General features: G+C 64.3%; 44 protein-coding genes and 4 pseudogenes (1 of these 48 running past the window's edge). 27 read left to right on the top strand and 21 right to left on the bottom strand.

Going from position 1 to position 57,671, the window contains the following annotated elements:
- Positions 1–1,094, top strand: the 3' portion of a protein-coding gene (locus NLX68_RS22235; RefSeq protein WP_254285815.1) for a GntP family permease. The gene continues 259 nt to the left of window position 1, outside the view; the window shows 1,094 of its 1,353 coding nt (coding positions 260–1,353); the start codon falls outside the window, past its left edge; its stop codon occupies positions 1,092–1,094.
- Positions 1,095–1,156: 62 nt separating this feature from the next.
- On the opposite strand, the gene yiaY is transcribed toward NLX68_RS22235, so the two are convergent.
- The 3 genes from yiaY to NLX68_RS22220 form a co-directional block, all read right to left on the bottom strand.
- Positions 1,157–2,305: an L-threonine dehydrogenase gene (gene yiaY, locus NLX68_RS22230; RefSeq protein WP_254285814.1), complete on the bottom strand. Its 1,149-nt coding sequence runs from the start codon at positions 2,303–2,305 to the stop codon at positions 1,157–1,159.
- Between the two features lie 83 nt (positions 2,306–2,388).
- Positions 2,389–3,951: a threonine ammonia-lyase, biosynthetic gene (gene ilvA, locus NLX68_RS22225; RefSeq protein ID WP_254285813.1), complete on the bottom strand. Its 1,563-nt coding sequence runs from the start codon at positions 3,949–3,951 to the stop codon at positions 2,389–2,391.
- A 178-nt stretch (positions 3,952–4,129) separates the two neighbouring features.
- Positions 4,130–4,558, bottom strand: a complete 429-nt coding sequence (locus NLX68_RS22220) for a PACE efflux transporter (RefSeq protein WP_254285812.1) — start codon at positions 4,556–4,558, stop codon at positions 4,130–4,132.
- Between the two features lie 98 nt (positions 4,559–4,656).
- Here NLX68_RS22220 and NLX68_RS22215 point away from each other — a divergent pair, with 98 nt between their 5' ends.
- The 3 genes and pseudogenes from NLX68_RS22215 (at position 4,657) to NLX68_RS22205 (ending at position 8,334) form a co-directional block, all read left to right on the top strand.
- The gene (locus NLX68_RS22215; RefSeq protein ID WP_254285811.1) at positions 4,657–5,550 is read left to right on the top strand and encodes a LysR substrate-binding domain-containing protein; all 894 of its coding nucleotides are present in this window, start codon (positions 4,657–4,659) and stop codon (positions 5,548–5,550) included.
- A gap of 286 nt (positions 5,551–5,836) precedes the next feature.
- A pseudogene (locus NLX68_RS22210) lies at positions 5,837–7,510 on the top strand (phage receptor); the annotation flags it as partial.
- On the top strand, positions 7,510–8,334 hold the full coding sequence (locus tag NLX68_RS22205; protein ID WP_254285810.1) for a DUF4434 domain-containing protein: 825 nt from the start codon (positions 7,510–7,512) through the stop codon (positions 8,332–8,334). The pseudogene NLX68_RS22210 and the gene NLX68_RS22205, both read left to right, overlap by 1 nt.
- On the opposite strand, the gene paaX is transcribed toward NLX68_RS22205, so the two are convergent.
- Together paaX and NLX68_RS22195 are read right to left on the bottom strand one after the other, a co-directional pair.
- The gene (gene paaX, locus NLX68_RS22200) at positions 8,307–9,230 is read right to left on the bottom strand and encodes a phenylacetic acid degradation operon negative regulatory protein PaaX (protein WP_254285809.1); all 924 of its coding nucleotides are present in this window, start codon (positions 9,228–9,230) and stop codon (positions 8,307–8,309) included. The genes NLX68_RS22205 and paaX overlap by 28 nt on opposite strands.
- 76 nt (positions 9,231–9,306) lie before the next feature.
- Entirely contained in the window at positions 9,307–9,903 is a 597-nt protein-coding gene (locus NLX68_RS22195) for a phenylacetic acid degradation protein PaaY (RefSeq protein WP_010225268.1), read from the bottom strand.
- Positions 9,904–10,184: 281 nt separating this feature from the next.
- On the opposite strand from NLX68_RS22195, the gene paaF reads away from it, so the two are divergent.
- From paaF to paaZ, 15 genes and pseudogenes are all read left to right on the top strand, one after another.
- Positions 10,185–10,955, top strand: coding sequence for a 2,3-dehydroadipyl-CoA hydratase PaaF (paaF, locus tag NLX68_RS22190; protein ID WP_254285808.1), 771 nt, complete (start codon positions 10,185–10,187; stop codon positions 10,953–10,955).
- A gap of 43 nt (positions 10,956–10,998) precedes the next feature.
- Positions 10,999–11,790: a 2-(1,2-epoxy-1,2-dihydrophenyl)acetyl-CoA isomerase PaaG gene (gene paaG / locus NLX68_RS22185; RefSeq protein WP_010225266.1), complete on the top strand. Its 792-nt coding sequence runs from the start codon at positions 10,999–11,001 to the stop codon at positions 11,788–11,790.
- Positions 11,791–11,792: 2 nt separating this feature from the next.
- On the top strand, positions 11,793–13,310 hold the full coding sequence (gene paaH, locus NLX68_RS22180) for a 3-hydroxyacyl-CoA dehydrogenase PaaH (protein ID WP_254285807.1): 1,518 nt from the start codon (positions 11,793–11,795) through the stop codon (positions 13,308–13,310).
- The gene (gene paaI, locus NLX68_RS22175; RefSeq protein WP_254285806.1) at positions 13,303–13,743 is read left to right on the top strand and encodes a hydroxyphenylacetyl-CoA thioesterase PaaI; all 441 of its coding nucleotides are present in this window, start codon (positions 13,303–13,305) and stop codon (positions 13,741–13,743) included. Before paaH ends, paaI begins: the two co-directional genes overlap by 8 nt.
- Positions 13,740–14,951 carry a 3-oxoadipyl-CoA thiolase gene (pcaF, locus tag NLX68_RS22170; protein WP_254285805.1) on the top strand — a complete coding sequence of 404 codons (1,212 nt, stop codon included), beginning with the start codon at positions 13,740–13,742 and terminating at the stop codon, positions 14,949–14,951. The genes paaI and pcaF overlap by 4 nt, the downstream gene beginning before the upstream one ends.
- A 69-nt stretch (positions 14,952–15,020) precedes the next feature.
- Positions 15,021–16,331, top strand: coding sequence for a phenylacetate--CoA ligase PaaK (gene paaK, locus NLX68_RS22165; protein ID WP_254285804.1), 1,311 nt, complete (start codon positions 15,021–15,023; stop codon positions 16,329–16,331).
- 201 nt (positions 16,332–16,532) lie between these two features.
- Positions 16,533–17,522, top strand: coding sequence for a 1,2-phenylacetyl-CoA epoxidase subunit PaaA (gene paaA / locus NLX68_RS22160; protein WP_010225258.1), 990 nt, complete (start codon positions 16,533–16,535; stop codon positions 17,520–17,522).
- Between the two features lie 14 nt (positions 17,523–17,536).
- Complete coding sequence (gene paaB / locus NLX68_RS22155) at positions 17,537–17,818, top strand: 1,2-phenylacetyl-CoA epoxidase subunit PaaB (RefSeq protein WP_254285803.1); 282 nt, start codon at positions 17,537–17,539, stop codon at positions 17,816–17,818.
- A 1-nt stretch (position 17,819) separates the two neighbouring features.
- Entirely contained in the window at positions 17,820–18,575 is a 756-nt protein-coding gene (gene paaC / locus NLX68_RS22150; protein WP_010225254.1) for a 1,2-phenylacetyl-CoA epoxidase subunit PaaC, read from the top strand.
- Positions 18,562–19,095, top strand: coding sequence for a 1,2-phenylacetyl-CoA epoxidase subunit PaaD (gene paaD, locus NLX68_RS22145; protein ID WP_010225252.1), 534 nt, complete (start codon positions 18,562–18,564; stop codon positions 19,093–19,095). The genes paaC and paaD overlap by 14 nt, the downstream gene beginning before the upstream one ends.
- Positions 19,096–19,127: 32 nt before the next feature.
- Positions 19,128–20,204, top strand: a complete 1,077-nt coding sequence (paaE, locus tag NLX68_RS22140) for a 1,2-phenylacetyl-CoA epoxidase subunit PaaE (RefSeq protein ID WP_254285802.1) — start codon at positions 19,128–19,130, stop codon at positions 20,202–20,204.
- 77 nt (positions 20,205–20,281) lie between these two features.
- On the top strand, positions 20,282–20,590 hold the full coding sequence (locus tag NLX68_RS22135; protein WP_010225248.1) for a DUF485 domain-containing protein: 309 nt from the start codon (positions 20,282–20,284) through the stop codon (positions 20,588–20,590).
- Positions 20,590–22,149: pseudogene (locus NLX68_RS22130) on the top strand (cation acetate symporter); the annotation flags it as partial. The gene NLX68_RS22135 and the pseudogene NLX68_RS22130, both read left to right, overlap by 1 nt.
- Before the next feature lie 36 nt (positions 22,150–22,185).
- On the top strand, positions 22,186–23,427 hold the full coding sequence (locus NLX68_RS22125; RefSeq protein WP_254285801.1) for an OprD family porin: 1,242 nt from the start codon (positions 22,186–22,188) through the stop codon (positions 23,425–23,427).
- Between the two features lie 47 nt (positions 23,428–23,474).
- Positions 23,475–25,544, top strand: coding sequence for a phenylacetic acid degradation bifunctional protein PaaZ (gene paaZ, locus NLX68_RS22120; RefSeq protein ID WP_254285800.1), 2,070 nt, complete (start codon positions 23,475–23,477; stop codon positions 25,542–25,544).
- Here paaZ and NLX68_RS22115 read toward each other — a convergent pair.
- Complete coding sequence (locus NLX68_RS22115; protein WP_010225243.1) at positions 25,525–26,823, bottom strand: ATP-binding protein; 1,299 nt, start codon at positions 26,821–26,823, stop codon at positions 25,525–25,527. The genes paaZ and NLX68_RS22115 overlap by 20 nt on opposite strands.
- Positions 26,824–26,829: 6 nt before the next feature.
- Positions 26,830–27,531 (bottom strand): response regulator transcription factor, encoded by a 702-nt coding sequence (locus NLX68_RS22110; RefSeq protein ID WP_010225242.1) that lies wholly within the window; start codon positions 27,529–27,531, stop codon positions 26,830–26,832.
- Between the two features lie 156 nt (positions 27,532–27,687).
- Between NLX68_RS22110 and NLX68_RS22105 the strand changes: the two genes are divergently transcribed.
- The 3 genes from NLX68_RS22105 to mobA all read left to right on the top strand — a co-directional run bounded on the left by NLX68_RS22105 (position 27,688) and on the right by mobA (position 32,682).
- Positions 27,688–28,866, top strand: coding sequence for an efflux RND transporter periplasmic adaptor subunit (locus NLX68_RS22105; protein WP_254285799.1), 1,179 nt, complete (start codon positions 27,688–27,690; stop codon positions 28,864–28,866).
- Positions 28,867–28,877: 11 nt separating this feature from the next.
- Positions 28,878–32,012: an efflux RND transporter permease subunit gene (locus NLX68_RS22100; RefSeq protein WP_254285798.1), complete on the top strand. Its 3,135-nt coding sequence runs from the start codon at positions 28,878–28,880 to the stop codon at positions 32,010–32,012.
- 61 nt (positions 32,013–32,073) lie between these two features.
- Complete coding sequence (gene mobA, locus NLX68_RS22095) at positions 32,074–32,682, top strand: molybdenum cofactor guanylyltransferase MobA (protein WP_254285797.1); 609 nt, start codon at positions 32,074–32,076, stop codon at positions 32,680–32,682.
- 63 nt (positions 32,683–32,745) lie between these two features.
- Here the strand turns inward: mobA and NLX68_RS22090 are convergent, their stop codons facing one another.
- From NLX68_RS22090 to NLX68_RS22065, 6 genes are read right to left on the bottom strand one after another with little or no spacing between them, the layout of a single operon-like run.
- A complete protein-coding gene (locus NLX68_RS22090) occupies positions 32,746–33,174 on the bottom strand; it encodes a MarR family winged helix-turn-helix transcriptional regulator (protein WP_010225236.1) in 429 nt (142 codons plus the stop codon).
- Entirely contained in the window at positions 33,167–34,237 is a 1,071-nt protein-coding gene (hemE, locus tag NLX68_RS22085; protein WP_302056310.1) for a uroporphyrinogen decarboxylase, read from the bottom strand. Before hemE ends, NLX68_RS22090 begins: the two co-directional genes overlap by 8 nt.
- Before the next feature lie 50 nt (positions 34,238–34,287).
- The gene (gene rpe, locus NLX68_RS22080) at positions 34,288–34,971 is read right to left on the bottom strand and encodes a ribulose-phosphate 3-epimerase (RefSeq protein WP_010225234.1); all 684 of its coding nucleotides are present in this window, start codon (positions 34,969–34,971) and stop codon (positions 34,288–34,290) included.
- A gap of 12 nt (positions 34,972–34,983) precedes the next feature.
- Complete coding sequence (locus NLX68_RS22075; RefSeq protein WP_254285796.1) at positions 34,984–35,910, bottom strand: alpha/beta hydrolase; 927 nt, start codon at positions 35,908–35,910, stop codon at positions 34,984–34,986.
- Positions 35,911–35,954: 44 nt separating this feature from the next.
- The gene (locus NLX68_RS22070) at positions 35,955–37,532 is read right to left on the bottom strand and encodes a class I adenylate-forming enzyme family protein (protein ID WP_254285795.1); all 1,578 of its coding nucleotides are present in this window, start codon (positions 37,530–37,532) and stop codon (positions 35,955–35,957) included.
- On the bottom strand, positions 37,519–39,117 hold the full coding sequence (locus NLX68_RS22065) for a phosphopantetheine-binding protein (protein WP_254285794.1): 1,599 nt from the start codon (positions 39,115–39,117) through the stop codon (positions 37,519–37,521). Before NLX68_RS22065 ends, NLX68_RS22070 begins: the two co-directional genes overlap by 14 nt.
- 452 nt (positions 39,118–39,569) lie before the next feature.
- Here NLX68_RS22065 and ccoN point away from each other — a divergent pair, with 452 nt between their 5' ends.
- Together ccoN and NLX68_RS22055 are read left to right on the top strand one after the other, a co-directional pair.
- Positions 39,570–40,997 (top strand): cytochrome-c oxidase, cbb3-type subunit I, encoded by a 1,428-nt coding sequence (gene ccoN, locus NLX68_RS22060; protein WP_254285793.1) that lies wholly within the window; start codon positions 39,570–39,572, stop codon positions 40,995–40,997.
- Between the two features lie 11 nt (positions 40,998–41,008).
- Positions 41,009–41,221, top strand: coding sequence for a hypothetical protein (locus NLX68_RS22055; RefSeq protein WP_010225226.1), 213 nt, complete (start codon positions 41,009–41,011; stop codon positions 41,219–41,221).
- A 126-nt stretch (positions 41,222–41,347) separates the two neighbouring features.
- Here NLX68_RS22055 and NLX68_RS22050 read toward each other — a convergent pair whose 3' ends face one another.
- On the bottom strand, positions 41,348–43,858 hold the full coding sequence (locus tag NLX68_RS22050; RefSeq protein WP_254285792.1) for a UvrD-helicase domain-containing protein: 2,511 nt from the start codon (positions 43,856–43,858) through the stop codon (positions 41,348–41,350).
- 189 nt (positions 43,859–44,047) lie between these two features.
- Between NLX68_RS22050 and NLX68_RS22045 the strand changes: the two genes are divergently transcribed.
- A complete protein-coding gene (locus NLX68_RS22045) occupies positions 44,048–44,746 on the top strand; it encodes a pirin family protein (RefSeq protein ID WP_254285791.1) in 699 nt (232 codons plus the stop codon).
- Between the two features lie 69 nt (positions 44,747–44,815).
- Here NLX68_RS22045 and pgm read toward each other — a convergent pair whose 3' ends face one another.
- The 3 genes and pseudogenes from pgm to NLX68_RS22030 all read right to left on the bottom strand — a co-directional run bounded on the left by pgm (position 44,816) and on the right by NLX68_RS22030 (position 50,450).
- Entirely contained in the window at positions 44,816–46,453 is a 1,638-nt protein-coding gene (pgm, locus tag NLX68_RS22040) for a phosphoglucomutase (alpha-D-glucose-1,6-bisphosphate-dependent) (RefSeq protein ID WP_254285790.1), read from the bottom strand.
- 101 nt (positions 46,454–46,554) lie between these two features.
- A pseudogene (locus tag NLX68_RS22035) lies at positions 46,555–48,810 on the bottom strand (helicase C-terminal domain-containing protein).
- Entirely contained in the window at positions 48,807–50,450 is a 1,644-nt protein-coding gene (locus NLX68_RS22030) for a VRR-NUC domain-containing protein (protein WP_254285789.1), read from the bottom strand. Before NLX68_RS22030 ends, NLX68_RS22035 begins: the two are co-directional and overlap by 4 nt.
- A gap of 123 nt (positions 50,451–50,573) precedes the next feature.
- Between NLX68_RS22030 and NLX68_RS22025 the strand changes: the two genes are divergently transcribed.
- Positions 50,574–51,458, top strand: coding sequence for a ChaN family lipoprotein (locus tag NLX68_RS22025; protein ID WP_254285788.1), 885 nt, complete (start codon positions 50,574–50,576; stop codon positions 51,456–51,458).
- A 17-nt stretch (positions 51,459–51,475) separates the two neighbouring features.
- Here NLX68_RS22025 and NLX68_RS22020 read toward each other — a convergent pair whose 3' ends face one another.
- From NLX68_RS22020 to NLX68_RS22010, 3 genes are all read right to left on the bottom strand, one after another.
- Positions 51,476–52,879, bottom strand: a complete 1,404-nt coding sequence (locus NLX68_RS22020; protein ID WP_254285787.1) for a PLP-dependent aminotransferase family protein — start codon at positions 52,877–52,879, stop codon at positions 51,476–51,478.
- A complete protein-coding gene (locus NLX68_RS22015; protein WP_254285786.1) occupies positions 52,876–54,348 on the bottom strand; it encodes a hypothetical protein in 1,473 nt (490 codons plus the stop codon). The genes NLX68_RS22020 and NLX68_RS22015 overlap by 4 nt, the downstream gene beginning before the upstream one ends.
- Positions 54,349–54,864: 516 nt before the next feature.
- Positions 54,865–55,890: a zinc-dependent alcohol dehydrogenase family protein gene (locus tag NLX68_RS22010; protein ID WP_010225212.1), complete on the bottom strand. Its 1,026-nt coding sequence runs from the start codon at positions 55,888–55,890 to the stop codon at positions 54,865–54,867.
- 199 nt (positions 55,891–56,089) lie between these two features.
- On the opposite strand from NLX68_RS22010, the gene NLX68_RS22005 reads away from it, so the two are divergent.
- Entirely contained in the window at positions 56,090–57,004 is a 915-nt protein-coding gene (locus NLX68_RS22005) for a LysR family transcriptional regulator (RefSeq protein WP_010225206.1), read from the top strand.
- A gap of 79 nt (positions 57,005–57,083) precedes the next feature.
- On the opposite strand, the pseudogene NLX68_RS22000 reads toward NLX68_RS22005, so the two are convergent.
- Positions 57,084–57,671 (bottom strand): annotated as a pseudogene (locus NLX68_RS22000) (hypothetical protein); the annotation flags it as partial.

Genomic DNA, 57,671 nt, shown 5'->3' with positions numbered 1-57,671 from the left:
GCGGTGCCGACCAGATCGCCCAGACGCTGATTCGCGCCTTCGGTAAACAGAAGGTGCACTGGGCGATGATGTTCGCCGCCTTTCTGGTGGGTATTCCGCTGTTCTTTGAAATCGGCTTCGTATTGCTGATTCCGCTGGTGTTCATCGTCGCCCGGCGTTCCGGGGTGTCGCTGATCAAGATCGGCATTCCGCTGCTGGCCGGGTTGTCGGTGGTCCACGGCCTGGTGCCGCCGCACCCGGGGCCGCTGCTGGCGATTGGCATCTTCAACGCCGACATCGGCAAGACCATCTTCTACGGGCTGATCGTCGCCCTGCCCACGGCGATCATCGCCGGCCCCCTGTACGGCAACTTCATCTCCAAGTACATCCCGGGCAACCCGAACAAGGAGCTGATGGACCAGATCGCCCGCGAGTCCGACCAGCACAACCTGCCCAGCTTCAGCATCACCCTGATCACCGTGTTGCTGCCGGTGTTCCTGATGCTGCTGAAAACCTTCGCTGACGTGGTACTGCCGGCCGAGCATATCGTCCGTCAGTGGATGGACCTGATTGGCCACCCGATCAGCGCCCTGCTTGCCGCCCTGCTCCTGGCCTTCTACACCTTTGGCGCGGCGCGCGGGTTTTCCCGCCAGCAGATCATGAAGCTGCTCGACCAGAGCCTGGCGCCAACGGCGGCAATCGTCCTGATCGTCGGTGCCGGTGGTGGCTTCAAGCAGATGCTGGTGGATACCGGCGTGGGTAATGTGATCGGGCAGATGGCCGTGCAGGCGCAGATTTCGCCAATCATGCTGGCCTGGCTGGTGGCGGCGGTGATTCGCATCGCCACCGGTTCCGCGACGGTGGCGACCATTACCGGGGCCGGGATCGTCGCGCCGGTGATCGGCATGATTCCGGGGGTCAACCGTGAGTTGCTGGTGCTGGCGACCGGGGCGGGGTCGTTGATTCTGTCCCACGTCAACGATGCCGGCTTCTGGCTGGTGAAGCAGTACTTCAACATGACCGTGGCCGAGACCTTCAAGACCTGGAGCATGATGGAGACCATCCTGTCGGTGGTCGGCATCATCTTTATCATGCTGCTGTCGATGGTGGTTTGAGGGCCTCATCGCGGGGCAAGCCCGCTCCTACACTGTAGGAGCGGGCTTGCCCCGCGATGCTGTTAAAAGGCTGCTTTAAAGATCGCCTCGATTTCCGCCTGACTGGCCACCCGCGGGTTGGTCAGGCCGCAAGCATCCTTCAAGGCATTGCTGGCCAGGGTCGGAATGTCCGCCTCCTTCGCCCCCAGCACCGCCAACCCGGCGGGGATATCAATGGCCCGCGACAGGTTCTCGATCGCTGCCAGGGCCGCATCACTGCCCTGCTCGGCGCTCATGGCGCTGACCTCCACGCCCATGGCCTTGGCCACATCACGCAGGCGCGCGGCACTGACGCTGGCGTTGAAGCGCTGTACATGGGGCAACAGCACCGCATTGCAGACACCATGGGGCAAGTCGTAGAAGCCACCGAGCTGGTGAGCCATGGCATGCACGTATCCCAGGGAGGCGTTGTTGAACGCCATGCCGGCGAGGAACTGGGCGTAGGCCATGTTCTCCCGGGCCTGAAGGTCGCTGCCGTCGGCTACGGCCTGGCGCAGGTTGTCGCTGATCAGCTCGATGGCCTTGATGGCGCAGGCATCGGTGATCGGCGTGGCGGCCGTCGATACATACGCTTCGATGGCGTGGGTCAAGGCATCCATGCCGGTGGCCGCCGTCAGGCCCTTGGGCATGCCGACCATCAGCGCCGGGTCGTTGACCGACAGCAGCGGCGTGACGTTGCGGTCGACGATGGCCATTTTCACGTGGCGCGCTTCGTCGGTGATGATGCAGAAGCGGGTCATCTCGCTGGCCGTACCGGCCGTGGTGTTGATGGCAATCAGCGGCAGTTGCGGCTTGGCCGAACGGTCGACGCCTTCGTAGTCACGGATGTGCCCGCCGTTGGTGGCGCACAGGGCGATGCCCTTGGCACAGTCATGGGGCGAGCCGCCGCCCAGGGAAATCACACAGTCGCAACGCTCGCGCTGCAACAGCGCTAGGCCCTGCTCGACGTTGGCGATACTCGGGTTGGGCTTGGCGCCATCGAAGATCGCCGAGTCGATGTCGCGCATCGCCAGCATTTCGGCCATGCGCTCGGCAACGCCGGCCTTGGCCAGGCCCGCGTCAGTGACGATCAAGGCCTTGCGCAGGCCGTACCCGGCAATGGCAGCCATCGCCTCTTCGAGGCAATCGATGCCCATGATATTGACGGCGGGGATGAAAAACGTGCTGCTCATGGCGAGATCCTCATGCAATGTACCTTTGCCTTGAGGATCCGCCTGTCGGCCCTGCCCCGTGTTGATCTGGGGCAAGGCCTGGCTCAGCCGAGGAACAGCCGGTAGGCCGGGTTGTCGCTTTCGTCCCAGTAGCGGTAGCCCATGGCGTCCAGCGCCTCGGGCAGGCTGGCCTGTTCGTCCTGCGGCACTTCCAGGGCGGCGAACACCCGCGCCTCGGCGGCGCCGTGGTTGCGGTAGTGGAACAGGCTGATGTTCCAGCGTTTGCCCAGGCGCTCCAGAAAGCCCAGCAAGGCCCCCGGGCGCTCGGGGAATTCAAAGCGCAGCACGCGCTCGTCCGCCCCCGGCCCGGCGTGGCCACCGACGGTATGGCGCACGTGCAGCTTGGCCAGTTCGTTGTCGGTCAGGTCCAGCACCGTGTAGCCCTGCTCGCGCAGGTTGGCCAGCAACTGCTCACGGGGATCGGTCTGCGGGTGGGTCTGCACGCCCACGAACAGCCGCGCTTCCTTGCCCGGATAGTAGCGGTAGTTGAACTCGGTGATCTGGCGCTTGCCCAGGGCCTGGCAAAAGGCGCGGAAACTGCCCGGCTGCTCGGGGATGGTCACGGCGATGATCGCTTCGCGCTGTTCGCCAAGTTCGGCACGCTCGGCCACATGGCGCAGGCGGTCGAAGTTGACGTTGGCGCCGGAATCGATGGCCACCAGGGTCTGGCCCTGCACGCCTTCGCGGGCCACGTACTTCTTGATCCCGGCCACCGCCAGGGCGCCGGACGGCTCGGTGATCGAGCGGGTGTCGTCGTAGATGTCCTTGATCGCCGCGCACAACTCGTCGCTGCTGACAGTGATCACCTCGTCGACATAGTGGCGGCACAGTTCAAAGCAATGGGCACCGATCTGCGCCACCGCCACCCCCTCGGCAAAGCTGCCGACCTGAGCCAGCACCACCCGCTCGCCGGCGGCCATGGCTGCTTGCAGGCAATTGGAGTCGTGCGGCTCGACGCCGATCACCTTGACCTCGGGGCGCAGGTATTTGACGTAGGCCGCGATGCCGGCGATCAGGCCGCCACCACCCACCGGAACGAAGATCGCATCCAGCTCGCCCGGTTGCTGGCGGAGGATTTCCATGGCCACGGTGCCTTGCCCGGCGATCACGTCCGGGTCGTCGAACGGCGGCACGAAGGTCGCGCCTTCGCTGTCGGCCAACGTCAAGGCATGGGCCAACGCGTGTGGGAAGCTCTCACCGTGCAGCACCACCTGGCCGCCGCGCGAACGCACGCCTTCAACCTTGAGCTCAGGGGTGGTGGTCGGCATCACGATGGTCGCGCGCATGCCCAGCTCGCGGGCGGCCAGGGCGACCCCCTGGGCATGGTTGCCGGCCGACGCGGTGATCACCCCGCGCTGGCGCTGGGCCGGGCTCAGGCGGCTGAGACGGGTGTAGGCACCGCGGATCTTGAAGGAAAAGGTCGGTTGCAGGTCTTCGCGCTTGAGCAACACCTGGTTGCCGAGGCTGCGCGACAAGGCCGGTGCCGCTTGCAGGGGCGTTTCGATCGCCAGGTCGTACACGGGGGCCGCAAGAATGCGTCGCACGTAGTCGGACAGCAGGTTCAGCGGTGCGGACGGTGTACGGGGGCTTACGGCAAGGCTGGTCATCAGTGACTCCTGGTGTTTTAAAGTGCCCAGGAGAGAGAGAAAGAACCCGCCTCCAGGGCGGGTTCGGTGCAAGTGCCAGCTAGCCCGCCAAAACGATAATGGCGGTAATAATGCTGTGCTGAGGCAACTGCAGGAATGTATTCATGGCAGCGAAACTAGCGCAGCCGCGCAGACAAAGTCAAGCAGGCTCGCGGGCGGAATCCGGCACATCGAAGACCCGGTCGAAGGCCCACTGGAACACGAAGGCATAGACGAAGAAGAACAGGAACAGCGCCAGGTTGGTCAACAGCGCCGCCCACAGGCTGATCTGCAACCAGCCGGCGACCACCGGCAAGAGGATCAACACCAGCCCGCCTTCAAAGCCCAACGCATGCACAAAACGCCGCCACAGGGTACGCCGACGCTGCACCTGACGCGCCTCCCAATATTCGAAGGCCCAGTTGTAGAACATGTTCCAGGCCAGGGCCACCGCCGAGAGGATCAGCGACAGCACGGTGGAATGGGCCATGCCGGCATCGAAGGCCCAGGACAATACCGGCGCCACACACAGCACGGCGATGGTTTCGTAGAGCATGGCCTGAACGATCTTGCGCGCCTTGCCTTGCATGTCTGCCTCCCTGAACGTCAATGAAGCCCCACCCTAACCGCGTTGAGACGGCGGTTCAACTGAGCTAAATTGAGCCTCCCTCAATTGGCTTGAGCACCGTGTTCGCCAAACTGCCCCTGACTGCCCTGCGCACGTTCGAATCGGCGGCCCGCCTGGGCGGCTTCAAGGCTGCCAGCGACGAACTGGCGGTCACCCCGGCGGCGGTCTCGCACCAGATCAAGCGCCTGGAGTCGCACCTTGGCCTGCTGTTGTTCGAGCGCAGCGCGCAGGGGGTCAGGCTCAGCGCAGCCGGTGAGCGCTTGTACCTCCAGGTGCACCAGGGCCTGGCAAACCTGCAGCGCAGCCTCGAAGCGTTGCAACCACCCTGCGATCGCCAGCAACTGACCCTGACCACCACCGCGGCGTTTGCCAGTTTGTGGCTGATCCCCCGGCTGGGCGATTTCCATCATCGCCATGGCGACATTCAGGTGCGGGTGCTGACCGGCAGCGAGGTGGTCGACCTGCAGCGCGACCAGCGTTTCGACCTGGCCCTGCGTGCCGAATTCAATCCCGACCCCGGGCTGCAACGGATGCCGTTGCTGGCCGAGCATTTCTCGGTCTATACCCCGCCCGGTTGGCAGGAGCCACCTGCGGATCAGCCCCTGTCGCTGCTTGAGGTACCGTGGAGCTCGGTCAGTGGCGTGGTCATCGACTGGGCCCGCTGGTGCGCATTGGCCGGCTGCGAAGACTGGCTGCAGCGGGCGCGCTTTCATCGCTATGACGATGAACACTATGCCCTGCAGGCGGCTGTGGCCGGCTATGGGCTGGTGCTGGCCAGCAACGTGCTGGTGGCCGACAGCGTGCGCCAGGGTTTGCTGCAACCGTGGCGTGATGAAGTGCGTCTGCCGGCCGCACAATACAGCGCCGTGTGGTTGCCGGGGCGTGAGCGCGAGCCTGCGTTGCGGGCGTTCCTGGACTGGCTGGGCAGCGCTATTTGCGCTGGAGCGAATTAAATCCGTTCAAACTCGCGCACAAATTGATTACCCTGCTGCCCCGCCGCCTGGCCGTGCACTGCAGCGTGCCGCCAACCGCACCAGCTGGGCATGCCCCTCGGCTTGCAACACCCCTATCCCAGCCCCTTGGCAGAAGGAGGAGACCCGGCTCATGCTCGCGGCTCTCGACATGCATCAGGACGATGCCGCGCTACCTAAGCGGGTCAGTCATCACTCGATCAACCAGCACCTGCGCGGGCCGATGCAACTGGCCAGTGTCTTGCTGTGGTTTTACGCCGTCCCCAGCGTAGCCGATATCGGCCAGTGCGAGCGCCTGCGTCAGGCAACGCCCGCCAACCCCACCCAAGTCGACCAACTGCGCGCCCTGGGCCGCTGCGCCATGCCCGAGCGCCCGGGTGAAGCGGTGGTCTACTACCAGGCCGCCGAAAGCCTGGGCGACAGCGGCAGCCGCCTGCCGCTGGCCTACGCCCTGGAAGCCTCGGGCGATTCCTACGCTGCGCAACCGATCTGGAAGCACCTGGCCGACAGCGAGTGGACCGACAACGCGCGCCTCACCGCCGCGCGCAGCGCACTCAATGCCAACAATCCGTATCAGGCCGAAAAGTACTGGAACCAGGCGCCGCATGTAACGGCCGATGACTGGGCGCTGGGCGCGGCCATTGCCCGGCGCCAGAGCCAAATCGACGCAGCCATTAACTACCAGCGCGAGGCCCTCAAGCGCCAGCCGCGCGCCGACCACTACTACGCCGCCTCGGTGACCGCCGCGCAGAATGACGACCTGCGCCAGAGCACCGCCTGGCTGGCCGAAGCCGTACGCCTGGCGCCGGACCAGCCGCGCTACCGCGCCGACTACGGCATGCGCCTGTCAGGCTCGCAGGAGGAAGCGACCCGAGCCCGCTCGATTGCCCACCTTGAGCGCGCCACTCACGACTTTCCCGAGGACTACCGCCTCGGCGAAACCCTGGCCTGGCGCTACGCCGAAGTGGAGAATAGCGCCGCCGCGCGCAAGGAGCTGCGCCGGGTGCTGGATGTCGAGCAGGACCTGGTCGACGGTGATGACCAGTTCGGCAGCCTGCAAGCACGCAAGTACCGTCAGCGCCGCGACCATGAAGCGTTGTCGCGACGCGACCGCATCACCCTGGCCAGTACCTGGTCGCCGGGTGGCGTCTCGACCAACGATAACTTGCGTGACGAGCGCCAGAACCGCCGTGCCACCTCGCAAAACGTGCAGCTGGCGATGTGGGACCATGCCCTGGGCGAAGAACCGAGCCGCAATGGCAGCACCTTCGCGGTCTATGGCCGGGTGTTGTTTGGCGGCACGGGCCGCAACGACTACGCGCAAAGCATGGGCACCGGCGTCGGCCTGCGCTACAAGCCGTTCGGCACGGCCAACCTCAACCTCTACAGCGAGCTCTATCACCAGCGCCAGATCGACGATGCCCGTTACGGCGGCTTGAGCCTGGGCCAACTGATCAGCCCGAGCAAGGCTGGCGACAACTATGGCGACCTGCGTGGCCACGCCGCGTCGAGCAACGACCTGCTGCTACGCGCCACCGCCTCGTTCCTCGACCAGGGCAAATGGCGCAACGACTGGCGCGCCGATGAAGACGACTGGGACGAGCGCTTCCTCTACCTCGATGGCGCCTGGTGGACCCGCGCCGGTGATCATCAATGGCTGTCGCGCTACCAGCGCGGGCACACCTGGAAACTGCCCAGCGGCTCGCCACAAACCCTGATGCCCTATGGTTTTCTTGAGCTCTCAAGCCAGGACCCGAGCAACGACTGGCGCCAGGACCTGCGCACCGGCCTGGGCTTGCGCTGGCAATGGTGGTTCGACGACGACCGCTACAACGCCTATCGCGGTTCGCTGAAAGTACGCGCCGAATACCAGCAAGCGCTGGGCGGTAATCTTTATGAACACGCCAATGGCGTGTTGCTGGGTGCGGAGTTGACCTTCTGATGCGCCGCTTGATCGCTGTGATGCTATTGGTGCTGAGCCTGCAGGCCAGCGCCGACGAACGCCTGTTCTACCAACCGCTGAACCGCGACGCCCAGTTGAGCCAGGAACAATGGCGCTCGCGGTGGAAGGCCAGCGCGGCCCAGGGCGGCAAAACCCTGATCGTGCAGTGGAGCGCCTACGGCGACAGCGACTTCGGTGGTGCCCGGGGCTGGCTGGCCAACAGCCTGCGCCTGGCCCACGAACAGGGGCTGCAACTGGTGCTGGGGCTGTACATGGACGCCGCCTATTACCAGCGTATCGACGCGCTGGACGGCGCCGGCCTTGCCGCCTACTGGAAGGCCCAACTGGGCAACGCCCTGGCCCAGCAGCGCAAGGTGCGCCAGGACTGGCAATTGCCGGTGGCAGGCTGGTACCTGCCAATGGAACTGGACGACCTGCACTTTCACAGTGCCGACCGCCGCCAAGCGCTGTACACCCAGTTGCAGGGGTTCAACCGCCGGCTGGATGCGCCACTGCACATCAGCGCCTTCAGCACCGGGCGCCTGAGCCCGGCGGTCAATGCCCGCTGGCTGGAGCAACTGGCCAGCCTCAATGTGCAGGTCTGGTGGCACGACGGTGCCGGCAGCGGGCGCCTGGCGCCGCTGGTGCGCCAAGGCTACCTGGACGCCCTGCCCTGCAGCATCGGCATCGTCAATGAAGCCGTTCGCCAGCCCCACGCAGCAGGCCAGCCCGTCAGGGCCGTGGCGGTGCAACCGCCGCTGCGCAGCGCTTGCCATCCACAGGCGGTGTTAACGGATCAGGTCAAGCCGCCAAAGCGCTTGTAGAAGTTCTCGCCGACATCCGGCAGCGGTCCGTCGGCGGTTTCCATGGCGCTTTCCAGCCATTGCTCGGCCGGGGCGACGATCAGCCGGTACAGGTTGCGGCACAATTGCCGGGCTGCGCGGCCTTCCCAGTCCCCCGGAAGCAGCTCGTCGGGGAGCTGCGGGTCACGCAGCAACAGCTTGCGGTACTCGTGAATCAACAGGATACGGGCCAGGAAGCAGTCCTGAGGGTCGAGCGTGGGTTGCTCGCGCAGGCTCTGCCAGAGCGGCCGAAACAACTGGATGAACTCGCTGTAATGGGCCGCCAGCTCCTCAAGGTTCCAGCTTTCGCGCACTTGCATGCGCAACGCCCGCGAGGCCAGTACATCCTGGGTGGTGGTCTCGAACAGGATGGTGTCTTCCTGCACGCCAAGCTCCAGCAAGGTGGCATTGACGTCGCCGCGGTCAAAACGCGGCGAGGCCAGTACCGTGGGGGCAATCGCGCCAAACCCCTGCCATTCGAGCTCTTCGCGCACCTGCTTGCGCTTGTCGGCAGGCAGCTGGGGCAGCATCGCCAGGCACCATGAGCCATCCCAGGCCGACAGGTTGGCGCTGTACACACGCTTGAAAGCCTTGTCGAAACGCCGCCGGCCGGTGCCGGTCAGGCTGTAATAGCTGCGTCTGCCAACCTTCTCTGCGGTCAGCCAGTTTTCTTTGCTCAGGCGAAAGATCGACGTACGGATCAGCCGCTCGTTGATGCCCATGGGCTCGAGCAGCTGAATCAGGCTGCCCAACCACACGGTGCCACCATGGGGCTCGATGGCATCGCCATACAAGGTGATGATCAGCGAGCTGGCCCGTATGGGTGTCTGTTGCTGAAAACGGTTGATCAGCTGATTGAGCGGTGTCAGGGACGACATAGACGGTCCATCGAAAAAGTTGAAATATACCCCGCCGCCCAGCTCAAGACTACGCCGGCCCTGTTGCCCGAGGGTTTCAGGTGCTGCTGGCGGCCTTGGGGCGATGCTCGCTGTGGCTGATCCGTGGCCGGTCGGCTTCGACAGCCGACAACGGCGCGCACTCCACCAGGCTGCTGCAGCGCTGGCCGAGGAGTTGGTATTCGCGGGTGCCGGCTTGCTTCCAGGCCACTTCCTCATCGCTCAAGCGCCGGGTAACCCGGGCTGGCGAACCGACCACCAGCGATTGCTCGGCGCAGGTGAAGCGCGCCTTGACCAGGGCGCCAGCCGAGACGATCGAACGCGCGCCGATGCGGGCGTAGTCCAGGACCACGGCATTGATACCGATCAGCGCATCAGCGCCCACCCGGCAGCCATGCAACACCGCGCCGTGACCGACATGGCCGTCGCGCTCGATCACCGTATCACTGTCGGGGAAACCATGCATGACACAGGTGTCCTGCAGGTTGGCGCCCTCCTCCAGCACGATCCTGCCGAAATCACCGCGCAAGCTGGCCAAGGGACCGATGTAGCACCGCGGGCCGACAATCACGTCGCCGATCAATACGGCGCTCGGGTGTACATAGGCACTGGGGTCGACCACCGGCGTGAGGCCGTCGAGGCTGTAGCAGGGCATGGCGAATCTCCTCGTAGCATTTAACCGTAATCACCTGACAGCAATAACATTTTATGTATCGTTTTACCATGTCACCATCAGTGCCTCCCCTCCTATAAGCCTCAGCTATTTATTGGATTAGGCAACACCACAGGCATAAAGCCACAAACAATTAGACACGCATTGTTATTTTTCGTGTTGTATTTTCGTATCGCTTCATGCCTATACTTTGACGAAACGGCTCACGCCCGCCCAATAAAAATCCCGGCCTTGACGCCCGACCGCCCTGCGAGACCTTCGCCATGCCGCATACCCTTGCCGTGCACACCCACCAGGCGGTTTGCCTGATCACCCTGCAGCGCCCACAAGCACTCAATGCATTGACCAGTGAACTGCTGGCCGAGCTCGCCGAGCAACTGCAGCGCTGCGCCAGCGACGAGAGCATTGGCGCCGTGGTCCTGACCGGCAGCCGCAAGGCCTTTGCCGCAGGCGCCGACCTCAACGAAATGGCCGGGCGCGACCTGGTCGGCATGCTCAACGATCCGCGTCAGGCGCACTGGCAAACCATCACCCAGTTCGCCAAGCCCCTGATTGCTGCCGTCAATGGCTACGCCCTGGGCGCCGGCTGCGAACTGGCGATGCACGCCGACATCCTGATTGCTGGCGAGGACGCCCAGTTCGGCCAGCCGGAAATCAACCTCGGCATCATGCCCGGGGCCGGTGGCACCCAGCGCCTGCTGCGGGCGGTGGGCAAGTCGCTGGCCATGCAGATGGTCCTCAGCGGTGAGCCGATCAGTGCCAGGCGCGCCCTCGAGGCCGGCCTGGTCAGTGAAGTCACCCCGCCGGAGCTGACGGTCGAGCGCGCCTTGCAGATTGCCCAGCGCATTGCCAGCAAAGCACCGCTGGCCCTGCGCCTGGCCAAGGAGGCGCTGCTCAAGGCCCAGGATCTGGACCTGGCCAGCGGCCTGCGCTTTGAACGCCACGCTTTCACCCTGCTGGCCGGCACCGCCGACCGCAACGAGGGCATCCGCGCCTTCCAGGAAAAACGCCGCGCCAGCTTCTGCGGCAAATAAGCTCCACCACCCCTCGATAGACCTGCAACCAAAGGCAGATACCATGAGTTTCGAGCACATCCTGTTTTCCATCGATGCAGGCGTCGCCCTGCTCAGCCTCAATCGTCCCGAGCAACTGAACAGCTTCAACGGCCGCATGCATGAAGAGGTTCAGGAGGCGCTGCGCCTGGTACGCCGCAGCAATGACGTACGGGTCCTGTTGCTGACCGCCGAAGGCCGCGGCTTTTGCGCAGGCCAGGACCTGGCCGACCGCAATGTCGTCCCCGGCGCCGAGGCACCCGACCTGGGCGAATCCATCGAGCGCTACTACAACCCGCTGGTTCACACCCTGCGCGACCTGCCGATCCCGGTCATCTGTGCCGTCAACGGCGTCGCCGCCGGTGCTGGCGCGAACATACCGCTGGCCTGCGACCTGGTGCTGGCTGCTCGCTCGGCCAGCTTTATCCAGGCGTTCTGCAAGATCGGCCTGATCCCCGATTCGGGCGGCACCTACGCCTTGCCACGGCTGGTCGGCATGGCCCGGGCCAAAGCCCTGGCCATGCTCGGCGAGCGGCTGAGTGCCGAACAAGCCGAGCAATGGGGCTTGATCTACCGCTGCGTCGAGGATGCTGAACTGCGCGACGAGGCAATCAAGCTGGCCCGTCACCTGGCCACCCAGCCCACCTATGGCCTGGGCCTGATCAAGCGCAGCCTGCATGCAAGCCTGGACAACAGCTTCGAACAGCAACTGACCCTGGAGCGCGACCTGCAGCGCCTGGCCGGGCGCAGCGAGGACTATCGCGAAGGCGTCAGTGCCTTCATGGCCAAGCGTACCGCCCAGTTCAAAGGGCGTTGAGCATGACTGCCCTCAGTCACAACGTCATGGTCGCGGTGATCGGCGCCGGGGCCATGGGTGCCGGTATCGCCCAGGTGGCGGCCCAGGCCGGGCACCGGGTGCAGTTGTACGACAGCCGCCCCGGCGCCGCCGCCCAGGCCATTGCGGCCATCGACCAGCATCTGGGCAAACGCGTGGCCAACGGCAAGCTCGCCGCCAGCGCCCGGGCCGAATGCCTGGCTCGCCTGCGGCCCGCCGCGCAGCTGGACGAGCTGGCCGACGCGGGCCTGGTGATCGAGGCCATCGTCGAGAAGCTTGAGGTCAAACGTGAGTTGTTAGGCCAATTGGAGTCGCTGTGCCGCAGCGACTGCATCCTGGCCAGCAACACCTCGTCAATCTCGATCACGCAACTGGCTGCCGGCCTTGCGCACCCGCAACGGCTGGTGGGCATGCACTTTTTCAATCCGGCGCCGGTCATGGCCCTGGTCGAAGTGGTCAGCGGGCTGGCCACCGCCAGCCAGATCGCCGAGTGCATCAAGGACACTGCCCTGGCCTGGGGCAAGCAGCCGGTGCTGGCGCGCTCCACCCCAGGTTTTATCGTCAACCGGGTCGCGCGCCCGTTCTACGCCGAAAGCCTGCGCCTGCTCCAGGAGCAGGTGAGCGATTGCGCCAGCCTCGATGCCTTGCTGCGCGATGCTGGCGGCTTTGCCATGGGCGCCTTCGAACTGACCGACCTGATCGGCCACGACGTCAACTACGCCGTGACCTGTTCGGTATTCGACGCCTACTACCAGGACCGGCGGTTTACGCCGTCACTGGTACAAAAGGCGCTGGTCGACGCCGGGTACCTGGGGCGCAAGAGCGGCCGGGGCTTCTATGACTATCACCAACACGCACTGCGCCCGCAACCGCTGAGCCTGGAAAGCCAGGCCGTGCCCGACACCCTGTTCGTCGAAGGCGAGCCTGGCTTGCTCGCGCCCCTGCTTGAACGCCTGGCCAGCGCAGGCCAGGCGCTCTGCCACCGCCCCGGCAACGGCCTGTTGCGCATCGGCCAGGCGACACTGGCCCTGAGCGATGGCCGCCTGGCCAGCCAGCGGGCCAGGGATGAGGGCCTGAGCAACCTGGTCCTGCTCGATCTGGCACTCGACTACGCCAGCGCCAGGCGCCTGGGCATCAGCTGGGCAGCCGACACCTCGCCCGCCGCCATCGACCAGGTGGTGGCCCTGCTCAATGCCGCCGGCATTGCGCCAACCGCTCTGCGCGACAGTCCGGCCCTGTGCGTGCTGCGCACCGTGGTCTGCCTGGCCAACGAAGGCGCCGACGCCCTGTTGCACGGGGTGGCTTCGGCCGCGGATATCGACCTGGCGATGTGCGCCGGGGTCAATTACCCCTGCGGCCCACTGGCCTGGGCCGACGCCCTGGGCATCGACTACACGGTGCAGGTGCTGAGCAACCTGCAGGCCGCCTACGGTGAAGAACGCTACCGCCCCTCCCTGCACTTGCGTCGGCTGCTGGCCGAAGGAGCCTGCTTTCATGAATGAACGATTGGACCTCGCCAGCCGTTGCGCCCAGGCGCTGTTCGAACGCGACCCGGCCAGCCAGGGCATGGGCATGCGCCTGCTGGCCGCCGGCCCCGGCAGTGCCCGGGTCGGCATGAGCGTGCGCAAGGACATGCTCCAGGGCCATGGCACCTGCCACGGCGGCTACCTGTTTGCCCTTGCCGACTCGGCCTTTGCCTTTGCCTGCAATAGCCACAACGAAGCCACCGTCGCCCTGGGCTGCAGTATCGACTACGTCGCCCCGGCGCACCTGGACGACACCCTCACCGCCACCTGCAACGAGCAAAGCCGCAGCGGGCGTACCGGTAACTATGCCGTACGCATCGAGAACCAGCAGGGCCAGTTGATCGCCCTGTTCCACGGCAAGTCCTACAAAGTACGCGGTACTGTGTTGCCCGAGGAGCCCCAGGCATGACCGACGCCCTGATCATTGACGCCTTGCGCACCCCGATCGGCCGCTACGCTGGCGCCCTGAGCAGCCTGCGTGCAGACGACCTCGGCGCCCTGCCCCTGCGCGCCCTGTGCCAACGCCACCCGCAGGTCGACTGGAGCGCCGTCGACGATGTGATCTATGGCTGCGCCAACCAGGCAGGTGAAGACAACCGCAACGTCGCGCGCATGTCGGCGCTACTGGCCGGCCTGCCGCCCAGCGTGCCCGGCACCACCGTCAACCGCCTGTGCGGTTCGGGGCTGGATGCAATCGGCAGCGGCGCCCGCGCCATCCGCTGCGGTGAGGCCGGGCTGCTGCTGGTGGGGGGCGTCGAGTCGATGTCGCGGGCGCCGCTGGTCATGGCCAAGGCCGAACAGGCGTTTTCCCGCCAGGCTGAACTGTATGACACCACCCTGGGCTGGCGCTTCGTCAACCCGCTGATGCAACAGCAGTACGGTATCGATTCCATGCCGGAAACGGCCGAGAACGTCGCCGCGCAGTTCAACATTTCCCGGGCCGATCAGGATGCCTTTGCCCTGCGCAGCCAACAGCGTGCCGCAGCGGCCCTGGCCAGCGGACGTCTGGCCAGGGAGATCATGCCGGTGACCATCGCCCAGCGCAAAGGGCCGGCAAACGTCGTCGTGCAGGATGAACACCCCCGCGCAGAAACAACCCTCGCGCAATTACAGAAACTGCCTACGCCCTTTAGGGAAAACGGCACGGTGACAGCCGGTAATGCTTCAGGCCTGAATGACGGGGCTTGCGCCCTGCTGCTGGCCAGCCGCGAACAGGCCGAGCGCTTTGCTCTCAAAGCCCGCGGACGGGTGCTGGCGATGGCCACGGCCGGGGTCGAACCCCGGATCATGGGCATCGGCCCGGTGCCGGCGACACGCAAGGCGTTAGCCCTCGCCGGGCTGAGCCTGGCCGACATGGAGGTGATCGAGCTCAACGAAGCGTTCGCCGCCCAGGGCCTGGCAGTACTGCGCGAGCTGGGGCTTGCCGACGACGACCCGCGGGTCAACCCCAACGGCGGCGCCATTGCCCTGGGGCATCCGCTGGGCATGAGCGGTGCCCGCCTGGTGACCACGGCGCTGCATGAACTGGAGCAACGCCAGGCGCGTTATGCCCTGTGCACCATGTGCATCGGCGTCGGCCAGGGCATTGCCTTGATTATCGAGCGCCTGGAGGACTGACGCCGTATCCTAGATCCACACTCAAGCCGCGTGCAGACGGCAACAAACAACAACAATTAGAGTGAAGCCATGAACATGCAGACCCCCAATGCCCCCGTGCTCGACCCGCTGGAAACCGCCAGTATCGACGAACTGCGCCAGCATCAACTGCAACGCCTGCGCTGGAGCCTGAGCCATGCCTACCAGAACGTGCCCATGTACCGGCAACGTTTCGATGAGCGGGGCGTGCACCCTGATGACATCCGCTCGCTCGACGACCTGGCGCGCTTTCCCTTTACCTGTAAAGCCGACCTGCGCGACCACTACCCCTATGGCCTGTTTGCCGTACCGCTGCACGATGTGGTGCGCCTGCATGCCTCAAGCGGCACTACTGGCAAGCCGACCGTGGTCGGCTATACCCAGAACGACATCGACACCTGGGCCAATGTCGTCGCCCGCTCGATTCGCGCCGCCGGCGGGCGGCGTGGCGACAAGGTCCATGTTGCCTACGGATACGGCCTGTTTACCGGCGGGCTGGGGGCGCACTATGGCGCCGAGCGCCTGGGTTGCACGGTGATCCCCATGTCCGGCGGCCAGACTGAAAAACAGGTGCAGCTGATCCGCGACTTCCAGCCCGACATCATCATGGTCACCCCCTCGTACATGCTCAACCTGGCCGACGAGATCGAGCGCCAGGGCATCGACCCGCATTCGCTGGCCCTGCGCCTGGGGATTTTTGGCGCCGAACCCTGGACCCCGGAACTGCGCAGCGCCCTGGAGGCACGCCTGGGCATTGAAGCCCTGGATATTTACGGGCTGTCGGAGATCATGGGCCCCGGGGTGGCCATGGAGTGCGCCGAAAGCAAGGATGGCCCGACCGTTTGGGAGGACCACTTCTACCCCGAGATCATTGATCCGGTCACGGGCGCCGTGCTGCCCGACGGCGAGCTGGGTGAACTGGTATTCACCTCGCTGAGCAAGGAAGCGCTGCCGATGATCCGTTATCGCACCCGCGACCTGACCCGCCTGCTGCCCGGCACGGCGCGACCGATGCGGCGTATCGACAAGATCACCGGCCGTAGCGATGACATGCTGATCATTCGCGGGGTGAACGTGTTCCCGACGCAGGTCGAGGAACAGCTGCTTAAAATCAAACAGTTTTCAGAAGTATACGAAATACATCTGTATCGTAATGGAAATCTGGACAGCGTCGACGTGCATGTCGAACTGAAAAGCGAACACCAGCACCTGGACCCGACCCGCCAGCAGGACCTGTGCGATGAGCTGAGCCGCCATATCAAGACTCACATCGGCATCAGTTCGCGTGTGGTGCTACAGCCCGTCTACTCGATCAAGCGCTCGGAAGGCAAGGCCTGTCACGTCTTCGACAAGCGCAAGTAATACAGCCGCGGGCCGCCTCGCGGCCCATTGCCCGCAACCTCTTCGCAGGTCACGCCCCGCGCGGCCGGGGCTTTTTCATGCCCGAATAAAGCGATACACAAGACGAACTCGATACACATTTTTATGTTTGATATTTTGCTCTGTATCACATATAACTGTCTTCAGCCTCAAAGCCCCCTTCATAAAAGGCTGGAGAACCCCATGTACGCACAACTGGTAGAAACCGGCGTCAAGCGCCTCAAGAGCCTGGATGAGATGTCCGCGCAGGAGCGCGCGTTCCAGCAACGGATCGATGACGAAATCAAGATCGAAGCCAAGAACTGGATGCCCGACGCCTACCGCCAGACCCTGATCCGGCAGATCTCGCAACACGCTCACTCGGAAATCGTCGGCATGCTGCCGGAGGGCAACTGGGTAACCCGCGCCCCGACCCTCAAGCGCAAGCTGCAGCTGATGGCCAAGATCCAGGACGAAGCCGGCCACGGCCTGTACCTGTACAGCGCCATGGAAACCCTGGGCGCCGACCGCGACAGCGAAATCGCCAAGCTGCACAACGGCAAGGCCAAGTACTCGAGCATCTTCAACTACCCGACCCTGAGCTGGGCTGACATGGGCGTGGTGGGCTGGCTGGTGGACGGCGCCGCCATCGTCAACCAGGTGGTACTGCAGCGCACCAGCTACGGCCCTTACTCGCGGGCGATGATCCGCATCTGCAAGGAAGAGAGCTTCCACCAGCGCCAGGGCTACGAAATGCTCCTGACCATGATGCGCCACGGCACCCAGGTACAGAAGGACATGGTCCAGGACGCCATCAACCGGCTCTGGTGGCCGGCGCTGATGATGTTCGGCCCCAGCGACGAGCACTCGCCCAACAGCGCCCAGTCCATGGCCTGGAAGATCAAGCGCCAGAGCAACGACGAACTGCGCCAGCGCTTCATCGACCAAACCATCCCGCAGCTTGAACTGCTCGGCTGCAGCGTCCCGGACCCGGCCCTGAAGTGGAACGCCGAGCGCGGCCATTACGACTTCGGCGAAATCCAGTGGGACGAGTTCTACGAAGTGCTCAAGGGCAACGGCCCGTGCAACCAGGAACGCGTCGCCACCCGACGCCAGGCCATCGAGGATGGCGCCTGGGTCCGCGCCGCCGCCGTCGCCCATGCCCGCAAAAAACACAACAAGATCGCCGCCTGACCGGAGAACCCGCCATGTCCGAATGGACCCTGTTTGAAGTATTCGTGCGCAGCAAGCACGGCCTGAACCACAAGCATGTCGGTAGCGTCCACGCCGCCGACGCCACCATGGCGATCGAGAACGCCCGCGAGTTGTACACCCGCCGCAACGAAGGGGTCAGCCTGTGGGTGGTGCCCTCGACGCTGATCATCGCTTCCTCGCCCGACGAGAAAGAGCCGCTGTTCGATCCATCACAGGACAAGGTCTACCGCCACGCCAGCTTCTATGAGCTGCCGGCCGAAGTGGGGCATATGTAAGATGACCCAGGACCTGATCCCCTACCTGTTGCGCCTGGGCGACAGTGCCATGATCCAGGGCCAGCGCCTGTGCGAATGGTGTGGCCATGCACCGGCGCTGGAAGAAGAACTGGCGCTGATGAACGTCGGCCTCGACCTGGTCGGCCAGGCCCGCAACTGGCTGGACTACGCGGCCGAAATGAGCAACGACGGCCGCGACGCCGATCATCTGGTGTTTCGTCGCGATCAGCGCGACTACCGCAACCTGCTGCTGGTCGAACAGCCCAATGGCGATTTCGCCGTGACCATGCTCAAGCAGTTTCTCTACGACGCCTGGCACTTCCAGGTGCTGGAGCAACTGAGCCAGTCGCTCGACCCGCGCATCCAGGGCATAGCCGCCAAGGCGTTGAAAGAGGTCACCTACCATTTGCGCCGCTCGGGCGAGTGGATCGAACGCCTGGGCGATGGCACTGAAGAAAGCCACCAGCGCATGCTGGCAGCCATCCCTCAGGTGTGGCGCTTTACCGTTGAGCTGGTCAACAGCGACGCGCTCGAACAACGCCTGTTCGAGGCCGGCATCATCGGTGATCCGCAGGCCATCGCCGCCGCCTGGCAGCAGCAGGTGGCCAGCACGTTCGCCAGCGCCACCCTGCCCGTCCCGGCCGCCGCCAGCCCCTTCTACCTGGACAGCCGCCGCGGCATTCACAGCGAGCACCTGGGCCTGTTGCTGGCCGAAATGCAGTTCCTGCCACGAGCCTACCCCGATGCAACCTGGTGAACTGATTGCCAGCGATGGCGGCGCCCGGGCGGCGCGCGGCGACGACCTGAGCCGGGCTTGGGCCGTACTGGCCCAGGTCATGGACCCGGAAGTGCCGGTGGTCAGCGTGGTGGAGCTTGGGATCGTTCGCGAGCTGAGCTGGCAAACCGGCCACCTGCAGGTGGTGGTCACCCCAACCTACTCCGGCTGCCCGGCCACCGAGGTGATCGAGCAGGACATCTGCCAGGCCCTGGAGGACGCAGGCTTTGTCACACCACGGCTCAAGCGCCAATTGCACCCGGCCTGGACCACCGACTGGATCAGCGCCAGCGGCCGGGAGCGCCTGCAGGCCTACGGCATCGCGGCGCCCCAAGGCAGCGCCAGCAAACGCAGCCTGCTGGGTGACAGCCCGCTGATCAGTTGCCCGCAATGCGGCAGCAGCCATACCGAATTGCTCAGCCAGTTCGGCTCGACCGCCTGCAAGGCGCTGTATCGCTGCTGCGACTGCCGTGAACCTTTCGACTATTTCAAATGCATCTGAGCGCACATTGCTGCGCCTGATGGAGAACGACCATGAGCCAGTTCCATAGCCTGACCGTCAAGCAAGTGCGTAATGAAACCCGCGATGCGGTGTCGATCCTGTTCGACGTACCGGATGACCTGCGCGACCAGTTTCACTTCGTCCAGGGCCAGTACCTGGTCATGCGTACCCACCTGGACAACGAAGAAGTACGCCGCTCCTATTCGATTTGCACCGGGGTCAACGATGGCGAGTTGCGGGTGGCGGTCAAACGCGTCGCCGGCGGGCGCTTCTCGGCCTTTGCCAACGATGTGCTGGCGGCGGGCGATGTACTCGAGGTCATGCCGCCGGCCGGCAGCTTCCATGTCCAGCTCGACCCCGCGCGCCAGGGCAACTACCTGGCCGTGGCGGCCGGCAGCGGTATCACGCCGATCCTGTCGATCATCAAGACCACCCTGGAGCACGAACCGCATAGCCGCTTCACCCTGCTCTACGGCAACCGCGCCAGCACCTCGGCACTGTTTCGCGAGCAGCTCGAAGACCTGAAGAACCGTTACCTGCAACGCCTGAACCTGATCTTCGTGTTCAGCCGCGAGCAACAGGACATCGACCTGTACAACGGTCGTATCGATGCCGACAAATGCAACCTGCTGTTCAGCCGCTGGCTGGATGCGCCGCGCCTGGAGGCCGCGTTCATCTGCGGGCCGCAGAGCATGACCGAGATGGTGCGCGACAGCCTCAAGGCCAATGGCCTGGCAGCTGAACGCATTCATTTCGAGTTGTTCGCTGCCGCTGGCAATGAGCAACGCCGCCAGCAACGCGAAGCGGCCCGGGTCGAGAACCCGCAGAGCAGCCAGATCACCGTGATCAGCGACGGCCGCGCGTTGGCGTTCGAGCTGCCGCGCAACACCCTGAGCGTGCTGGATGCCGGCAATGCCATCGGCGCCGAGCTGCCCTACTCGTGCAAGGCCGGGGTGTGCTCGACCTGCAAGTGCAAGGTCATCGAAGGCGAAGTGGAAATGGACAGCAACCACGCCCTTGAAGACTACGAAGTGGCCGCCGGCTATGTGCTGTCGTGCCAGAGCTATCCACTCAGCGCCAAGGTGGTGCTGGACTTCGACCAACTCTAAGCCCAAGGAGCAGAAGACGGCTTTCCCTGTGGTACCTCGCGTGTCCTGACAACAATCAAAATAACAAGAGTACGGCCATGACCCCCAACGACATCGAAAGCATCAGCCAGCACCCTGACTTCCAGCAACTGGTCAAACGAAAACGGCGTCTGAACGGGGTCCTGACCCTGATCATGCTGTGCATCTATTACGGCTTCGTCCTGCTGGTGGCGTTCTCCCCCGAGACCCTTGGCCAGTCATTGAGCGGTGGGGTCACCACGGTCGGCATGCTGGTCGGGGTGCTGATCGTGCTGGCCTCGTTTGCCCTTACCGGGATCTACGTGCATCGCGCCAACAATGTGCTCGACCCCTTGAACGACAAGGTCAAGCGGGAGTGTGCACAATGAACTGGACCGCGATCGCAATGTTCCTGCTGTTTGTGCTGTTCACCCTTGGCATTACCCGCTGGGCGGCGCTGCGCACCCGTTCGGCGAGTGACTTCTATACCGCCGGCGGCGGCTTGAGCGGCTTTCAGAATGGCCTGGCCATTGCCGGCGACATGATCAGCGCCGCCTCCTTCCTCGGCATCTCGGCGATGATGTTCCTCAACGGCTACGATGGCCTGCTGTATGCCCTGGGGGTGCTGGCCGGCTGGCCGATCATCCTGTTCCTGATTGCCGAACGCCTGCGCAACCTGGGTAAGTACACCTTCGCCGACGTGGTGTCCTACCGCCTGGCGCAGACGCCGGTACGCTTGACCTCGGCCTTCGGCACCCTGACCGTGGCGCTGATGTACCTGGTGGCGCAAATGGTGGGTGCCGGCAAGCTGATCGAACTGCTGTTCGGCATCAGCTATTTCAATGCGGTGCTGCTGGTCGGTGTGCTGATGGTCTTCTATGTGACCTTCGGCGGCATGCTGGCGACCACCTGGGTGCAGATCATCAAGGCCGTCTTGCTGCTCTCGGGTACCAGCTTCATGGCCTTCATGGTGCTCAAGCATTTCGGCTTCAGCACCGAGGCGATGTTTGCCGGCGCGGCGGCGGTGCACGCCAAAGGCACGGCGATCATGGCCCCCGGTGGTTTGCTGTCCAACCCGATAGATGCCATTTCCCTGGGCCTGGGGATGATGTTCGGCACGGCGGGGCTGCCGCATATCCTCATGCGTTTCTTTACCGTCAGCGACGCCAAGGAAGCGCGCAAGAGCGTGTTCTATGCCACCGGTTTCATTGGCTACTTCTACCTGTTGCTGATCGTGGTCGGCTTTGGCGCCATTGTCATGGTCGGCACCGAACCGGCTTACCGCGATGCCAGCGGCGCAATCATCGGCGGCGGCAACATGATCGCGGTGCACCTGGCCCAGGCGGTGGGTGGCAACCTGTTCCTCGGTTTCATTTCGGCGGTGGCCTTCGCCACGATCCTGGCCGTGGTCGCCGGCCTGGCGCTGTCCGGCGCCTCGGCGGTGTCCCATGACCTGTATGCCTGCGTGATCCGCAAGGGCCAGGCCAGCGAGAAGGAAGAGATGCGCGTCTCGCGCCTTGCCACCTTAGGGATTGGCGTGCTGGCGATCATTCTCGGCCTGATGTTCGAGTCGCAGAACATTGCCTTCCTCTCCGGCCTGGTGCTGGCCATCGCCGCCTCGGTCAACTTCCCGGTGCTGTTCCTGTCGATGTTCTGGAAAGGCCTGACCACGCGCGGCGCGGTGGTCGGCAGCATGAGCGGGTTGATCTCGGCGATCGTCCTGCTGGTGCTCAGCCCGGCGGTGTGGGTCAACGTCCTGCATCACCAGCAGGCGCTGTTCCCCTACAGCAACCCGGCGTTGTTCTCGATGAGCCTGGCCTTCTTCGGCGCCTGGCTGTTCTCGGTCACCGACACCTCGGCGCGGGCCACCGAGGAACGTGGCCGTTATCTCGCGCAGTTCATTCGCTCCATGACCGGGATCGGCGCCGCCGGCGCCAGCAAGCACTGACACCAACAACAAAAACGATTGTCGGGTATAAAAAGAATGAACCACATTCGCCTCAAGCCAGCCTCGCTGCTGGCCAGCCTTGCCCTGCCCATGGTCGCCGCACCGGCCATGGCGGACTTTTTCGCTGACAGCCACGCCAAGCTCGAGCTGCGCAACCATTACCTGAACCGCGATTTTCGTCAGGACAACGCGCCCCAGGCCAAAGCCGAGGAATGGGGCCAGGGCTTCACGGCTAAACTGGAGTCGGGCTTTACCGAGGGCCCCGTGGGCGTTGGCGTCGACGCCATGGGCCAACTGGGGATCAAGCTCGACTCCAGCCGCGACCGCCGTGGCACGGGCCTGTTGCCCTACGGGCGCAACAGCCTGGAGCCGGCCGACGACTACAGCGAACTGGGCCTGACCGCCAAGCTGCGCGCCTCGAAAAGCGTGTTGCGCCTGGGCACCCTGCAGCCGTTGTTGCCGGTGGTGATGTACAACGATACCCGCCTGCTGGCCTCAAGCTTTCAGGGCGGCTTGCTCACCAGCCAGGAAATCGACGGCCTGACGGTCAATGCCGGGCGCCTGACCAAGGCCAACCTGCGCGACTCTTCAAGCCGCGACGATATCGGCTATGGCGCGGCCAGCAGCGACGGCTTCGATTTTGCTGGCGGCAGTTATGCCTTCAACCCGCAGCTGAGCCTGAGTTACTACTACGGCAAGCTTGAGCACATCTACCGCCAGCAGTTTGTCGGCCTGGTGCATACCCTGCCATTGGCCGAGGGCCTGAACCTGCGCAGCGACCTGCGTTACTTCGACAGCCGCGGCGATGGCGCCGAACGTGGCGGACAAATCGACAACCGCAACTTCAACGCCAGCTTCGCCCTCGGCGTGCGCGCGCACAAGTTCACCGCCAACCTGCAACAGATGTCTGGCGACAGCGCCTTTCCGTTTCTCAACGGTGGCGACCCCTACACCGTCAACCTGGTGACCTACAACACCTACACCCGCGCCGGGCTGGACTCCTGGCAACTGCGCTACGACTACGACTTCGCCGCGCTCGGCGTACCGGGCCTGAGCTTCATGACCCGTTACACCGACGGCCGTCACGCCAAGGCCGGGGCGATCGACAACGGCCGTGAGCGCGAGCGCGACACCGATATCACCTACGTGATCCAGAGCGGCCCGCTGAAAAACGTCAGCCTGCGTTGGCGCAATGTGATGTTTCGCTCGGGCAACGGCCTGACCACGGCGCTGGACGAGAACCGCCTGATCATCGGCTACACCCTGGCGCTGTGGTAAGCGCCAAGCCTGTGTGCAATCGATTACCTGAAACCGGAGGACACCCGATGTCTGCTGCCCCTACCTTGCAAAGCTTCATTGCCGGCCGATGGATCGGCCAGCACGGCGCCACGCCGCTGCGCAGTGCCCTGGACGGCCACATCATCGGTTACAGCCACGAGGAGCGCGCGGACTTTGCCGAGGCCATCGAGCATGCCCGCGCTCAGGGCCTGCAGGCCCTCATGGCCATGGACTTCCAACAACGCGCCGCCCGCCTCAAGGCCCTGGCCTTGTACTTGAGCGAACGCAAGGAGCAGCTCTACGCCCTCTCCCACCACAGCGGCGCCACCCGTGCCGACAGCTGGATCGACATCGAAGGCGGCAACGCCACGCTGTTCGCCTACGCCGGCATCGGCGCGCGTGAGCTGCCCTCGGGCAATGTGTTTCACGAAGGCCCGGCCATCCCCCTGGGCAAACAGGGCTCGTTCGTCGGCAGCCATATTCTGGTCCCGCGGGCAGGCCTCGCGGTGCATATCAACGCCTTCAACTTCCCGATCTGGGGCATGCTGGAGAAATTCGCCCCGACCTTCCTGGCCGGCATGCCCTGCATCATCAAGCCCGCCACCGCCACCAGCTACCTGACCGAAGCGGTGGTGCGCCTGATGGCGCAATCCGGCCTGCTGCCGGCCGGTAGCCTGCAACTGGTGATTGGCAGCACCGGCGACCTGCTCGACCGTCTGCAAGGCCAGGACCTGGTGACTTTTACCGGCTCGGCCGACACCGCGGCAAAACTGCGCGTGACCCCGAACCTGATCCGCCACTCGGTCCCCTTTAACGCCGAAGCCGACTCGCTCAACTGCGCGATCCTCGGCCCGGACGTCAAGCCGGGCGATCCGGCGTTCGAGCTGTACATCAAGGAAGTGGTCCGCGAAATGACCACCAAGGCCGGGCAAAAGTGCACGGCGATCCGCCGCGCCATCGTCCCGGCCCGGCACATCGACGCCGTCGCCAGCGCCCTGCGGGAGCGCCTGAGCCAGGTGGTGGTGGGCGATCCGTCGGTCGAGGGCGTACGCATGGGCGCCCTGGCCTCCCATGAGCAGCAACGCGATGTCGGTGAACGCCTGCACAGCCTGCTGCAAAGCTGCGAGCAGCTGTTCGGTGCCAGCGATGGTTTCGCCCCGCGTGGCGAAGGGGTCAGCGAAGGGGCGTTCTTTGCCCCGACCCTGCTCCAGGCCCGCGACCCGCATGCCGAAGGCGGCGCCCATGACATCGAGGCCTTCGGTCCGGTCAGCACCCTGATGGCCTATGACGACCTCGACGAAGCCCTGGCCCTGGCCGCACGGGGCAAAGGCAGCCTGGTCGCCAGCCTGGTGACCTGCGACCGCCAGGTGGCGGCCAAGGTCATCCCGGTAGCAGCCGCCTGGCACGGCCGGCTGCTGATCCTCGACCCGCAGGCGGCGCCGGAGTCCACCGGCCATGGCTCGCCGCTGCCGCAACTCAAGCACGGCGGCCCGGGCCGTGCCGGTGGCGGTGAAGAGCTCGGCGGCCTGCGTGCGGTCAAGCACTACCTGCAACGGGCGGCGATCCAGGGCTCGCCGAGCATGCTCACGGCGGTCACTGGCGAGTACGTGCGCGGCGCCGAGGTGATTGAAACCGAGGTGCATCCGTTTCGCCGTTACTTCCAGGACCTGCGCATCGGCGAGTCGTTGCTGACCCACCGACGTACCGTCACCGAAGCCGACCTGGTGAACTTCGGCTGCCTGTCGGGCGATCACTTCTACATGCACTTCGACGAAATCGCCGCCAGGGACTCGCAGTTCGGCAAGCGCATCGCTCACGGCTACTTCGTGCTGTCGGCCGCTGCCGGGCTGTTTGTCAGTGCCGCTCCCGGTCCGGTACTGGCCAACTACGGCCTGGATACCCTGCGCTTCATCAACCCGGTGGGCATTGGCGACACCCTCCAGGCCCGGCTGACCTGCAAGCGCAAGATCGACCAGGGCAAGAGCAGCCCGCAAGGCATCCCGCAAGGGGTGGTGGCCTGGGATGTGGAGGTGACCAACCAGTTGGGAGAGCTGGTGGCCAGTTATGACATTTTGACCTTGGTGGTCAAACGTGAGGTCAGCCCCGTGGCAACCTGATCTTGAACTGCGCCCCACCCAGCGCTGACTGGCCGACAGTCAGCGTGCCACCCTGGCCTTCAATGGCCCGGCGGCTGATCGCCAGGCCCAGGCCAAAGCCGCCAGTGGTCCGGTCGCGACTGCGGTCCAGGCGGTAGAACGGCTGGAAGATCAGCTCACGCTGATCAGGCGGGATGCCGATGCCGTCATCCTCCACGGTCAGCAGACAATGGCCCTGCGGGTCCAGGCTCAAGCGTAGGAGGATCTGCCCGTCGCAATAGCGCATGGCGTTGCGCACCAGGTTCTGCAAGGCGCGGGCGGTCAGCCGTGGGTCGAGGATGAAGCGCGGCAGTTTGTCGTCGGCGCGCACCTGCCATTCGATGCCGCGGCCATCGAGCTCCTCGGCAAAGCTGCCAAGAATACTGTCGACCAGCTCCAGCAACGACACCTCGACCCGCTCGCGCGCCTGGTCGGCGTTCTGCAGGCGGCTATAGGACAGCAGCTCGAGCACCAGCTCATCCAGCTCGCGGACATGGCCGACCAGTTCCAGCAGGCGCTTGCGGCAGTTCGGCGGCACCTCGTCGAACAGCAATACCAGGCCAAAATCCAGGCGCGTCAGCGGCGTGCGCAGCTCATGGGACACGGCGTTGAGCAGTTCGCGCTGCTGGGTCAGCAGGCGTTCGACGTCCTGGGCCATGGTGTCGAACACCTGGGCCAGTTCGCCGATGTTCGAGCGCGGCGGAATATGGGTGCGCTGCGACAACTCGCCCTGGCCCAGGCGCCGTGCGGTTTCCTTGAGGCGCTCAAGGTCGCGCCAGTGCGGCCATACCCAGAACAGCAGGCAACCGAGCAAGGCGGCGCCAATCAGTACGGTCACCACCCAGGACAGCAGGCTGATGTCCATCGGGTCGGGCGGGTTGCTCAGTTCCACCAGCCAGGTGTCGTCCAGCGGCGCCAGGGCGGTTTCGTAGTAGCCCCAGTCGCCCAGGCGCACCACGTTCTGCCCGGCGTTGAGGCGATCGCGCTCTTCATGGCTCAGGCCGATCTGGTCCTGGCGGCGCAGTTCGATCTCAAGGGGCGCGAAATCCGCCGCCAGCTCCCTGGCCTTGGCCGGCCACTCGCTGGCCGGCACCTGCTCGAACTGCTTGACGATCAGGCGCTGCACGCCCCGCGCCTGATCAAGGTTGTAGGCGATGAAGCGCTGATGAAAGGCGCCGACGATGGCATCGGGAATCAGGAAGATCGCCCCGGCATAGGCCACGATGGTGATCAGGTACAGACGGATGAGGATCTTCAGCATGAGCCGCTAGAACTCCCACTCGACGCGGCTGAACAGGTAGCCCTTGCCCCACACGGTCTTGATCTTGCGCGCTTCGCCGGCGCTGTCGTCGAACTTGCGCCGCAGCTTGGAAATCGCCACGTCCACCGAGCGGTCGGTACCGTTGAACTCGATGCCGCGCAGTTGCTGGAGGATACGGTCGCGGCTGAGCACCACCCCGGCGTTGCGCGCCAGCACCACCAGCAGGTTGAACTCGCCGCTGGACAGCTCCACGGGTTGTTCGCGCCAGAACACGTTGCGCTCGGCCAGGTCGATGCGCAGGCCGCCGACCACGATCAGGTCGCTTTCAAGCCGGGGCTCGTTGATGCAGCTGCGGCGCAGCAACGTGCGCACCCGGGCCAGCAGCACCCGTGGCTCGCAAGGTTTGGTCACGTAGTCGTCGGCGCCCATCTCCAGGCCCAGCACCTGGTCATGGCTGTCGTCGCGGGCGGTCAGCATCAGGATCGGCAAGGCCTGGGACTCGGCGCGCAGCAGCCGGCACACCTGCAGGCCATCGAGGCCCGGCAGCATCAGGTCGAGGATCACCAGGTCCGGCTTGTTGCGCCGGGCTTCGGCCAGCACATGGTCGCCACGGGCAATCACATTGACACTGAAGTCGTTGCGCTGCAGGTAGCTGGCGATCAGTTCGGACAGGGCGCAGTCGTCTTCGACCAGGAGGATATTCGGCATGGGTAGTTTGACAGGCTGGGAAAGTCAGGCAGGATATAAGAGCTCACGCGCTCGCAGGATAAAGCTTCACACTTTTTTACACATGGCCTACACAGCTTAACTGTTGCCCGTCGGTCGCCTGCCTTAGCATTGCCGGGTCATTTTCGGAAGATCCGCATGTCCAGTACAAGTCCCGCCCGTCTGCGCGCCCTGGCGCCGCTGTTGTTGATCACCTTTGCCCTGAGCGCCTGCGACGACAAATCGCCGGCCGAAGAGAAGGCCCCGCCGAGCGCCGTCAAGGTCGAGACCGTGCGCGTGCAGCCGCTGGCGATCAGCACCGAGCTCAATGGCCGCATCCTTGCCCCACGTACCGCCGAGGTACGTGCACGGGTGGCCGGGGTGGTGCTCAAGCGTGTGTACCGCGAAGGCAGCGACGTCAAACAGGGCGATGTGCTGTTTCGCATCGACCCGGCGCCGTTCCAGGCCGATTACGACAGCGCCCGCGCAAGCCTGGCCCGCGCCGAAGCCACGCTGTTCCAGGCGCGCTTGCAGGACCAGCGCTATCGCGAGCTGATCGGCATCAATGCGATCAGCCGCCAGGAGCATGACAACGCCCGCGCCGCCTTCCTGCAAGCCGATGCCGATGTCGCCGCCGCCAAGGCTGCGCTCGAGCGGGCCAAGCTCAACCTCGGCTACGCCACCGTCACCGCGCCGATTTCCGGGCGCATCGGTCGCGCCCTGGTGACCGAAGGCGCCCTGGTGGGGCAGAACGAAACCACGCCGCTGGCGACCATCCAGCAGTTGAACCCGATCCATGCCGACGTCACCCAGTCGACCCGCGAGCTCAATGCCCTGCGCCGCGCCCTGCGTGCCGGCGAACTGCAGCAGGTGGGCCAGGACCAGGCCAGCGCGACGCTGATCCAGGACGACGGCACGCCCTACCCGCTGCCGGGCAAATTGCTGTTCTCGGACATCAGCGTCGACCCGAGCACCGGGCAGATCACCCTGCGCAGCGAGTTCCCCAACCCGGACCTGGACCTGCTGCCGGGCAGTTTCATCCGCGTGCGCCTGGAGCAGGCGGTCAAGCAACAAGGCATCAGCGTGCCGCAACGGGCCATCCTGCGTGACAGTGCAGGCAACCCGAAGGTAATGCTGGTGGATGCCGAACAGCGCATCAGCGAACGTTCGGTGGTATTGGGCAGCGTGCAGAACGACCGCTGGATCGTCAGCGACGGCCTGGCCCCCGGCGACCGGGTGGTGGTCGAAGGTCTGCAGCACGTCAACCCCGGCGACCAGGTACAGGTCGACAACGCGGGCAAGGACGCCCTTCCCATCGTTCAGTCCAACGGCCAGTGAGGGCCTGATTCATGCCGCAGTTTTTCATTGACCGCCCGGTCTTCGCCTGGGTGGTCGCCTTGTTCATCCTGCTGGCCGGCGCCCTGGCCATCCCGCAGCTGCCGGTGGCGCAATACCCCGACGTGGCGCCGCCGCAGGTAGAAATCTATGCCGTGTACCCCGGCGCCTCGGCGCAGACCATCGACGACAGCGTGGTCAGCCTGATCGAGGAAGAGCTCAACGGTGCCGACAACCTGCTCTACTTCAGCTCGCAAAGCAGCCTGGGCAGCGCCACCATCACCGCCACCTTCGAGCCGGGCACCAACCCGGACCTGGCCCAGGTCGACGTGCAGAACCGCCTGAAAGTGGTCGAGTCGCGCCTGCCGCGCCCGGTCACCCAACAAGGCCTGCAGGTAGAGAAAGTCTCCACCGGCTTCCTGTTGATGGTCACCCTCACCGCCATGGACGGCAGCCTCGATGAAGTGACCCTGAGCGACTTTCTCGCCCGGAACGTGATGAACGAGATCCGCCGCCTCAAGGGTGTCGGCAAGGCGCAGCTGTATGGTTCGGAACGGGCCATGCGCATCTGGATCGACCCGGCCAAGCTGATCGGTTTCAACCTGACCCCGGATGACGTCAACAACGCCATCGCTGCGCAGAACGCCCAGGTGGCGCCGGGCAGTATCGGCGACCTGCCGGGTACCGGCACCCAGGAAATCACCGCCAACGTGGTGATCAAGGGCCAGCTCAGCACCGTGCAGGAGTTCAAGGACATCGTCCTGCGCGCCAATCCCGATGGCTCGACCGTGACCATCGGCGACGTCGCCCGGGTCGAGATCGGCAGCCAGGAGTACCAGTACGGCACCCGCCTCAACGGCAAGCCGAGCAGCGCCTTCAGCGTGCAGCTGTCGCCCGGCGCCAACGCCATGGAAACCGCGACCCTGGTGCAAGCCAAGCTCAACGAGCTGTCGCGCTACCTGCCGCCGGGGGCCAAGTTCGACATCCCCTACGACACCTCGCCGTTCGTCAAGGTCTCGATCCAGCAGGTCATCACCACCCTGCTCGAAGCCATGGCCCTGGTGTTCGCGGTGATGTTCCTGTTCCTGCAGAACATCCGCTACACCCTGATCCCGACCCTGGTAGTGCCGGTGGCGCTGATGGGTACCTTTGCGGTGATGCTGGCGCTGGGCTTCTCGGTCAACGTGCTGACCCTGTTCGGCATGGTCCTGGCCATCGGTATCCTGGTCGACGACGCCATCGTCGTGGTCGAGAACGTCGAGCGGATCATGAGCGAGGAAGGCCTGGCGCCGCGCGAGGCGACGAAAAAGGCCATGAGCCAGATCAGCGGCGCCATCGTCGGCATCACCCTGGTGCTGGTGGCGGTGTTCCTGCCGATGGCCTTCATGAAAGGCTCGGTGGGGGTGATCTACCAGCAGTTCTCGGTGTCGATGGCGGTGTCGATCCTGTTCTCGGCGTTCCTCGCCCTGAGCCTGACCCCGGCCCTGTGCGCGACCCTGCTCAAGCCGATCGCCAAGGGCTCGCACCACGAGAAAACCGGCTTCTTCGGCTGGTTCAACCGCCGCTTCGAAAGCCTGACCAATGGCTACCAGCGCTGGGTGATCCAGGCCCTCAAGCGCAGTGGCCGCTATCTGCTGGTGTACGTGGTGCTGGTAGCCGGGCTGGTGTACGGCTTCAGCCAACTGCCCTCCTCGTTCCTGCCCACCGAAGACCAGGGTTACACCATTACCGACATCCAGCTGCCGCCGGGGGCCAGCCGTGCCCGCACCGAACAGGTGGCAGCGCAGATCGAGGCGCATAACGCTACAGAACCTGGCGTCGGTAACAGTACCCTGATTCTCGGCTTCAGCTTCTCCGGCAACGGCCAGAACGCAGCTCTGGCGTTCACTACGCTCAAGGACTGGTCCGAGCGTGGCAGCGATGACAGCGCCCAGTCCATCGCCGACCGCGCCAACGCCGCGTTCAGCCAGCTCAAGGACGCCATTGCCTATTCGGTGCTGCCGCCGCCGGTGGATGGCCTGGGCACGTCCAGCGGTTTCGAGTTCCGTCTGCAGGACCGTGGCGGCCTCGGCCATGCCGGGCTGATGGCGGCGCGCGACCAGTTGCTCGCCGCCGCGGAAAAAAGCCCGCTGCTGGTCAACGTGCGCGAAAGCGCCCTGGCCGAAAGCCCGCAGGTGCAGCTGGAAGTCGACCGCAAGCAAGCCAATGCCCTGGGCGTGTCGTTTGCCGATATCGGCAACGTGCTCAACACTGCGGTGGGCTCCAACTACGTCAACGACTTCCCCAACCAGGGGCGCATGCAGCGCGTGGTGGTGCAGGCCGAAGGCGACCAGCGCAGCCAGGTCGACGACCTGCTGAAGATCCACGTGCGCAACAGCAGCGGCAAGATGGTGCCGCTGTCGGCCTTCGTCCAGGCCAAGTGGATCACCGGCCCCGTGCAGTTGACCCGCTATAACGGCTACCCGGCCATTGCCGTGTCAGGCGAGCCGGCACCGGGCCACAGCTCCGGCGAGGCGATGAACGAGATCCAGCGCCTGGTCGATCAACTGCCTCAGGGCATGGGCCTGGAATGGACCGGCCTGTCGCTGCAGGAGCGCCTGTCCGGCGCCCAGGCGCCGATCCTCATGGGCCTGTCGCTGCTGGTGGTGTTCCTGTGCCTGGCGGCGTTGTACGAGAGCTGGTCGATCCCGACCTCGGTGCTGCTGGTGGTGCCGCTGGGCGTACTGGGCGCGGTGATTGCGGTGAGCCTGCGCGGCATGCCCAACGACGTGTTCTTCAAGGTCGGCCTGATCACCCTGATCGGCCTGTCAGCGAAAAACGCCATCCTGATCATCGAGTTCGCCAAGAGCCTGGTCGATGAAGGTCACGACCTGGTCGATGCCACCGTGCAAGCCGCACGTTTGCGCTTGCGCCCGATCGTCATGACCTCGCTGGCGTTCATCCTCGGCGTGGTGCCCCTGGCGATTGCCAGCGGCGCCAGCTCGGCCAGCCAGCAGGCCATCGGTACCGGGGTGATCGGCGGCATGCTCAGCGCCACCCTGGCGGTGGTGTTCGTACCGGTGTTCTTCGTGGTGGTGATGCGCCTGACCGGCAAGCGCCGGGCCAAGGGCCATGCCCAAGCGTCCGCGCCCGTGGCCAGCGACAGCTGATCTGGACAGACTGCGGCGTGCATGGGAAGGTGATCGGCTGATACCGCCAGGAACCCTGACCATGCCCGCCGCCCCTCCCCCCTGCTCCATCCTCATCCTTGCCGGTGGCCGCGGCCAGCGCATGGGCGGCCAGGACAAAGGCCTGCTCGACTGGCAGGGCCAACCGCTGATCGCCCACATCCACGCCGTGGTGCGGCCACTGACCGACGACCTGATCATTTCCTGCAACCGCAACCAGGACCTGTACCGGCCCTATGCCGATCAGTTGGTGGGGGATGCCGAAGCGGATTTCCCCGGGCCACTGGCCGGGGTGCTGGCGGGGCTGGCGGTGGCGCGGCATGACTGGATGCTGGTGCTGGCCTGTGATGCGCCGTTGATCGACCAGGCGCTGATCCTCGACCTGATGCACCTGGCCAACAACCAGCAGCAGCCGGCGATGATTCGCCAGGGAGACTACTGGCAGCCGATGTTCAGCCTGATTCCCTGTGCCCTGCGCCCTGACTTTCAGCGAGCGTGGGATGCGGGCGATAGAGGTGTGCAACGGACCTTGCGCCAGCACCCGGTGCGGGCCCTGGAGTGCGCCGAGGGCGACCTGCGCCTGAGCAATTTCAATACCCCGGAATTTTTGCGCAACTCATCATCGCGGGGCAAGCCCGCTCCCACAGATTGATGCACGACCTGTGGCAGCGGGCTTGCCCCGCGATGAGGCCGGCGATCGCTGACAAGTCCAGCTTCAGCGCAACCGCGACCTGATCCGGTGGCACACATCCAGCACCTGCTCCACCTCCCCCTCGCCCAGGTCGATCTTGCACGCCATGTTGCTGAACACCTGCGCCGCCTCGGCCTTGAGCTCGCGGCCCTTGTCGGTCAGCAGCAGGTTACGTCGACGGCGGTCGTTGGGGTCGAGGTAGACGGTGATGAAGCCGTTGTCGGCCAGGCGCTTGACGATCGGCGTCAGGGTGCCAAGGTCGAACAGGGTCAGCTCGCTCAGGGCACTGATCGAGACATCGTCCTGGCCCCATAACCCGGCCATCACCAGCAATTGCGGGTAGGTCACACCGCGCTTTTTCAGTGGCTCGGCGTAGTCACGGACCATGGCATTGGCGGTCGAATACAGCGAGAAGCACAGCATCCGGTCGAAGTCGAAGGTCGGGTCAAGCATAGGCACCTCCGCGCACGCGGCTCAATTCATGGACCGCCTCGACCAGGGTCGCCACCGCCTCTGGCGAGGTTGCCGGCGAGATCCCCTGGCCCAGGTTGAACACATGGCCAACGCCTGCGGCCGGCGGCCCGAAGGCCTGCAAGGTGCGCTGCACTTCGCGGCGGATGCAGGCCTCATCGCCCAGCAAGACGCTGGGGTCGAGGTTACCTTGCAAGGCGACGCTATGGCCCACCAGTTGCCGGGCCATACCCAGGTCACAGGCCGAGTCCAGGCTCAGGGCATCGGCACCGCTGTCGGCCATTTCACCAAGCCAGGGGCTACCGCCTTGGGTGTAGATGATCGACGGTACCCGCTGACCGTGGTGGGTCTTGTGCAGGCGCGCCAGCACCTCGCGCATGTAGAACAGCGAGAAACGCTGGTAGGCGCCATCGGCCAGGGCCCCGCCCCAGGTGTCGAAGATCATCAGCGCCTGGGCGCCGGACTCGATCTGCGCATTGAGGCTGGCCGCCACCGCTTGGCTGGTGACCTGCAAAATGCGCTGAAGCAGTTCCGGGCGGCGGTAGAGCATCTTCTTGATCAGCTGGAAATCACCCGGCGGCCCGCCTTCGACCATGTAACAGGCCAAGGTCCAGGGGCTGCCGGCAAAGCCGATCAGCGCCGCCTTGGGGTCCAGCGCCCGGCGGGCCTGGGCCACGGTCTGGTACAGGTAGTCCAGTGACTCGGGCTCGGGCACACGCAGGCGCTTGATGGCCTGCTCGTCGCGCAATGGATGGCGAAAACGCGGGCCTTCGCCCGTGCCAAAGTACAGCCCCAGGCCCATGGCATCAGGCACGGTGAGGATATCGGAGAACACGATCGCCGCATCCAGGTTGAAGCGGCGCATGGGCTGCAAGGTGGCCTCGGTGGCGTAGTCCGGCGTTTTCGCCAGGTTCAGGAACGATCCGGCGCGGGCCCGCAACTCTCGGTACTCGGGCAGGTAACGCCCGGCCTGGCGCATCAGCCAGACCGGTGTGTGCGCAGTCGGCTGACGCAGCAAGGCCTTGATTAAAGTTGTAGTGTGCAAGGACAGGTAACTCGTACTGGATTCGCGAGAATCGTTGGAAAGACCGCCTATCAGTGGCGGTTGGGCACAGCTTGAGCAATCTCCCGGCGCAAGGCCTCGATGGTAGCGCGGTAATCGCTCTGAGCAAAAATCGCCGTGCCGGCAACGAACATGTCAGCCCCGGCGGCAGCCACCTGGCCGATGGTTTCGAGGTTGACGCCACCGTCCACCTCCAGACGGATCGCCCGGCCACTGTCGTCGATAAGCTTGCGCGCTGCAGCTACCTTGGGCAATACCGAAGGGATGAACCGCTGCCCGCCAAAGCCTGGGTTGACCGACATCAGCAGGATCAGGTCGAGCTTGTCGAGCACGTAGCGAGCCGCGTCGAGGGTGCTGGCCGGGTTGAACACCAGGCCTGCCTTGCAGCCCAGGTCCTTGATCAGCTGCAGCGAGCGGTCCAGGTGCAGGGTGGCTTCGGGATGGATCGAGATGTAGTCGGCGCCGGCCTCGGCGAAGGCCTGGATCATCGCATCCACCGGGGTGACCATCAGGTGCACATCGATCGGCGCGGTGATCCCGTGGCTGCGCAGGGCCTTGCAGAACTGCGGGCCCATGGTCAGGTTGGGTACATAGTGGTTATCCATCACATCGATATGGATGACATCGGCACCGGCGGCCAGCACCTGCTCGGCTTCAGCGCCGAGGCGGGCGAAATCGGCCGCCAGAATCGATGGTGCAATCCAGAACTCTTTCACGGGTGTACTCCATTACTCATTGACTAATCGTTGCCGCGGCCCCGACTCACGTTGAAGCAGCGCAGCGTTGATCTGGCCGATCAAGGCCGCGCTCGGCTCCTCCAGGTGAAAATGGTGGCCGCCGTCATGCCAGTGCACCTGGGTGGCCCAGGGCAAGGCGTGTTTTCTTTTGTCGAACTGGGCGCCGGCAAACAGCCCCTGGCGCCCAAGCATCAGGTGCAGCGGGCAATTGATCTGGCGCAGGAAATCGCAGGCCTGACGCTCGGTCAGCTGCATCGCTTCGGGCAACACCAGGCGCGGGTCATGGCGCCAGCGGTAACCGTCGCCGACGCTGAGCAGGTCGCGCATGGCCAGCAACCGCGCGCCCTCGGCGCACAGCGTGCCGTCGATACTGTTGCGCCGCTCGCCAATGGCCGCTTCAAGGCTGTCGAACTGCGCCGTTTGCGCTGCCGAGAAGCCATGCAGGCGGGTGCGCAGGGCCAGGCGCAGCAGGCGCTGGGACTTTTTCAGGTGCTCGACGGTGTCTTCTTCGGCGATGGTAAAAGGCGCCCCCATGCCGTCGATGAACACCATGCTGTCGATCGACTTGTTCATTGCCGCCAGAATCGATGCGACCCCCGTGCCCATGGAATGGCCCAACACTGAAAAACGCTTCCAGCCCAGGCATTCGACCAGCGCGTTCATGTCATCGGCGTGTTCCCACAGGTAATAGCCGCTGTCGCCGCGACGGTGCTCGGAACGCCCGTGGCCGGCCAGGTCCGGGGCGACCACGAAGCACTCATCAAGCAGCGGCGCAATGCGCTCGAACGACGCCGCGTTGTCGAGCCAGCCATGTACGGCCAGCACCGGATGGCCACGCTCATTGCCCCAGATACGCAATGCAACATGGTTGCCGTTAACGTCCAGCGATTGATCGCGGCCTCTATTGCCCAGACTCATGTCCGTACCTCCTGTATGACTGAATCACCCATCAAAGGCGCCGTTCAACCGGCCACCGCCAGTTGTGCGCTGCGCGCCGTGTGCTGCAGCTGCTGCAGGTCGAACTTGCCGTTGGCCGTACGCGGCAGGGTGCCTTCGATACTGATCGACAGGGGTACCTTGTGCGGCTCCAGGCCGTGCCGGCAACGTTCAAGCAACTGTTCCACGCTCAGGCTCACACCTTGGCCCAAGGTGACGAACGCCCATAACGCCTCGCCGACCGACGCATGCTCGATACCGACCACCGCCGCCGCTTCGACGCCATCAATGGCATAGAGGAAGCTCTCGACTTCACTGGGGCTGACCTTCATCCCGCGCGATTTGATCACGTGGTCCATACGGCCCTGGAAGTACAGGTAACCGTCCTCATCAAGGCTGCAGTAGTCGCCGGTGTACAGCACGCTTTCGCCCGGGTACGGGCCCGGCTTGAGCTTTTGCGCCGTGGCCTGGGGGTTGCGCCAGTAACCAGCCATCACGGTGGCGCCGCGAATCACCAGTTGACCGACCTGATGTGGCTGGTCGATGCGCCGGCCTTCGTCGTCCACCAGCCACAGCTCGGTGTTGGGGATGGCGATGCCGACACTGCCCGGTTTGTCGTCTATATCTTCCGGTGGCAAGTAGGTGCAGCGCTTGCACTCGGTCAAGCCGTACATGGAAAAGATCTGCGCCTGGGGGAACAGGCCTTTCATCTGGGCGATGTGGCTCGGTTTGAGGGCCGCGCCGGTGTTGGTCACCATGCGCACCTGGGGGAAGGTCGCCTCGCGCTTGTGCGCGTATTCATGCAGGAGCATGAGCATGGTCGGCACGAACGGGATGACCGTGACCTGGTACTGGCGAATCTTTTTGATCAGGAAGATCGGCCAGGTGAATTCCTTTTCCAGCACCAGGGTGGCACCGCTGCTCAAGGCCATGATCATCTGGTAAAGGCCGTAATCGAACGACAGCGGCAACGAGCACAGCACGTTGTCAGTGGCCGTGTACGCCAGGTAGGTATGCAGCGAGCTGAGCGCCGCGAGCATGTTGCGGTGGGTGAGCATCACCCCCTTGGGCGCGCCGGTGGACCCTGAGGTGTAGATGATCGCAGCCAGGTCCAGGTCGAGGTTGCCGCACGGCAACGGCACGCCGGCGCCCTGCCCCAACAGGCTTTCGACAGTCTGGGTAATGGGGGAGTCGGCTTCGCCGTCGAGCAGTACGATGGCCTTGAGGTAGCTCAGCTCGGCGGTGCCCGCCGGCAGGCTGGCGAATTTCTCCGAGGTGGTGATCAGTACCGAGGCCTCGGCATCGCGGATGATGTAGTCGAGGCTGTCGGCCGGGGTTTCCAGGCCGACGTTGACCATCACCCCGCCGGCCCTGAGTACGCCCCAGAACGCACAGACGGTCTCGACCCGGTTGCCCAGGCACACCACCACCCGCTCCTGGCGCTGCAGGCCATTGACCTGCAGGCCGGCAGCCAGGCGCCCACTGGCTTCGTCGAGCTGGGCATAGGTGTAGGTTTCATCGGCATAGATGATCGCCGCCTTGTCCGGGTACAGGCCGTTGGGACGGTCCAGCACGTGCTGCAAAAGGACGTCAGACGCCTTCATGCTGCACCTCGAAACGCGCCCGGCGCACCGCCGCCGGTTGACGGTGAGCGTCAATATAGCCGGCCAGGGTGGCGACGGTATTGAAGTGCCCTGGGGCGATGGTGTCGGGGTTGACGAAGAAGCCTTCGATATCGTCTTCCAGATTGACCAGCAGCTCCATGGAGGTCAGTGAATCCAGCCCCAGGTCATCCCGCAGGTGCGAGTCGGCGCTGATCACGGTGTTTTCCGGCAATTTCAGCACCACCCGCAGGATCTCGCTGAGCTGGCGCTGGGTCGCCGCCTGGGCGATCGGCGTCGGCTCGCTCGTCGCCGGTGCAGCGCCAAGCATGGCCGACAGCGGTACATCGGCGTGGCTGTCACGGATGTCCAGGGCAGTTTGCCGGGCACGGGCGAGGAACAGCTGGCCGTTACTGACGATCACTTCGGCCGGGTGGCCATGGCTGTGGAACAGGGTCGGCGAAGCAGACGGGCCGTAGGCACCGGAGGCGGTGACAGCGAGGATGTCACCCTCGTGCAGGGTTTCGATCTGCAGGTCACGGGCCAGCAGATCATCGGGGCTACAGAGCGGCCCGGAGATATGGTACTCGCGCAGCGGTGCGCCAGTGCTGCCGGTGGCGTGGACGATACGGAAGTTGCGTTTGAGCACCTGGCCGCTGCCAGCGGCGGCGCCGTGACAATTGGTACCGCCATCGGTGACGGCAAACGTCTTGCCGTGGTTTTCCTTGATGTTGTCGACCGTCACCAGCAGGGCACCGCACTTGCCGGCGACGAAGCGCCCCGACTCGACAATGATCCGGGTCTGCGGGAACTGCTGGTTGAACGCCTCGAACAGTGGCGCCAGCAGTTGCTTGAGCTGGCGGGTGTCGAGTTCGCTCTCGTTCTCGTAGTACTTGATACCCAGGCCGCCGCCGACATCGACCATGCTCATGTCCAGGTTGTAGCGCCGGGTCAGGCTACGGTACAGGCCAAGAATGTACTTGGCGTTGTCGTACACCGACTGCGCATCGAGGATCTTGGTCCCGTTGTAAACGTGGATGCCTTTGATCTGCAGGTTTGGCAACGCCGCGTAGTCGCCGAAATTGGCAACGGCCGTATCTTCTTCAATACCGAAATGAGTCGGCCGCCCGCCCATCTTCCACGGTGAGCCGGAGGCGGAGAAGTTAGGGTTGATCCGAATCGCCACCGGCGCCACGCGGCCGAGTTCGCCCGCCAGCGCCGAGAGTTTGCGCAGTTCGGTTTCCGATTCGACGACGATGGCAAACACCCCCACTTCCAGGGCGCGCCGATGTTCCTCGGGTTTCTTGTAGGGCCCGAGGAAAATGATGTCCTCAGGAGCGACCCCGGCCTTCAGGGCGATTTCCAGCTCGCCCAGCGAGCAGACTTCGGTGTTGCCGCCGTAGGAGCGGATCAGTTTCACCAGGGACAGGTTCGGGTTGACCTTCAACGCATAGAAGATATCCACGCAGTCCGGCAATGCATCGCGCAACTCGTTGAAACTGCTGCGTAGCACGGCTTCATCGTAGAGGTAGGTCGGTGTCCCGAACGTCGCTTTTGCCTGGAGGACCAGTTCCTTGGAAAGCTTCATCTGTTGCTCCCTTCGTTCTTATAGTGTGCCGCCGCTGCGCGCGTACCCCGTCCCGGCTTGAGAGCACCGAGACAAGGGCGTATAGCGGGATGGCGTCAAAGTTGGTTGCGCACCACTTGCCGGGCGAGTAAGTGGGCCCGACATAAAACTTTGCGCGCAAAGTTTGTGAAATTCTGCGGCCGCATTTGCCGTGATGTCAAGATAATTCCACGGGGTTTTGTCTGCGACACAGCGACACGCTTTTGCCGGTACGTTTGATACAGAACAGAGATAAATCGCCGCACCCAATCCATAACAGGTTCGCCATTAGCCAATGAATACGGGGGTTTTATCTGATCCGGTATTAACGCCGGTTTCTGAGTCTGTTTTGTATGCCAGCAGCTTCCTAGAGTCTGCGCCTGTGCCCCTGCCCCACGGCAGGGCGAGCCATACAGGAACTGTGGAAACTAGCCATGAGCACACATCAACAGGCGCAGGCCTATAACTACAAGGTGGTCCGGCAATTCGTCATCATGACGGTGGTCTGGGGGATCGTCGGCATGGCCATGGGCGTCTGGATCGCCTCGCAACTGGTCTGGCCCGAGCTTAACCTCGACTTGCCGTGGACCTCGTTTGGCCGCCTGCGCCCCTTGCACACCAGCCTGGTGATCTTCGGCTTCGCCGGTAGCGCGCAGTTCGCCGCCAGTTATTACGCGGTACAGCGCACCTGCCAGGTACGGCTGTTCAGCGACAAACTCGCCGCCTTCACCTTCTGGGGCTGGCAGGCGACCATCGTGATCATGCTGGTCAGCCTGCCGCTGGGCCTGACCACGACCAAAGAATATGCCGAGATCGAATTCACCGGCGCGGTGTGGATGGCGATCGTCTGGGTCGCTTACGGCATCGTTTTCTTCGCCACCCTGATGCGCCGCAAGGCCAAGCATATCTATGTCGGCAACTGGTTCTTCGGTGCCTTCATCCTGGTCATCGCCATGCTCCACGTGGTCAATCACCTGTCGATCCCGGTGAGTTGGTTCAAGTCGTATCCGGTGTATTCCGGGGCCACCGACGCCATGGTGCAATGGTGGTACGGCCACAACGCCGTGGGCTTCTTCCTGACCACGGGCTTTCTGGGCATGATGTATTACTTCGTGCCCAAGCAGGTGGGCCGCCCGGTGTACTCCTATCGCCTGTCGATCGTGCACTTCTGGGCGCTGATCACCCTGTACATCTGGGCCGGGCCCCATCACCTGCACTACACCGCCCTGCCCGACTGGGCGCAGTCGCTGGGCATGGCGATGTCGCTGATCCTCCTGGCGCCAAGCTGGGGCGGCATGATCAACGGCATGATGACCCTCTCCGGCGCCTGGCATAAGCTGCGCAGCGACCCGATCCTGCGCTTTCTGGTGCTGTCGCTGGCGTTCTACGGCATGTCGACCTTCGAAGGCCCGATGATGGCGATCAAGACCGTCAACGCCCTGTCCCACTACACCGACTGGACCATCGGCCACGTGCATGCCGGTGCCCTGGGCTGGGTGGCGATGATCACCTTCGGCTCGCTGTACCACATGATCCCGAAAGTGTTTGGCCGCGAGCAGATGTACAGCGTCGGCCTGATCAACCTGCACTTCTGGCTGGCGACCATCGGCACCGTGCTGTACATCGCCTCGATGTGGGTCAACGGCATCGCCCAGGGCCTGATGTGGCGCGCCACCAACGACGACGGCACCCTCACCTACTCGTTCGTCGAGGCGCTGGTGGCCAGCCACCCGGGCTTTATCGTGCGCTTTGTCGGTGGCGTGTGCTTCTTGAGCGGCATGCTGCTGATGGCCTACAACACCTGGCGCACCGTGCGGGTGGCCGATGAAAAACTGGCGCTGAACAACGCCAGCCTGGCCTAGGAGGCACAGACATGGATGACTGGCTGTATGCACTGTACTGCCTGAGCGGCGTACTGTTCTTCTACCTGGTCACCAGCGCCTGCCTGCAGCGCCACAACGGCGAAGTGGACGATCAGGCCAGCCTGATCCCCTTCGCCGACGACCCGGCGGTCGCCCGCCGGGTTGAAGCGGCCACCGGCAAGCCGGTGCCGGCGGTGGCGCCGGATGCGGCCCTGAAGGCCTGATTTACACGAACAGCACCCGATGCTGGCAAGCCAGCTCCCACATTGGATCGGTGTATGCCGAACCTGTGGGAGCGGGACTTGCCCGCGATCGAGTGCGTAGCGCTCGTAATCCAGACGACGCGCAAATCAGCTGCCAATCCTTTCCCGCCCATCCTCGAAAAACACCTTGCGCCCATCCACCTGGCTCGACGCCCGTGGCAGGTTGGCCGCCTCGGCCGTCGGTTTCTCGACATACCAGTAGCAATGCTTCGCCGCCCGGGTAATGGCCACGTAGGCCAGGCGCAACACCTCATCCTTCTGTGCGTTGTCAAACGCCTGCGCATCGCCACTGCGGCCAAGACCAGCCTGACGATACACCTGGTTCTTGTACGGCGAGTGGGTCAGGTGCTGACAGTCGCCGAGCATGAAGACCGCATCGGCCTGCAAGCCCTTGGCGCTGTGATAGGTCAACTGCCGCAGGCGCCGTTGAGCGGCCGGCAAGCCGCTCTCGTGGTTGACCAACGCCTGCAAATGCTCGGCGATCGCTGCCTTGTCGCTGCTCTTGCGGTACAGCAACATCACCGACTCGCCATTGCGGTAATGCTCCAGCAATGTCTCGGCCAGGCTCGCCTCGTCACGCTCAAGCACCTTGACCGGTACTGGCGTTTCGGCTGCCGGGCCGCACGCCCTGGCTTTCTTGCCGCTGATAGCCGGGGCCGACTTCACGATGTGCTCGGCGGCATCGATGATGTGCTGATGGCTGCGGTAGTTGTCGGCGAGCATCACCCGGGTGCTGCTCGGTGCCGGAAATTCCTTGGCGAACTCCATGAAGTACTTGGGTGAACTGCCACGCCAGCCATAAATCGACTGCCAGTCATCACCCACGCACAGCAACGACGAATGCTGCGCCACCCGTCCGACCTGCATGGCCGGGCCGCGGCGGCGGATTTCGCGCAGGCAGGCGCGCAACCAGGAGACGATCTGCGGCGAGACGTCCTGGAACTCATCGATCATCAGGTGCGCCAACGGCCGTAACAACGGATCGGGCAACAGCCGCAGATTCTCCGGGTTGTTCTCGCCGAACAGGGCGAACATGCGGTTGTAGCTCATGATCGGCGGCGACTGGCCAAGCAGGTGCGCTTCCAGGGCTTTCCAGTACAGGCCCAGTGCTTCGAAGAACAGCGCATCGTTGTCGCCCGCCGGGAAACTCATGGCAGCGACTGCGGCGTTGACCTCAAGCCCGAGGTTCTCGATAAAGCCGGCGGCGCCGACAAAGGCATCCAGCAAGGGGGCCGCGGCAAGCTCACCCTTGACCTTGTAATCGAAGCCGGGCCCAGCCACCGCATCGCCTGCCAGGGACGAAGCCAGGCGCTTGGCAGCAGTATAATTCTCTAGCCAAATCACAGGCTTATCGCAGAAAGCTTGAAACAGGGTGCGCTTTATCACCCACTCCGCCCACACCGGCAGCTTGGCGCTGGGACGCTTGTACTGCTGGTTTTCCTTGGGGTCGAAGCCGAGCACGACGTAAGCGTCCAGCTCGGCGATATGGCCGTGGAAATGAAAACGGCTGCCGTTGATCTCGACCGTTTCGCGGCTCGGTTCGATGCCCTTGATCGGCCAGGCGCCGGCGGCGAACCACAGGTCTTCGAGCGTGTCGCACAGCTCTTCGTCGCGGCTGGCGGACAGCTGGGTCACCGCCACACGCTTTTGCACGTCGGGGTGATCACGATCCAGCGCCTTGAGCTGCAGGGCTTCGCGGCGCAGGCTGGCAATCAGCTCGGCAAAGCGCGGGCTACTGCCCAGCAGGTCGCGATAGCAGAGGTTGAGCTGCTGACGCTGGCCATCGTTGATGCGCAGGTCGAACGGGTTGCTCTCGGCGTTGGCTTCGCTGCCGCCGGGCATTTCGCTGCCCAGGGTCTCGAACGCGCGCACCTGGCTAAAGCCCGGCAAGCTGCGCACCAGCGGCAAGATGCGCGAATGGAAGGTACGCACCAGCTCACGGGCCTGGGCCTGGCTGAGGTCCAGTTGCCACAGGGCAAATACCTGGACCAGGCGATTGATGAAATCCTTGCGCGATTCGCGGGTGAAGGTCACCACGGTCATGGCGTCCAGCTCGTAGCCCAGGTAATGGCGCAGCAGCAGGATGCGCAGGACCAGCGAGGTCGATTTGCCGGCGCCGGCGCCGGCAATCACGCAGGTTGACGGCGTGTCGCTGAAGATCATCTTCCACTGCGCCGCGCTTGGCTGGGCATGGGCCGGCAGGCGCTGGGCAACGTCGGCCTTGAAGCGTTTCTTCAGCTCGGCAGTCAGCGCCAGGCGCCAGTCATCGAACAGCGCGTCGTCCAGCCCGGGCACAGCGTGAGCGTCGGGGCGGGTGTCGCGGATCACCAGGACCTGGCGCCCGGCCTCATAGCCGTCGATCCGCCCTTCTTCGTAGCCTTCGCGCAGGCCATCGGCATGGCCGGTGCGCTGACCGCTGGCATGGCCCTGGAACCAGGAATCGCGATGCTGCGCCTGCAAGTGGCTCAGGCCACGCCCGAGCAGGCGCGCGGCCAGGCGACGCAGCCACGGCAGCTGCGCAGGCGCAATCAACTCCAGGGGTAGCTTGGGACGCTCTTCAGACACACCGACTCCAACACAATGAAAACCAGCGGCCATGTTCGCTCCATCGGGCAAAAATCACCAGCCGATTGCTTGCAGATCAGTGAATTAGGCGATGAAGCGTACAAATTACCCTAGCTCTATGTATCGACAATACTGATTTTATTTAGCCGAAATTTACGCTTATTTTCGATCATTATTTGATAGATCATCTCCTCCATCCACTACCTTTCGAGGAGAGCCAACATGCTGCAACTGCGCCCATTCAAGAGCCTTGGCCATGCCAACCATGGTTGGCTCGATGCCCATCATCACTTTTCATTCGCCGAGTACTACGACCCGGCACGCATGCACTGGGGCAACCTGCGGGTCTGGAACGACGACCTGATTGCGGCGGGTAGCGGCTTCCCGCCACACCCGCACCGCGACATGGAGATCATCACCTATGTGCGCGAAGGCGCCATCAGCCACCAGGACAACCTTGGCAACAAGGGCCGCACCGAGGCCGGTGACGTGCAGGTGATGAGTGCCGGCACCGGCATCACCCACAGCGAATACAACCTGGAGAAGGTCGATACGCGCATCTTCCAGATCTGGATCGTCCCTGAGCGCGTTGGCCAGGCGCCTTCCTGGGGGACCCGGCCGTTCCCCAAAGGCGAGCGCGGTGAAGGCTTCGTGACCTTGGCCAGTGGCCGCGAGGGCGATGAGGACAGCCTGCAGATTCGTGCCGATGCACGCCTGGTGGCAGCGACCTTGCAGGCAGGGGAAACCGCCGAGTACCGCTTCGCAGCCGGGCGCCGTGGCTACCTGGTGCCGGCCAAGGGCCTGGTTGAAATCAACGGTCTGCGCGCCGAAGCCCGTGACGGGGTGGCGATCGAGGACGAGCCGGTGCTCAGGGTGACGGCGGTGCAGGACAGCGAGATTGTGCTGGTCGATGTAGCGTGAAGGGCCATCGCGGGTCAAGCCCGCTCCTACAGGTGTAGGAGCGGGCTTGACCCGCGATGCTTTTAGCGGTCAGGCAATTGCCGCATCCACCAGTTCCTGGGCTTCAGCCACCAGGCGCTGCAAATGCGCTTCATCGATGAAGCTTTCGGCGTAAATCTTGTAGATGTCCTCGGTACCCGACGGCCGCGCCGCGAACCAGCCGTTGGCGGTCATCACCTTGAGGCCGCCAATGGCCTGGTTGTTGCCCGGCGCATGGCTGAGGATCTGCTCGATCGGTTCACCGGCCAGCATCGTCGACTTGACCTGCTCGGGCGCCAGTTTGCTCAGCAGTGCTTTTTGCTGCGGGTTGGCCTTGGCCTCGACGCGGGTGGCGAACGGCTCGCCCAGCTCGGCGGTAAGTTCGGCATAGGCCTGGCTTGGGTCGCGGCCGGTGCGGGCAGTGATTTCCGCCGCCAGCAGCGCCGGGATCAGGCCGTCCTTGTCAGTGGTCCAGACGCTGCCGTCCTTGCGCAGGAACGAGGCACCGGCGCTCTCCTCGCCACCAAAGCCCAGGGAGCCGTCGAACAGGCCGTCGGCGAAGAACTTGAAGCCCACCGGCACCTCAAACAAACGACGCCCCAGGCGCGCGGTGACGCGGTCAATCAGGCCACTGCTGACCACCGTCTTGCCCACGGCGGCGTCGCTACGCCATTGCGGACGGTGCTGGAACAGGTAGTCGATGGCCACGGCCAGGTAGTTGTTCGGCGCCAGCAGGCCGTTCGGGGTCACGATGCCGTGGCGGTCGTGGTCCGGATCGCAGGCGAACGCCACGTCGAAACGCTCGCGCAGGCCGATCAGGCCCTGCATGGCGTAAGGCGAGGATGGGTCCATGCGAATCTGCCCGTCCCAGTCGACCGACATGAAGCGGAAGGTCGGGTCGACCTCGGTGTTGACCACTTCCAGGTTCAGTTTGTAATGCTCGGCAATCGCCGACCAGTAGCGCACCCCTGCCCCGCCCAGCGGGTCGACGCCCAGACGCAGGTTGGCACTGCGGATCACGTCGAAGTCGATGACGTTCTCCAAATCGGCGACGTAGTGACTCACGTAGTCATGGCGGTGGGTAGTACTGGCCGCCAGCGCCTGTTCGTGGCCAATACGCTTGACGCCCGCAAGGCCTGCTGCCAGCAGCTCGTTGGCCTTGGCCTCGATCCACTTGGTGACATCGCTGTCGGCCGGGCCGCCATTGGGCGGGTTGTACTTGAAGCCACCGCTTTGCGGCGGGTTATGCGAGGGGGTGATGACGATGCCGTCGGCAAGGCCGCTGCTGCGCCCGCGGTTGTAGCAGATGATGGCATGGGACACCGCCGGGGTCGGGGTGTACTCGTCATCCTTGGACAGCATGACCTCAACGCCGTTGGCCGCCAGGACCTGCAGCGCGCTTGCAGCGGCCGGGGTCGACAACGCGTGGGTGTCGGCGCCGATGAACAACGGGCCATCGATGCCCTTGGCCTGACGGTACAGGCAGATGGCCTGGCTGATGGCCAACACGTGGTGTTCGTTGAAGCTCAGCTCCAGAGAGCTGCCACGGTGGCCCGAGGTGCCGAAGGCAACGCGCTGGGTGGCGATGCTGGCATCGGGCTGACCGGTGTAATAGGCGGTCAACAGTTGCGGGATATCCACCAGCACGGAGGCCGGGGCCGGTTTGCCCGCCAAAGGACTGAGCTTCATGCAAAACCTCAAGAAAGGATGTTCAGGGTAATGAAAACAGGCAGTTTACTGGCACTTTGACAAGCTTGCGACGGTGACGATCCCTGGCGTGGCAATTATTTCTACTGTGGCGCCCACCAGGCCGGAAACATGCGTTGTACGCGGGCTTCGGCGAAGCGGTCATCGATCAGCAATACCGTGCCACGATCCTGCGTGCCACGAATCACCCGTCCTGCCGCCTGAATGACCTTCTGCACCCCGGGATACAGGTAGGTGTAGTCGAACCCCGCGCCGAACAACCGGGCCATGCGCTGCTTGATCTGTTCGTTGACCGGGTTGACCTGGGGCAACCCGAGGGTGGCGACAAACGCACCGATCAGGCGCGTGCCGGGCAGGTCGACGCCTTCGGCAAAGGCCCCACCGAGCACGGCAAAGCCCACGCCCTGGCCCTCGGGAGCAAAACGTTCGAGAAAGTCCTGGCGCTGCTGCTCATCCATGCCCGGTGCCTGGCGCCATTGGCTGATGGCCGGATAGCGCGCCGCCAACAAGGCCGAGACCTGCTGCAGGTACTCAAAGCTGCTGAAAAACGCCAGGTAATTGCCCGGCGCACGCCCATATTGCTCGGCAATCAGCTCGACGATCGGTGCCAGGGAGGCTTCCCGGTGCTGGTACCGGGTCGAGACGCTGCTGATCACCTGCACCTGCAATTGCTCGGCGGCAAACGGAGAGGCGACCTCAAGCCAGGCGCAATCGGCGGGCATGCCGAGCAGGTCGGCGTAATAGTGGCGCGGGCTGAGGGTCGCGGAAAACAGCGTGGCACTGCGCGCTGCCGCCAACCGGGGGCCGATCAGCGCTGCGGGTACCACATTGCGCAGGCACAGGGTCGACAAGGCACGCTTGCCCGGGCCCGGGCGCTTGCTGATATCAAACAGGAAGTGTTCGTCGAACAACTCGCTGACGCGGATGAACTGCAGTGCCTGGAAAAAGAACTGCAGCACCGCCGGGTCAATGCCGCTCGGGTTCTGGTTCAACTGTTCCTGGATCACCCCGACACACTGCTGCAAGGCCTTGAGCAGCGCCTCGGGCAAGCCGTCAACCACTCGATAAGGCGCCACCTGCTCCTTGTGCAGGGCGTTCCACTGGCGGTTGAGGCGGTCCAGGGCGCTGTTCAGGCCTGCGGGTTTGAGCTTGCGCAGGGCCAGCAACTGGCCTTGGTCGAGGCTGGCGCTGTACATCTGCCGGGCCCTCTCGACCAGGTTGTGCGCCTCGTCCACCAGCAGCGCCAGGCGCCACTGGTTGGCCTGGGCCAAGCCGTACAGCAAGGCTCTCTGGTCGAAGTAGTAGTTGTAGTCGGCCACCAGCACATCGACCCACCGGGCCATCTCCTGGCCCAGGTAATAGGGGCAGACCTGATGGGCCAGGGCCACCTCGCGCAGCGCCGCTTTGTCCAGCACTGCCACGGCCTGGGCGGCCTGGCGCGCTGCGGGCAGGCGGTCGTAAAAGCCCTTGGCCAACGGGCAGGCATCACCATGGCAGGCCGTGCCGGGGTATTCACAGGACTTGTCGCGGGCCACCAGCTCCAGGCTGCGCAGCGCAGGCTGGGTAGCGCTGGCCATCACCTGCCGAAGCGCCTCCAGCCCCAAGGCACGGCCTGGGGTTTTGGCGGTGAGGAAGAGGATTTTGTCCAGTTACTGGGGGACCATCGCCTTGAGCAACGGGAACAAGGTGCCGAGGGTCTTGCCGATGCCGGTGGTGGCCTGGGCCATCAGGCAGCGGCCGGTGCTGACCGCCTTGTACACGGTTTCGGCCAGCTCGCGCTGGCCTTGGCGAAACTGCCCATGGGGGAATGCCAGGGCCTGCAAGCCCTGATTGCGCGAAACCTGACGCAGCATCTGCTGCTCGGCCCAGTGCAGGAAGATCGCGCATTGGCCATTGAAAAACTGCTCAAGCTCCTGGGCGCTGCGTTGTTCTTCGACCAGCGTCTGTTCATCACTGTCGACATTCAGGTAGACCAGCGCCAGGCGCAGCACCGGCAACTGGCGCTGCTGGCACAGCAACCAACCGTAGACCCGGGCCTGGGCCCAGTGCAGTTGCCGGTGGTTGTCGGGCTGGCGGGCCAGGTCGCCGCGGTAGGTCTTGATTTCTTCGAGGCGATTGAGCCGCGGATCGTAACCGTCGGCGCGGCCGCGCACTTGCAGGGTCGCGTACTGCCCCTCAAGGCTGACTTCGGTCTCATACCCCTCACCCCGCCCGGCCACTACCCGACGATGGCCGCTGATGCCCTCCTCGGCGGTGGGCGACGGCGTGAAGCGCAGGTCGAGGTCGCCGACCTTGGCGCTGAACTCGCACAGCGCCCGCACCGCCACGCGGTAACTCATGGCGCCCATTGCACGTGGCAGACTTCCACCGGCAGGCCGTGCCCGGCGCAGAACTCGATCCAGCGCAGCTGGCTGTCCTGCAGGCGATCGCCCGGGCCCTTGACCTCGATCATGCGGTAGCGCTGCTGCTCGGGCCAGAACTGGATCAGGTCGGGCATGCCCGAACGGTTACCCTGGATGTCGTCAAGCAGGCGCTCGAAGCAGCTTTTCAGGTGGGCCGCGGGCAGGCAGGCCAAGGCCTGCTCAAGCAGCGCTTCGCTGAGCAGCTGCCAATAAACGAAAGGCGATTGCAGGCCCTGCTTGCTGATGAAATGGCGGCGGATGGTCTGCCGGTAGCTGCCATCGTCCAGTTGCCCCAGGCATTGTGCGAACAGCTCGCTGCGGCGCCCGTGAAACTCGGCGTCATGCAAATCCTGCGGCGCGCTCTGGAACGGGTGGAAAAACGCGCCCGGCAACGGTGCGAAGATCGCCTCCCAGCACAGTAGGCCGAACAGGCTGTTGAACAGGCCGTTCTCGACGTAATGCACCTGCCCACCGCCCTGCCCCAGGTGCAACTGCACGGCCTGCTCCACCCCCAGGGCCGCCAGCTCGGCCGGCAACTGCAACTCGACCAGGCTGACCTGCGGCTTGGCCCGCCGTGGCTGCGCCGGCCCGCCCAGCTTGCGCTGCAAACGCGGTAACATCCGCGCCAGGGCCTGGACCTCAAGGCCATTGGCCGGTTGCCGGGCAATCTGCGAGGCCAGCTCGAACGCCTGCGCCCACTGCTCGCTACGCTCCAGCACCCGCACCTGACGGATGCGCGCCTGCGGATGCTGGCTGCGCGGGTAAATGCGCAAGGCCAGTTGCCAGTCGGCCAGGCGCTCGCTGTGCTGACCCAGCTGGTACAACAGCCGTGAACGGCGGCGCAGCAACCAGGGGTTATCGCTGTCCAGGTGCTCGATGTGTTCGACCACCTGTTCAAGGGCCATGCCCTGCTCAAGCCATTCACCGCACTGGTGCAAGGCCAGCGCGACATCGATATCGCTACGTTTGCGCAACGCCCGCGAGTCGTCGCTGAAGGCCACTTGCTCGTAACGCAGCAGGCCAAGGTCGGCGAGCACGAATTCCGACCAGTCCTGGTACAGGTTGCCGAAGAACAGCAGACGCAAGCGGTCACACAAGGCCTGCAGGCGCAACTCGATGATCGGCTCATCGAAGCCGGGCAGCCATGCCTGCAGCGGCCGGGGCTGCAGATCGAGTGCCTGCAGCTGGGCCAGCAGCTCGCGCTTGGCGGCCCGCGGGCGCTCGAGCCGCTCGGCAAAGCCGCTGGCCAGCTCGTCCTTGCGCAGCAGATGGAACAATTGCTCCAGGCTCAGCAGGCTGTCATCGGCCACCCAGCCCAGAGCCAGCAAGGGCGCCAACGCTGCCTGTGCCGGGCCGATTTCGGCGTAGTCGAGCTTGCTCGGGCGAAACAGCAGCCCCTTGCGCATCACCATGCGCACCAATAAAGCCCGGGCTGCCTGCGGTTGCTGGCGAAACTGGCGGATGAAGGCCTGCTCCTGGTCGTCGAGCAGGTCGGCATAGCGCAACTCGATCCAGTCGAGCACTTGCTGGAAGTTGTGCAGGTAATAGAACGGGTCGTCGACGGAATGAGCGATCACGGGACAGTACGGGCTGGCAACTGGAACACTGGTTATACATACAGACTCGTTAGTCTGGCAACCTGCGTGCGACCAACGTAGGCTCTTGCTGGCGATTACGATCCATGACGACAAGGAAATCCCATGCGCATAGGACTGCTCTGCCTGGTCGGCCTGCTGGCTGCCTGCCAATCCCATCAGGTTCTGCCACCACCGGCACCGATAGCGCCCCATGGGCGCGATCACGCCGACGTTGGCATGATCCGCGAGCTGGCCAGCGGCCGTACCCTGACCCCGCAGCAACTGGTCGAGCGCCTGGCTGCAGCACCACGGGTGCTGGTCGGCGAGCAGCACGACAACCCCGACCATCACGCCCTGCAACTGTGGCTGCTGCGCGAACTGGCAGCCCGGCGCCCGCAAGGCAGCCTGTTGCTGGAAATGCTCAACCCCGACCAACAGAACCGGGTCGATACCGTGCAGGCCGCATCGCGCGCAGGGCAGCCACCTGCCGACCCGATCCAGGCGCTGGCCTGGCAAGCCGGTTGGGATTGGAGCCTGTACGGACCGCTGGTGACCTATGCGCTGCGCCAGCCCTATGCCCTGCTGGCCGCCAACCTGGACCGGGCGCAGGTGATGCAGGTCTATACACAGCGCCCGACGCTCGAAGGCCACGCCTCCACCACCCAACAGGTTCAAGCCACCCTGCTCGCTGACATTCGCTCGTCCCATTGCGGTTTGCTGCCCGAGCCGCAGATGCCGGCAATGCTGGCGGTGCAGCAACAACGCGACCGGCGCATGGCCGAACGCCTGCTGGCCGCGCCCAGCCCGGCGCTGTTACTGGCCGGGGCATTCCATGTGCGCAAGGACCTGGGCGTACCGCTGCACCTGATCGACCTGGGGGCACCCGGCAGCGACCCGGTACTGATACTGGCCGAGGCCGGCAAGACCGTCAGCGCCGAAAGCGCGGACTTTGTCTGGTACACCGCCGCGCAACCGGAACAGGACTACTGCGCGACATTGCGCCGCTGACGCCGATGCGCGAGGGCTCAACTGGCCTGCTGGGTGCGCCGCAGCTCGTCACTGAGGATGCTCAGGCCGTACTGCAGGTCCCCTTGCGGCCCCAGCGGCCAGCCCAGGCGCAAATGCCGACGAAAGTCGCCACGCAAGCTGAACAGTTCGCCCGGGGCGATTACCAGGCCTTGCTGCAGCAAACGATGGAACAACGGCCGGGTATCCACCGGCGCCCGCACCCGCGCCCAGATACAGGCGCCACCCGCCGGCATCTGGAACTCCAACTGGGTCCCCAGGTACAGCTGCATCTGCCGGTACAGGTGGCTCAGGCGCTCGTGCAAGCGCAAGCGCAGTTGCTCCAGGTGGCGGTCGATACGACCCTTGCTGTACAAGCGTGCTACCGCCTGCTGGCGCAAGGGCGGCAAGCGAAAACCGCGCAACAGAAACTGCCGGTGCAAGGGCCCATGCCAGTGCCGGGACAGCAGGTAGGCATAAGGTGCCTCGGCACCGACACTGCGCTCCAGTGAAGAAAAAACCAGCAAGCGTTGCGGGTCGACCAGCTCGCGCAGATAGCCCGCCGCCGCAGGCTGGAAGCACAGCTCGGCCTCCAGGTCGTTCTCCAGTAACCACACCCCGTGCACGTCAAGAAGCTGCGCCATGGCCTTGCGGTCAGCCTCCGGCATCAGGCTGCCCTGCGGGACACTCAGGCGTGACGACAGCATGGCCAGGCGCACCGGCTCTTCACGTAGCAGCCGGGCGACCTGCTCGAGGTCCAGGCCACCCTCAGGGCCCAAGGGCAGTTCAATGACCCGAATCCGGGCGGCCTGAAACACCCGCAACAGGCGCCAGGAACAGGGTGTGGTGACCAGCACCGCACTGTTATGCAACTCAAGGGCCGCCAGGGTGGTCTCCAGCAACGAACGTACATCCAGCGCCAGGTAGACATCCTCGGCACTCCAGTACAGCTGCGCCGAGCGGGTGTAGCGCGCCGCCAGGGCCGTGCGCAGCTGCAGATCGCCCCACGGCTGAGGCGCACCGGCAAGCCGCGGATACTGACGCAACAGCTGGCGCTCGATACCCAACAGCGTTGCCTCGATCGATGGCAAGGCCTGCGCCTGGCCGCCGCTGAGCACCAGCATCTGCGGCGAGTTGGCATGCTCCTGCAGGTCCTGAAGTAAATCACCGCCACTGCGCGGCTGGCCGTCCAGTGCCGGCACCTTGGCAAAGTAGCCGGACTTGGGCACCGGCTGTACCCGCCCCTCATGCTCGAGTAGTGAATAGGCGTACTGCACCGTGGAAATCGACACGTCCAGGCGTTGAGCAAGGTCACGCAGCGAAGGCAGCTTGCTGTAACTGCCCGGTGCCATCTGAGCAATCAGTTCGACCAGGTAACGGTACACTGCCCGATAGGCGAACTCGCCATGCGCCGGCGCTTTCATCCATGGCCGCCAGGCTGCTCGGCCTTGAGCCAGGTCCATGCCGTCGGCGCCAGGCGCAGGTGTTGCAGGTCCGCGCCACGGCCCTGAATACGCGCCAGCAGCGAGCGCGGCCGGGCACTGGGCTGCGGCTCTCGCTGATAGAGCATCTGCAGCAGTGGCAAGCTCAGGCCGCTGATGTCGATCATCCATTGCACCACCGGCTCGGGCGCGGGCGACTGCTGCAACGCCTTGTGCAGATAGGGCAACGCCACCAGCATGCCGGGATGACAGCGGCGCAGAAATACCTCGAGCCGCAAGCCACGGGAGACGAATGGCGCAAACAGCTGGCAAACCAGTTGCGCCTCGCTCAGGCCATAGGCCTGCAAGGCAAACTCATTGGCCTGGGCCCGGCGTTGCTGCAACTGCTCGGCGTTCTGCCAGCGGCCCAACACGCGAACCTGCACAGCACGCGGCAGGCCATTGCGCTGCATCAGCAACCGCGCCTGACGCAGGTAGGCATCGACACCTTCACGGTAATCGCTGTCTTCGATGAACTGCGCATGCAGCCCGCTCAGGTGCGCCAGCAACAACGGATTCGCCGTGCCCGAGCGTGCGCAGGCGAAATACTGCTCATCAAAGCGATACCCCAGGAAGCGGTTCAAGCGCTCGTCATGGGGCACTTCAGGATCGTGAACCAGATCATCGATGGTGATGAAGCGCATCGCCGGCGCACACACGTCACCGACCGCGGCCTGAGGGAAGGTTTTCGCCTGGCCGTACAACTGCTCCAGGTAGCGCCGTCGCAGTTCGCTCAAGCCCTCGCACAGTGAGGCGGCGCAACTGTGAATGGGCCTGATGCTCAGCAGGTCTTCCTCCCGCAGGGCCCTGCGGCTCCAGGCCAGGTAGCGCCTGCGCTCAAGCAGCGGCTGGGCGCTGATGATGGCGTCGACACCGCCACGCCAGTCGAGGGCCTGGCGACACAGCTCGGCCAGGCGCAAGTAGCCATGGCTGCCAAAACCTGCGCGTGGCAGCCCTGCCAGCAAATGACCGAACAGCAGCAGTTCATGACGTTCAGCCTGCTGTTGACTGGCAGAAGGACAGTGCCGGCTGTCAAAAGGCAGCAACTGCTGATCGACGAGCATCAACAGCTCGACCCGTGGATCATCATGCAGGAACAACGCCGAGAAGCCGTGCTCGATGTTGCTCAAGGCCGTGGCGCTCATGCCCGGCTGGCGGACCACGGCAACGCGCAGCTGAAACGTGCCCGGCGACCGCGCAGCAATGCTCAACTGCGCCGCGCGCAGGCAGGCCAGCGCATGGCTGGCATTCTGGCTGCCATCCTGGGTGAACATCAGCTTGAACCCGGCAATGCGTTCGATACCGCCGGCTGCGACGATCAAGCGCTGTATCAGCAGTTGCAAGGACGCCCGCTGGGCTTGTGACAAGTGCTCCAGCAAGCGCTGCAACACTTGCTGATAAATATATTGCATGGCCTGATCGTGAATGCTGCCCATAACACATACCCGCTATTCAGAATATGGCGACCTGAAAGAAAAATACCCCAGCGAAGAACTTTCAATCAGCAAAGGAGGATAAACAAAATTCATCCTAAGAAACTTCCTACAACCTCCTACGGAAAATAACTTCAGAAACTATTATTCCTCCTGGTTCCCCCTCCCCAGCCTGGCAGCACAACGCCTTTAACCCTCGGCTTACGACCCATCTTGCCTCACTCCATGAGACGACCATTGACGAACTATTATCGGGCGTTGCCAGGCGAATAAAAGATACAGATCAGGGTAAAAAAACAATTCAGAACTGGCTACCCAACAGTTATTATTCAGACAGCGTCACAGCACTTTTCCTCTTGTTTGAACATAGCAAGAATACTGTCGCAACACCGGGAAAAGTTACCATGGAAATATCCGAAACCAGCCTAGGAAATACCCACAAAAAAGCCCGAGTCACGGCTCGGGCTTCAGCGTTGTTGCGTTTCGTTGCGCATATTACCCGGGCAACGACAGGTCCAGCACCAGCCTGCCGCCGCACGGACACTCGTCCATGTAGCGATGTGCCTCGACCACTTTCTCGAACGGATAGGTCTTGATGATCAGCGGCGTGAGCAGTTTGTCGGCGGTGAACTGGTTGATATCGCGCAGGGCACGCTGCAGCGCCACCTGGTCCTGACTGATGCCCAGCTCCGGCTTGCCGGTGAAGTTGCCGATACAATGGACGAAGAACTGGATGTTCTTCTGGAACGCTGCGCAGGCCGGGAACGGCGTCTGGTTGCCGCCCTGCAGGCCGTACAGCACCAGGCTGCCCCGCGGCGCCAGGGCATCACCGAGCAGTGCCATCTGCGGGCCGCCGAGGCCGTCAAGAACCATGTCGACACCGCGGTTGTCGGTGTACTTGTTGATCTGCATGAGCAGGTCCTGCTCTTCGGTGACGATCACCTTGTCGGCACCGAGCCTGATCAGGTAGTCACGCTGGTCGGCCTCTTTGGTCGCGGCGAACACCTTCAGGCCCAGGGCTTTGCCCAACTGCACGAAAGCAGGGCCGGCGCAGTGGCTGGCGTCGGTGATCAGCGCCGTTTGCCCGGCCTTGGCCCGGGCCAGGTCGACAAAGGCAAAATAGGCGATCAGCAGCGGCGTGTAATGCACGCTGGCCTCGACCGGCGAGAGAATGTCCGGATAACGGGTCAACGCGTTGCGCGGCATGACGATGACTTCACCGTAGACCGGATGTTCGTTGGCACTGCTGGCCGGAAAACTGGCGACCTTGTCACCGATAGCCAAGTCGTCGACACCCTCGCCCACGGCTGTGACCACGCCCGCCATCTCGTGCCCGATCCCGGCAGGCAGACGCGCCTGGGACGGCGCCAGGTTCTGCCGCCAGAGCACGTCGTACCAGCTGATGCCGATCGCTTCTACGCGAATCTGCACCTCGCCGGCGGCCGGCTGCGCCTGGGCCTGCTCTTCGATCTTGAGCACCTCGGCCGGGCCGAACTTATGGAAACGGATCATGCGGGACATCGCAAACCTCGCCAATTGAACCTCTAATGCCCTGAACTCTATCCGGGCTTTGACGGTTAGACCATCAGTGGCCATTAATAGTCAACATGCCTGTCATTGATTGATGCTAGTTCAGCGTTCATCAATTTATGCGGTGCAGGGTACCAGCCTTTACCCGTAAGATTCACCCCTGCCCCAACCGCCTTGTGAAGCCGAGCCGATGAACCGTAACGACTTGCGTCGCGTCGACCTGAACCTGCTGATCGTCTTCGAGACCCTGATGCACGAGCGTAGCGTGACCCGCGCGGCGGAGAAACTCTTCCTCGGCCAGCCGGCCATCAGTGCCGCCCTCTCGCGCCTGCGCAACCTGTTCGACGACCCGTTGTTCGTGCGCACCGGGCGCAGCATGGAGCCATCGGCGCGGGCCATGGAAATCTTCGCCCTGCTTTCGCCGGCACTGGACTCGATCTCCACCGCGGTCAGCCGCGCCGCCGACTTCGATCCGGCCACCAGCACCGCGGTGTTTCGCATCGGCCTGTCGGATGACGCCGAGTTCGCCCTGCTGCCGCAATTGCTCAAGCGCGTGCGCGCCGAAGCCCCGGGCATCGTCCTGGTGGTGCGCCGGGTCAACTACCTGCTGATGCCGGCGCTGCTGGCCTCGGGGGAAATCTCCGTGGGCGTCAGCTGGACCAACGACCTGCCGGCCAACGCCAAACGCAAGGTGCTGCGGCGCAGCAAACCCAAGGTACTGCGGGCCGACAGCATGCCGGGCAGCCTGAGCCTTGACGACTTCTGCGCCCGCCCCCACGCCCTGGTGTCGTTTGCCGGCGACCTGGGCGGGTTCATGGACGAGATCCTGGAAAAGGTCGGGCGCAAGCGCCATGTGGTCCTGGCGGTGCCGCAGTTCAACGGCCTGGGCAGCCTGCTGACCGGCACCGACATCATCGCCACCGTACCCGACTACACCGCCGAAGTCCTGACCGCCGCCGGCGGCCTGCGCGCCGAGGACCCGCCGCTGGAGGTGCAGACCTTCGAGCTGCACATGGCTTGGCGCGGGTCGCAGGATAATGATCCGGGGGAGCGGTGGTTACGGTCGCGGATTCAGATGTTTTTCGGGGACCCGGATAGCCTTTGAGCAAAGGCTCATATTGGAACTGCAAAACAATGCGAGAGTGGTTTGCACCACCCTCGCATCCTTTCACACATGCGCGGCCTCAGGCACCGCCAAACACAATGTCGCTATTGAGCAGATCGACCCCGACCAGGGTGATGGTCGTTGTCTGTCCGCCCGTCTCGGCGACCGTCACGATGCTGTCTGCACCGCTGTTGTCGATCGATTGGACAACGGCGCTCTGGTCGCCGTTGAGCACCAGCGTGTCGCGCAGGCTTAGGCTCACATCGAAGCCGGTGACCTGGTACAGGTTCTCGGCGACAGACAGATCGATGTTGAAGGCATCCTGCTCACCGCCCGTGCCAACCAGGATGAAGTCGAACGTTGCGTTGGCCGCCTCGTTGGCGAACAGGTTGGCGTCGAACGCACTGGTCGCCGTGTCCCCGTCCTTGTCCGTCAGCGTCGCATTGAACGCCAGCTTGATATCGCTGGCCAGGTTCTCGGTCTCTTGAATGAACTGGATCACCGGGATCTTGATCTCGCCCCTGGCCATCGTCAGCTGCACCGCATCGATCAGCGCCGTGCCCTGCTTCTCAATGAGGAAGGATACCTGCCCGCCGTCCTCCGGCGTCAGGGTGTTGACCTCGATGAGGTTCGAGAACGTGCCATCCTCGTAGTAGATCCTGTAGTA

Origin of the sequence: Pseudomonas sp. SBB6, assembly GCF_024213215.1 — a bacterium.
Classification (GTDB): domain Bacteria; phylum Pseudomonadota; class Gammaproteobacteria; order Pseudomonadales; family Pseudomonadaceae; genus Aquipseudomonas; species Aquipseudomonas donghuensis.
This window is presented reverse-complemented; position numbering and strand designations above follow the sequence as displayed.

Coding starts and splice junctions, on each gene's coding strand:
- NLX68_RS22220 (WP_254285812.1), bottom strand. CDS start 4,558: ATGCAAGGCAAGGCGCGCAAGATCGTTCAGGCCATGCTCTACGAAACC.
- paaH (WP_254285807.1), top strand. CDS start 11,793: ATGACTGCCCTCAGTCACAACGTCATGGTCGCGGTGATCGGCGCCGGG.
- paaD (WP_010225252.1), top strand. CDS start 18,562: ATGCAACCTGGTGAACTGATTGCCAGCGATGGCGGCGCCCGGGCGGCG.
- paaE (WP_254285802.1), top strand. CDS start 19,128: ATGAGCCAGTTCCATAGCCTGACCGTCAAGCAAGTGCGTAATGAAACC.
- pgm (WP_254285790.1), bottom strand. CDS start 46,453: ATGAAGCTCAGTCCTTTGGCGGGCAAACCGGCCCCGGCCTCCGTGCTG.
- paaK (WP_254285804.1), top strand. CDS start 15,021: ATGAACATGCAGACCCCCAATGCCCCCGTGCTCGACCCGCTGGAAACC.
- NLX68_RS22125 (WP_254285801.1), top strand. CDS start 22,186: ATGAACCACATTCGCCTCAAGCCAGCCTCGCTGCTGGCCAGCCTTGCC.
- paaF (WP_254285808.1), top strand. CDS start 10,185: ATGCCGCATACCCTTGCCGTGCACACCCACCAGGCGGTTTGCCTGATC.
- NLX68_RS22110 (WP_010225242.1), bottom strand. CDS start 27,531: ATGCCGAATATCCTCCTGGTCGAAGACGACTGCGCCCTGTCCGAACTG.
- NLX68_RS22075 (WP_254285796.1), bottom strand. CDS start 35,910: ATGAGTCTGGGCAATAGAGGCCGCGATCAATCGCTGGACGTTAACGGC.
- paaA (WP_010225258.1), top strand. CDS start 16,533: ATGTACGCACAACTGGTAGAAACCGGCGTCAAGCGCCTCAAGAGCCTG.
- paaC (WP_010225254.1), top strand. CDS start 17,820: ATGACCCAGGACCTGATCCCCTACCTGTTGCGCCTGGGCGACAGTGCC.
- NLX68_RS22070 (WP_254285795.1), bottom strand. CDS start 37,532: ATGAAGGCGTCTGACGTCCTTTTGCAGCACGTGCTGGACCGTCCCAAC.
- NLX68_RS22195 (WP_010225268.1), bottom strand. CDS start 9,903: ATGCCCTGCTACAGCCTCGACGGCCTCACGCCGGTGGTCGACCCCAGT.
- NLX68_RS22045 (WP_254285791.1), top strand. CDS start 44,048: ATGCTGCAACTGCGCCCATTCAAGAGCCTTGGCCATGCCAACCATGGT.
- yiaY (WP_254285814.1), bottom strand. CDS start 2,305: ATGAGCAGCACGTTTTTCATCCCCGCCGTCAATATCATGGGCATCGAT.
- pcaF (WP_254285805.1), top strand. CDS start 13,740: ATGACCGACGCCCTGATCATTGACGCCTTGCGCACCCCGATCGGCCGC.
- paaZ (WP_254285800.1), top strand. CDS start 23,475: ATGTCTGCTGCCCCTACCTTGCAAAGCTTCATTGCCGGCCGATGGATC.
- NLX68_RS22050 (WP_254285792.1), bottom strand. CDS start 43,858: ATGGCCGCTGGTTTTCATTGTGTTGGAGTCGGTGTGTCTGAAGAGCGT.
- NLX68_RS22065 (WP_254285794.1), bottom strand. CDS start 39,117: ATGAAGCTTTCCAAGGAACTGGTCCTCCAGGCAAAAGCGACGTTCGGG.
- paaB (WP_254285803.1), top strand. CDS start 17,537: ATGTCCGAATGGACCCTGTTTGAAGTATTCGTGCGCAGCAAGCACGGC.
- NLX68_RS22090 (WP_010225236.1), bottom strand. CDS start 33,174: ATGCTTGACCCGACCTTCGACTTCGACCGGATGCTGTGCTTCTCGCTG.
- NLX68_RS22115 (WP_010225243.1), bottom strand. CDS start 26,823: ATGCTGAAGATCCTCATCCGTCTGTACCTGATCACCATCGTGGCCTAT.
- NLX68_RS22100 (WP_254285798.1), top strand. CDS start 28,878: ATGCCGCAGTTTTTCATTGACCGCCCGGTCTTCGCCTGGGTGGTCGCC.
- NLX68_RS22105 (WP_254285799.1), top strand. CDS start 27,688: ATGTCCAGTACAAGTCCCGCCCGTCTGCGCGCCCTGGCGCCGCTGTTG.
- NLX68_RS22055 (WP_010225226.1), top strand. CDS start 41,009: ATGGATGACTGGCTGTATGCACTGTACTGCCTGAGCGGCGTACTGTTC.
- ilvA (WP_254285813.1), bottom strand. CDS start 3,951: ATGACCAGCCTTGCCGTAAGCCCCCGTACACCGTCCGCACCGCTGAAC.
- NLX68_RS22025 (WP_254285788.1), top strand. CDS start 50,574: ATGCGCATAGGACTGCTCTGCCTGGTCGGCCTGCTGGCTGCCTGCCAA.
- NLX68_RS22205 (WP_254285810.1), top strand. CDS start 7,510: ATGCGCCGCTTGATCGCTGTGATGCTATTGGTGCTGAGCCTGCAGGCC.
- NLX68_RS22005 (WP_010225206.1), top strand. CDS start 56,090: ATGAACCGTAACGACTTGCGTCGCGTCGACCTGAACCTGCTGATCGTC.
- mobA (WP_254285797.1), top strand. CDS start 32,074: ATGCCCGCCGCCCCTCCCCCCTGCTCCATCCTCATCCTTGCCGGTGGC.
- NLX68_RS22135 (WP_010225248.1), top strand. CDS start 20,282: ATGACCCCCAACGACATCGAAAGCATCAGCCAGCACCCTGACTTCCAG.
- NLX68_RS22010 (WP_010225212.1), bottom strand. CDS start 55,890: ATGTCCCGCATGATCCGTTTCCATAAGTTCGGCCCGGCCGAGGTGCTC.
- NLX68_RS22020 (WP_254285787.1), bottom strand. CDS start 52,879: ATGAAAGCGCCGGCGCATGGCGAGTTCGCCTATCGGGCAGTGTACCGT.
- ccoN (WP_254285793.1), top strand. CDS start 39,570: ATGAGCACACATCAACAGGCGCAGGCCTATAACTACAAGGTGGTCCGG.
- paaX (WP_254285809.1), bottom strand. CDS start 9,230: ATGTCGTCCCTGACACCGCTCAATCAGCTGATCAACCGTTTTCAGCAA.
- paaI (WP_254285806.1), top strand. CDS start 13,303: ATGAATGAACGATTGGACCTCGCCAGCCGTTGCGCCCAGGCGCTGTTC.
- NLX68_RS22015 (WP_254285786.1), bottom strand. CDS start 54,348: ATGCAATATATTTATCAGCAAGTGTTGCAGCGCTTGCTGGAGCACTTG.
- paaG (WP_010225266.1), top strand. CDS start 10,999: ATGAGTTTCGAGCACATCCTGTTTTCCATCGATGCAGGCGTCGCCCTG.